Origin of the sequence: Streptomyces sp. Y7 (assembly GCF_043195415.1) — a bacterium.
GTDB lineage: Bacteria > Actinomycetota > Actinomycetes > Streptomycetales > Streptomycetaceae > Streptomyces.
The window spans coordinates 57,672-102,261 of sequence record NZ_JBIDDQ010000031.1 but is presented as its reverse complement, the minus strand read 5'-3'; the positions used below and the strand labels follow the sequence as shown (position 1 = coordinate 102,261).

The window sequence follows — 44,590 nt, the reverse complement described above, 5'->3', positions numbered from 1 at the left end:
CCTGTGCCTCTTGTACTTATGCGTGCGGGCCGCGACCCCTGTGCCTCTTGTACTTATGCGTGCGGGCCGCGACCCCTGTGCCTCTTGTACTTATGCGTGCGGGCCGCGACCCCTGTGCCTCTTGTACTTATGCGTGCGGGCCGCGACCCCTGTGCCTCTTGTACCTACGCGTGCGGGCCGCGCCCCGGTGTCTCTCGCCCCTACGCGTGCGGGCCGACCGTCACCTTCCCGACCACCAGCTCGGCCGTCGCCTCCAGTACCTCGCCGACCCGCTCCACCTGCTCGCCCAGTTCCCGCTCCTGACTTGCCGTCAGCCCCCGGCCGACCGGTTCCACCGTGACGGTCGTACGACGGCCCCGGCGTCGCTGGTGCCAGACGCCCGCCACCACCCCGTCCACCAGCAGTACCGGAAAGTTCCCGGCCTGGCCGCCGGCCAGGGCCCGCTCGTAGGCCGCACCGGGGAACAGCGTCCGACGCGGCTGCGCGGCGATGGCGTACGCGTCGAAGTACGGCAGCAGCCGCACTCCCCGCACCCGCCCGCTCGGGAACTCCGTGTCGCCCGCCGCCACCCAGCCCACCGCCCCCTCGAACACGACCTCCTCGATCTCCCCGGCCCCCGCCAGCTCGGCGAACAGGGCGGCAGCCCAACCGGGCGGTGCCGCCAGCCACTTGGCGAAGTGCTGGGGCGTGGCCGGGCCGTACGCGCGCAGATAGCGTCCGACGAGCTCCCGCAGGGCCGTCCCGCCCGGGACCGGCGTGGCCGACGGCGGGCGGGTGTAGGTCACCTTCCGCCCCCGGTTCGGGCCGAAGCACAGGGCGCCGGACTGGCCGGCCCGGTGCATCACCTGCCGCCAGCGCGGCCACAGGCCCTGGAAGGCGGGCATCACCAGGTCACCGGCCCATCCGCCGGTACGCGCCACGACCTGCTCGCCCAGCTCCTCCACCGTCAGGCACACCCCGTCCAGGGAGTCCCCGATCGCCGCCACGATCTGCCCCGCCTGCTCCTCCGTGACCCGGACGCCCGGCGGGAACGGGCTCGGGCCTATCGGAATCGCCGTCAGCGCCCCGCACCACAGGGGCAGTTCGGCGGCCGGGAGCAGATGCACGGTTCCGCGTGGCCCGAACGTCTTCACCAGCGAACGCTCTTCCCACAGCGCGACCTGTACGTCCGCCCGGGTCACCCCCGCGGCCCGCACCCCCACCGACAGCTCGGCCGCCGACAGCACCTGCGCATGCGCGCCCAGCATCGCCCCGACGACCTCGGCGACCGGGGTTCCCGGCGCGGCCGGACGGGTCAGGAACTGACGTTCCAGCCGTCGCGCACTCGCCTCGTCCCAGGTGATCGCGGCGCCCGCGCCGCCCGTCCCACTGCCCGACTTCGCTGTCATGGGGCGACGGTAGGCCGGATATAGGTCGGAAGCTGTCCGCTGTGCCCGATCAGCTGTCCGCTGTGCCGGATCAGCCGTCCGCCGTGCCGGATCCGCGGGCCTGCAAGGTGCAAACCGTGCATCCGTGAGCGAACGCCCCCGAGCCCCTGCGCATCCAAGGAAGGCTCACCTTTTCCACATTGTTATGGCGGCCGACTCGATTTCCCTACATCCCTCACGTAAGTTCGGACCAAGGTAATTCGCGTACGCAAAGCTGCGCGGCGGCACCGCGCAGTGGAGGGGGCTGCGCGGTGTCATGCCCTCGATCGGCTCGCTGATGGACGCGCGTCGCGGCCGACCCGCCGGCTCCCGTGCGCCGTCAAGGTGACGTTCGCGGTCGGGGTCACCCGGGCGGGGGACGCGCGGACAAGTCGTCCGGCAGACCCCCAAGAAGCGACAAACCCGCTGGATCCGGTCGTATCCCGCGCGTTTCCCCTGGAAATCCGGCCCGATCCCGCCATGAATCGGCCACAAAAGAGCCCTCTCGCGGCCACCGGCCCGTCGCCGAGCAACTCCGGAGAGTAGTTGTGGCACGCCGATGCACGCAGCATCACTTACGAAGGGTTATGGTGGAAACCCCCCCTCGGGCCGGTCCGTCTCCCCCCCACGGACCGGCCCGTTTTATTGCCCGCGCCGGGCACTGCGGGAGCGGCGGGACCGCAACACCCTCAGGGGCGCGGGGAACTGCGCGACCGGCCCCCATCGAACCCGCACTCGCCGACGCGCCCCCGCACACCCCCACCCGGGGCGCCCCCATCCACCGCACCCCACCACCACGGCCCAGGCCCCGCAGGGGTAGGCTTCGCCTCCGGGGACCGCCATACGGACAGGAACCGCCTCGGCTGCGCCGAGCGCAGCGCACCGCGCGCCTGTCCGATCCGTACGGAGGGGCTGACGAACACGTGAACCTGCGCGACAAGCTGCGCGGCCTGCTGGTCAGGCTGTACACGCGCCGGGTGGAAGGCCACCTGGACCACGCTCAGGTGCCCAAGCACATCGGCGTCATCATGGACGGCAACCGGCGCTGGGCGAAGGCCGCCGGCTCCACCACCATGCACGGTCACCGGGCGGGTGCCGAGAACATCGAGGAATTCCTCGGCTGGTGCTCCGAGACCGACGTCGAGGTCGTCACCCTGTGGCTGCTGTCGACCGACAACTTCGACCGGCCGCAGGACGAGCTCGGCCCGCTCCTGGAGATCATCGAGGACGTCGTGCGCTCCCTCGCCGCCGACGGCCGCTGGAGGGTGCACCACGTCGGCACTCCCGACCTGCTGCCCTCCCCGATGCAGATGGCGCTGAAGGAGGCCGAGGAGTCCACGGCGCACATCGACGGGATACTGGTCAACGTCGCCATCGGCTACGGCGGCCGGCAGGAGATCGCCGACGCCGTGCGCTCCATGATCGTCGACGCCCATGAGAAGGGCACGTCGATGGAGGACCTCGCCGACTCCGTCAGCGTCGAGCTGATCGGGCGCCACCTCTACACCGGCGACCAGCCCGACCCCGACCTCGTGATCCGCACCAGCGGCGAGCAGCGGCTGTCCGGTTTCATGCTGTGGCAAACGGCCCATTCGGAGTACTACTTCTGCGAGGTCTTCTGGCCGGCCTTCCGCAAGGTGGACTTCCTGCGTGCCCTGCGCGACTACGCGGCGCGGCACCGGCGCTACGGCGGCTGAGCCCCTTCCGGCGCCGTCGTGGCCGTATGACGACGCGACAAAACCGACCTTCTCCGGGACAGAAGTAACAAGGAGTTCACCAGCGCGCCGTCATATGCGCTGGCATGGCTCCGCATGTTCGAGGGCATAAGCCAAGCAGGTCGACACCCGAACCACGGGTGTCGTATCTCAGCGGGCGGCGCCGGAGCCGTCCGCCCGGGAGGCCCTTTGCACCAGCCCCACCGTGCGGTCACGGCACGGAAGAAGACGCGGGGGGCCGGTTTTCGGCCCGTGCAGAGCGGCCGACGACCGGTCCAGCCCCACTCCGTCGCTCCCCGACCTCATCCGAGGGGGTACGTCCTTCCGTGGTGACCAGCACAAAGCGCCACAAGCCAGACCGGCGCACCTACGTTCTCGACACCAGCGTCCTGCTGGCCGACCCGAACGCCCTGAACCGCTTCGACGAGCACGAGGTCGTGCTCCCCATCGTCGTGGTGACGGAACTGGAGGCCAAGCGGCACCATCCCGAACTCGGCTACTTCGCACGGCAGGCGCTGCGTCTGCTCGACGAGTTCCGGGTGAAGAACGGCCGTCTCGACGCCCCCATTCCGATCGGGGACCTCGGCGGGACCGTCCGTGTCGAGCTCAACCACTCGGACCCCAGCGTGCTGCCCAGCGGCTACCGCCTGGGGGACAACGACTCCCGCATCCTCGCGGTCGCCCGCAATCTCCAGGCCGAGGGACTCGACGTCACCGTCGTGTCGAAGGACCTGCCGCTCAGGATCAAGGCCTCGTCGGTCGGCCTCCTCGCCGAGGAGTACCGCGCCGAACTCGCCATCACGGACTCCTCCGGCTGGACCGGAATGTCCGAACTGACCCTGCCGGGCGAACAGGTGGACATCCTCTTCGAGGAAGGGCATGTCTACGTCCCCGAGGCGGCCGACCTGCCCGTGCACACCGGGCTGACGATCCACTCCGAGCGCGGCAAGGCGCTGGGCCGGGTCACGCCCGAGGGCAACGTCCGGGTGGTGCGCGGCGATCGGGAGGCGTTCGGCATCAAGGGCCGCAGTGCCGAGCAGCGGATCGCGCTCGACCTGCTGCTCGACCCGGACGTCGGGATCGTGTCGATGGGCGGCCGGGCCGGCACCGGCAAGTCGGCGTTGGCGCTGTGCGCGGGTCTGGAGGCGGTGCTCGAGCGCCGTCAGCACCAGAAGGTGATGGTCTTCCGGCCGCTGTACGCGGTGGGCGGGCAGGAGCTCGGCTATCTGCCCGGCAGCGAGGCCGAGAAGATGAGCCCCTGGGCGCAGGCCGTCTTCGACACGCTGTCCGCGGTCACCAGCCGCGAGGTCATCGAAGAGGTCACCGCGCGCGGCATGCTGGAGGTGCTGCCCCTCACCCATATCCGCGGACGCTCGCTGCACGACGCGTTCGTGATCGTGGACGAGGCGCAGTCCCTGGAGAGGAATGTCCTGTTGACCGTTCTGTCCCGAATTGGTGCTAACTCGCGGGTGGTTCTGACCCATGACGTGGCCCAGCGGGACAATCTGCGGGTCGGCCGCTACGACGGTGTGGTCGCCGTCGTGGAGAAGCTGAAGGGACATCCCCTCTTTGCCCACGTCACGCTGACGAGGTCCGAGAGGTCCCAGATCGCCGCCCTTGTGACCGAAATGCTGGAGGACGGGCAGATCTGACGGGTCTGTTCTCTCCTGCGGAGGACTGCCCAACTTCATAGGGGTTACGCGGCAGTTGGCGCCGTCCGGAAAGGCGAAGAGCCTATCCGGGCGGCGCCTCGGCGTGTGCGGCTTTCCGAAAAACCCGAGGCGCAAACAAGGTGTGAGCTTTCACACGCAACACAGAATTGCCTTGCCGCGTCCGGGTACGGCAGAGTCTCACTCCTGTCAGGCCCCGCATACGACACACCTGTACCCCCAGCGGTACGGAACCACAGCAGCACCACCAACTGCATAGCGACGTCGTATGCCGCCCGAGTCACCACGCGGCGCTCCCCCTGCGGGAGTTGCCCACCGGGTCCGCGCCTCCCGTGACCCCGCAGTTGGGAGGCCAGAGCCAGGGGCACGATTGCGTCCGCCAGGGTCACCGAAGCGGGCGATGCTGGAAGGAAACCGTGTGAGTCCGATTTCGGTCAGGGGATTCGCAGTGGCCTCTGCCACCGCGGTCACCGCTGTCGGAAGCGTCGTCGGCGTTGCCTCGGGCAGCACCGCGCAGAACAACGACGCCGAGGCGACGGCTGCCGATTCGACGCTCCTCGCGGACATACCCGCGGGCCAGCAGGCCCAGGTGCAGACCGAGTCGTTGTCGGCGCAGGCGGATGTCCAGGCCATCGCCGCCGACGTGAGCGCAAAGAAGGACGCCGAGGAGGCGGCCCGCAAGGCTGCCGCCGAGAGCGCGATCGAGAAGAAGGCTGCCGCCGAGAAGGCCGAGAAGGCGGCGCAGGAAGCCAAGGAGCGCGAAGAGGCCGAGGCCAAGGCCTCCCGGTCCTCCGCTGCCGACTTCCCCGTCCAGAGCTCGTACAGCATCTCGCAGATCCAGGCGATGGCGCGTTCGATGGTGCCGAGCGACCAGTTCCAGTGCTTCAGCAACATCGTGGACCACGAGTCCGACTGGAACTACCAGGCCGTGAACCCCTCCTCCGGTGCCTACGGCCTCTTCCAGGCCCTGCCCGGATCCAAGATGTCGTCGGTCGGCGCCGACTGGCAGACGAACCCCGCCACGCAGATCAAGTGGGGCCTGAACTACATGAACGACCGCTACGGCAGCCCCTGCGGCGCCTGGGACTTCTGGCAGGCCAACAGCTGGTACTAGGAGCTCCGCGCACTTCCCCGCGCTCCTGGAGGCGTTTCTCAACCCTGCATCGCCCCTCACCGTCCTTTGGTGAGGGGCTTTCGCGTTTCCTCGCGCGGCGCCATGTACGGTCGGATTCAACGACTCCAGGGGGGAGTGGTGGGGAAAGACGGGGGAAGAGGACGGATCATGTCGCGAGTGCCAGGGTGGCTCGGCCGGGTGGGTGCCGGTCTGACCGAGATGAGTGAGCGGTTGGACGAGCGCCGGGCCGCGGTGGAACGAGAGAGCGCCGAACCCGAGTCGGCGGGGCGCACCGCCGTCGCCACCGTCCCGCCCCCGGCAGCGGACCCGCCCACCGCCGGCCACGTGCCGCGGCCCCCCGACTACGCGCCCGAGGCCCCCGCGCCGCGTCCCGACCCGGCACAGGTCGTGCCGTGGGGCGTACGGGTCGCCGCGGAGGCCGGCTGGCGGCTGCTGGTACTGGCCGGCACCGTCTGGGTGCTGATGCGGGTCATCAGCGCCGTCCAACTCGTCGTGCTGGCCTTCGTCATCGCCCTGCTGCTCACCGCGCTGATGCAGCCCTCGGTGGCCTGGCTGACCCGGCGGGGCGTGCCGCGCGGGCCCGCGACCGCGCTGACCGCGATCCTCGGGTTCGTCGTCATCGGCCTGATGGGCTGGTTCGTGACCTGGCAGGTCATGGAGAACATCGACAACCTCTCCGACCAGGTCCAGGACGGCATCGACGAGCTGCGCAACTGGCTGCTCAACAGCCCCTTCCACGTCACCGACAAGCAGATCAACGAGATCGCCGAGAACCTCCGCGAGGCGATCGGCGCCAACACCGACGAGATCACCTCGGCCGGCCTCGAAGGCGTCACGGTCATCGTCGAGGCGCTCACCGGGATCCTGCTGGCCGCCTTCTCGACGCTGTTCCTGCTCTACGACGGCAAGCGGATCTGGCAGTGGACCCTGAAGCTGGTCCCGGCCGCCGCCCGCCCGGGAGTCGCGGGCGCCGGGCCGCGGGCCTGGGCGACGCTGACGGCGTATGTGCGCGGCACGGTGGTGGTCGCCCTGATCGACGCCGTGTTCATCGGCATCGGCATCTACTTCCTGGACGTCCCGATGGCCGTCCCGCTCGCCGTCTTCATCTTCCTGTTCTCCTTCATCCCGCTCGTGGGCGCGGTGGCCTCCGGTGCGCTGGCGGTCGTCGTCGCCCTGGTGACGCAGGGCGTGTTCACCGCGGTCATGACCCTCGCCGTCGTCCTCGCCGTGCAGCAGATCGAGGGTCACATCCTCCAGCCGTTCATCCTCGGACGCGCGGTCCGTGTGCATCCGCTGGCGGTCGTGCTGTCGGTGGCGGCCGGCGGCATGGTGGCCGGCATCGGCGGCGCGGTGGTGGCGGTGCCGCTGGTGGCGGTGTCGAACACGATCGTCGGGTATCTGCGGGCCTATTCGCTGGAGGCGGAAGCGCGGCGACGGCTGCCGGGGGCGGCACTTCCGAGCCCCGGCCCGCATCAGCCGGCCCGTCCGGCGCCCGAGGACGAGGCCGTCGAGGCCGAGGAGGGGCCCGGGGGCGCGGCCCGTGACAACGCCGAAGACCCCGCCCACCGAGGGTGAGCGGGGTCCACGGAACGACAGCGCCTACTCGACGTCGGCCAGGACGGCCTCGGCCTCCAGGGTGGTGCCCACGGCCTGGATCACGGACGCGATCTTGAACGCCTCCTGGACCGTCTCCCGGTCCACGCCGGCCTTGCGCAGCACCTGCTCGTGGGAGTCGAGGCACAGGCCGCAGCCGTTGATGGCGGACACCGCGAACGACCACAGCTCGAAGTCGACCTTGTCGACGCCGGGGTTGCCGATGACGTTCATCCGCAGGCCCGCGCGCAGGGTGCCGTACTCGTGGTCGGACAGCAGATGCCGGGTGCGGTAGAAGACGTTGTTCATCGCCATCACCGCGGCGGCGGACTTCGCCGCGTTGTAGGCCTCCGGCGAGAGGTTCGCCTTTGCCTCCGGCGCCAGCTCGCGCAGCACGATCGGGGAACGGGAGGCGATCGCGGTCGCGAGCACCGTGCCCCACAGCTGCTGCGCCGGGAGGTCGGAATTGCCGATGACCGAGCCCAGGTTGAGCTTCAGGTCCTTGGCGTAGTCCGGTATGCGGGACTTCAGGGAGTCGAGCGGCATGTGGGTCACTCTCCCGCGAGCAGCTTGACCGGGTCCAGGGTGTCCTCGCCCTTGCTCCAGTTGCACGGGCACAGCTCGTCCGTCTGGAGGGCGTCCAGGACCCGCAGGACCTCCTTGGGGTTACGGCCGACGGAGCCGGCGGTCACCATGGAGAACTGGATCTCGTTGTTCTGGTCGACGATGAAGACGGCGCGCTTGGCGAAGCCGTCCTCGCCCTCGATGCCGAGGTCGCGCATCAGCTCGTGCTTGGAGTCGGCCATCATCGGGAACGGCAGGTCGCGCAGGTCGTCGTGGTCCTTGCGCCAGGCGTGGTGGACGAACTCCGAGTCACCGGAGAAGCCGAGGACCTGGGCGTCGCGGTCGGCGAACTCCTCGTTCAGCTTGCCGAAGGCCGCGATCTCGGTCGGGCAGACGAAGGTGAAGTCCTTCGGCCAGGCGAAGACGATCTTCCACTGACCCTCGTAGGTCTTGTGGTTGATCGTCTCGAACTCCTTGCCCTTTTCCAGCGAGACGCAGGCGGTCAGTTCGAACTCGGGGAACTTGTCACCGACAGTGAGCACACGCTCTCCTTGCAGCGAGGAGGCACCTGATCGGTACAGGTGTCTCCCTTGGGTTGGACCTTACCGATCCTGGCACAGGCTGCATTGATACGGGAAATAGCTACACTCGGTCAGGTTGATCGGAGCGTGCTATCAGTGACCGTGAGTAAGAAGAGACAGCCGAGTCTCGCGCAGCTGCGGGCCTTCGCGGCCGTCGCCGAGCACCTTCATTTCCGGGACGCGGCCGCCGCGATCGGGATGAGCCAGCCCGCGCTGTCCGGTGCCGTCTCCGCCCTGGAGGAGTCACTCGGAGTGACGCTGCTGGAGCGCACCACCCGCAAGGTGCTGCTGTCGCCCGCCGGCGAGCGGCTGGCCGTACGGGCGAAGGCGGTGCTGGCGGAGGTCGGGGCGCTGATGGAGGAGGCCGAGGCGGTGCGGGCGCCGTTCACCGGGGCGCTGCGCCTCGGTGTCATCCCCACTGTCGCGCCGTACCTCCTGCCCACCGTGCTGCGGCTGGTCCACGACCGCTATCCGCAGCTCGACCTCCAGGTGCACGAGGAGCAGACCGCGAGCCTGGTCGACGGGCTCACCCACGGCCGCCTCGACCTGCTGCTCCTCGCCGTCCCCCTCGGGGAGCCCGGGATCGCCGAACTCCCGCTCTTCGACGAGGACTTCGTGCTCGTCACCCCGCTCGACCACCCGCTCGGCGGCCGTGAGGGCATCCCCCGTGAGGAGCTCAAGGCGCTCAACCTGCTGCTCCTGGACGAGGGGCACTGCCTGCGCGACCAGGCGCTCGACATCTGCCGGGAGGTCGGTCGCGAGGACGCACCGGTGACCACGACGGCCGCCGGACTGTCCACGCTCGTACAGCTCGTCGCGGGCGGCCTCGGCTGCACCCTGCTGCCGCGGACCGCGCTCCGGGTGGAGACGACCCGCAGCAGCCAGTTGCTCACCGGCTCCTTCGCCGACCCCGCCCCCACCCGCCGTATCGCCCTCGCGATGCGGGCGGGAGCGGCGCGTGGAGCGGAGTACGAGGAGCTGGCGGCGGCCCTGCGGGAGGCGCTGCGACCGCTGCCCGTAACCGTGTGCCAATCGGTCAAATGAGCGCCGAACACAGTTCTTTGAGTCGCCCGGAAAGTCAACTTCCGTCAACTGGCGACAGGTCGGATATCCCCCTCCGGAATATGCGCGCGGACTGATACACATTCCCCCCTCAGCGCTATGCGTCAGGCGTGTGTGCGAAACGACGAGGGGTGTGATGTCGGGCTACGAACAGCTGGCACGGGCCCTGGCCGTCTGCGCGCGCGACGGCTTCACCGGGGAGCTCAGGGTCAGCGGAACGCCGGGCGGCACCTTCCACCTCGGCGACGGACGCGTGGTCGCCGCCGAGTCCCCCGGCGCGCCGGGGCCCGAGGCGCTGCTGCTGCGCTCCGGGCGGGTCAGCGGCGAGCAGTGGGCCGAACTCATGCGGGAGTCCGAGGGCTCGCGCTGGCCGGCGACCGCCCTCATCGCACGCGGGTACGCGGGGGCCGCGCAGCTCCGGGTCGTGTGCGCGATGGCGCTGCACGACGCCGCGTTCGCGATCACTGCCGGCCGGGTCGACGACTGCGAACGCGTCCCGACCAGCGCGCCGTTCGCGCAGGTCCCGGTGGGGGAACCGCCGCTGGGCCTGCTCCAGGGGTCGGCCCGCAGACTCGCCGCGCTCACCGCGCTGCCGCACCCCGTCCACCCCGACCGCGAGCGGCCCGTGCCCGCACCGGCGCCCGTCGACACGGACACCCCGCTCACCGCCCTGCGGCGCGAACTGCTCGCCCACGCCGACGGCCGCCGTACCGCCCGGGACCTCGCCTTCCGGGTCGGGCGGGGCGTGTACGCCGTGACGGTCGAGGTCGCGCGGATGCTCGGCGACGGGCTGCTGGTCTGCGCCGAGGCGCCCGCGCCGATCCCCGTCCGCCCCTTTCCGGACGGCCATGCGCTGCGCCCGCGGGAAGCGATGCCCGCCGAGCAGCCGCCCCCGCCTTCGACGCCGACCGTTCTGCCCCGCCGAAAACCCGGCAGCTTCTTCCGGCTGCGGAACGGAATGACGAAATGAGTCCGAAATGAAGCAGCCGATCAGATGTGAAAAGAAATAGGAGAGTCGCGTACATGGATCACAAGGCCCTGGCACTCGAAATGCGTGGCCTGCGCGAACAGGTCACCGGGATCACCGACACCGCGGTCGCCGCCGCCGACGGGCTGCTCATCGCTGCGGACACCGCCGACTCCATCGACCCGGAGGGCCTCGCCGCCCTCGCCGCGGCCGGTCTCGGTCTCGCCAGGCGCACCGCCGACGCCACCGCCCGCGGCGCCCTGCGCCGGACGGTGACGTACGGCAGTCACGGCTGTGCCGCCTTCTACGCCGTCGGCGACACCGCCCTGATGGTCGTGCTCGGCGACGAGGGCATGGACGTGGACCACCTGAACCGGGCGACGCAGTCCGCGCTGCGCCGCATCGATCTGATCCTCACCGACAAGGCACCAGAGGGAGTTTGAAGGGATGGCGACGAAGCGCATGACCTCAAGTTTCTCCGACCAGGTGATGGGCCTGGTCAAACACCTCCGCACCGACGCCCCGGACTGCGTGGCGTCCGGCGTGGTCGACATGTCCACCGGGATGCTGCTGTCCTACGAGACCGTCGAGACCCATCCGCCGGAGGTTCTGGACCTGCTGGCGGGCGCGACGCTCGACCTGTTCCAGGGGCGCACGGTCGTGATGATCGAGGACGTCTTCAAGGAGCGCCGCGGGATCAGCAGCGACAACCACTTCTTCCAGGAGATCCTGGTCAACAGTGAGAACCTCACGCACCTGTTCGTGCGGCTGAACGAGCAGCAGGACGTGGTGGCCGTCGTGGTCTGCCGCAAGTCGGTCAACGTGGGCATGCTGTTCGCCCAGGTCCGGCGGGTCGTACGGGAGTACAGCCTCTGAACGCGACGGCGGTGGGGCTCCCCGAAGGGATCCCCACCGCCCGAGAGGTGTGCGCCGGCCGTCCTACTCGGTGCGCAGCCCGTCCGGTCGCATCAGCCGCAGCAGCGGCGGCAGGCTGAGCAGCGTCACCACCAGGACAACTCCGGCGCCGATGCCGGTCATCGACAGCAGGCTCGCCCAGTCCACGCTCACCTCGGCCTCGACCATCTTGAGCAGCACGGCGCCGAGCGTCAGTCCCACCGCCGACGCCAGCAGCAGCCCCAGCGCGATCGGGATCGCCGTCTGCCAGAGCACCGACAGGCTCAGCGTGCGGCGCCGGGTGCCGAAGGCGACCAGGGACGACAGCAGCTTCTTGCGCTCGCGCAGCTGCTCCAGCTGGGAGACCAGCAGGCTCGCGCCGATCAGTACCAGCACGCAGGTCGCACCGACGAAGAGACCGTTGCGGATGGCGCGGAACTCCTCGGTCTGCCGGCTGGCGGCCAGGGCGTTCACGTCCGTCAGCGGATCGATCCGCGCGGCGGCGTTGCGGGCGAACTCGGCGGCGTCCGGCACCGACTCGTCCAGCGAGAGGTACACCTTCTCGTACATGCCGGCCCCCGCGCCCTCGGGCAGTGCGCCCGGGGTGAACAGCAGGCCGCCGCGCTCGTAACCGGTCGGATCCTCGCGCGGCCCCGCCTTCTTGAGGCCGGCGGGCACCTTCCAGGACTTCGTGTGGCTCGTCGTCCCCGGGTATCCCGGGTCGAAGTACAAGGTCCCGCCCGCCTTGGTGAGCTTCTGCGTGCTGCCGTCGTCGTACTCGCCGCCGAGAACCTGGAAGATGTCGCCGTCCCGGCACGACGTCAGACGCGCCACCTCGCGCAACTCGGCGCAGCTGCCGACAGCCACCTCCACCGAGTTGTCGGGTTCCCTGGCCCGGTCGCCCAGCGAGCCCTCGGAGAGGGCCGTGGCGTGGCGCACACCCTCGGTGCGTCCCAGCTGCCCGGAGACCTCGCTCAGGGAGACGTCGTTCCGCACGTACAGCGTCAGCTGTGCCCGGCTCGGGTCGTTGCCGGTCTCTTTGGTGTAGTCGGACTCGACGCCCGCGAACAGCATCTGCAGGGCGATCGCCCCGGCCACCGCGACCGCGATGCCGTTGACCATGCGGGCAGCGGTGCCGCTGCTCAACTGCAGCCTGCGCACGGCCAGTTGCCAGGAGACCGAGCCCGAGTTCAGCCGGGCCACCGCGGCCTCGACGAGCCACGGCAGCAGCGCGGTGACACCGACCAGCAGCAGGACGGTGCCGCCGATCACCATCCACTCGTTGAAGTTCCCGTTGCTGTTGCCCTGACCCACCATCGGGTACAGCAGGGCGAGACCGGCCAGGGGCAGCAGCAGGCGCCACCACAGCCGGCGGCGCGGGGGCTTGGCCGTACGGACCACGCCGAGGGGCTCGATGACGACCCCGCGCAGCGCGAACAGCGTCACCAGCACGGCGGCGGCCGGCACGGCGAGCGCGACCAGCAGAGCGAGAGCGGGCGACGGATTGAGGTCGCTCGGGAACACGCTGATGTCGCGCACCTTCAGCAGGGCCGCCAACTCGCGCCCCGCCAGGAAGAATCCGGTGCCGAGGACGAGCCCGAGCAGCGCTCCGGCGAGGGCTTCGCCGCCCGCGACCCGGCGTGCCATCCCCCCGTCCGCGCCGACCAGCCTGAGCGCCGCGAGCCGGCGGTCCCTGCGCTCGCCGCCGAAGCGGACGGCCGCGGCGATGAACACACCGACGGGCAGCAGCAGCACCACGAAGATGATCATGACGAGCAGGATCAGGATCGGGTCCAGCTCGTCGTCCTGTGCCCCCGCGGAGGGACCGAAGTAGTCGATGCGCTCGATGGAGCCGTTGCTCAGATGGTCCGCCATCCCCGAGCCGCCCGCGTAGTAGGCGAGTTCGGCGGGCCCGATGAGTCCGGACTGCTGGATGGTGCCGGTGATCCGGTAGGGGATGCGTTCGCGCAGCAGCTCGCCCGAGTCGGACTCGAGCAGGCGCTTCAGCGCGGGCGAGGCGACCATCTCGCCCTTCGCCGGGAACTTCTCGACACCCGGCGGCAGCGGAGCCCGCGAGCCTTCGGGCTCCACGAGCCGGCCGCGTACGTCGTCGCTGCGGAAAGTCGTGTCGACGTCCGCGATGATCAGCGTGTCGTCCGCCTTCGCCGGCTTGTTCGCGCCGTACGTGAAGTCGTCCCGGGCACTGGCGCGGTGATCACGCTCGGTCAGCGCGCTCGGGACGGCGGTCGTCAGCAGCAGCAGCGCCACCCCGAGCCCGACCCCGACGGCCGTCAACAGGGCCCGGACCCAACCCTCACGTCCACCGGCGAAGGCGAAGCGAACTCCCAGGGCCAGATCCTTGCCCCACTGACCGGCGTTCATACGACCCGCTCCATGTCCCGGGACTTGCCGTCGCGTACGACGATCTCGCGGTCGGAGTAGGCGGCGACCCGGGCCTCGTGCGTGACGAGGACGACGGCGGCGTTGGTGGAGCGGGCGGCCTCCGTCAGCAGCTCCATCACGCGCTCGCCGTTGAGGGAGTCCAGTGCGCCGGTCGGCTCGTCGGCGAACAGCACGCGCGGGCCCGTGACCAGCGCGCGGGCGACGGCGACGCGCTGCCCCTGACCGCCGGAGACCTCGCCGGGCCGCTTCTTGCGCAGGTCGTCGACCTCCAGCCGCTCCATCCAGGTGAGGGCGGCGCGCTCGGCCTCCTTGCGGGAGGTGCCGTTGAGCCGCAGCGGCAGCGCGACGTTCTCCACACAGGTCAGCTCCGGCACGAGCTGGCCGAACTGGAAGACGAACCCGAACTCCGAGCGCCGAAGGGCACTGCGCTGGGCGTCGCCCATGGTGGCCAGCTCACGCCCGTTGTAGGTGATGGAACCCGAGTCGGGCGGCACGATGCCGGCGAGACAGTGCAGCAGCGTGGACTTGCCGGAGCCGGAGGGCCCCATGACGGCGACGACCTCGCCGGGGTGGATGGAGAACTCGGCGCCGTCGAGGGCGAGCGTCGGGCCGTAGGCCTTGCGCAGGTTCTCGGCCGCGAGCAGGGAACCGGGAGGCGGAGTCACTTGGTCACCACCTCGGCCAGCTTGTCGAGCCGCGCGGCGGTCAGTTCCAGCCAGCGCAGGTCGGCCTCGAGGTGGAACAGGGCGTGGTCGCAGATCAGCTGATCGGCGAGGTCCCCCTTGCGCTTGCGGTCGGTGAGGATCCGCATCATCCGCAGATGCTCGGCGCGCTGGGTGTCGAGGATGTCTGCCGCGTCGCGCCGGGTGAGCAGCGCGAGGACGACCTTGGTGTACAGGGTGGACTGGAGGTACGGCTCCGGCTTCTCGGGCGTCGCGAGCCACGTCTGCACGTCGGTGATACCGGCGTCGGTGATCGCGTACCGCTTGCGCTCGGGCCCGCCGCCGGGCTCGATCCCGTCGACCTCGACGAGGCCGTTCTTCAGCAGCCGGGACATCGTCGAGTAGACCTGGCCGTAGTGCAGCGGCCGGTCGTGACCGAACTTCTCGTCGAAGGCCCGCTTCAGGTCGTAGCCGTGACGGGGGCCCGATTCCAGGAGACCCAGGAGAGTGTGACCGATGGACATGCCGAGGACTCTACACGGGGTGTATACGCCCTATGTATACGCGGAGTGTGTAGATCATGGCGGCGCGTGTGAAGGCCCAGGTGGGGGCCGATTGTCACGGTTCTGCTACTGGGGCTCGGGTGGCTTCGTGGGGGGACGGCCCCTGCGGGGGATCGGCTTCGTGTCGCCCGGCAGCCGGCCCGCCTCCGCGAGGGCCCGCCGCAGCAGGAACTCGATCTGCGCGTTGGCGGACCGCAGTTCGTCGCCCGCCCAGCGCGCGAGCGCCTCGTACACGGCCGGGTCGAGCCGCAGCAGCACCTGCTTGCGCTGCGGTCGACCCTGAGGGGCTGCGCCCCCGGAGGGATCCGTCACTGGTAGAGCGTCCCGGTGTTGAGGACCGGCTGCGGGGCCCGGTCGCCGCACAGCACCACCATCAGGTTGGACACCATCGCCGCCTTGCGCTCCTCGTCCAGTTCCACGATGTCCCGCTCGGAGATCCGGGCGAGCGCCGCCTCGACCATGCCCACCGCACCGTCGACGATCTGCCGCCGGGCCGCGACGACCGCTCCGGCCTGCTGGCGCTGGAGCATCGCGGAGGCGATCTCGGGAGCGTACGCGAGATGCGTGAAGCGCGACTCGATGATCTGCACTCCGGCCGCCTCCACGCGTGCGTGCAGTTCTACGGCGAGCTTCTCGGTGATCTCCTCGGCGTTGCCGCGCAGCGAGAGGCCGCCCTCGTCGTGGGCGTCATAGGGGTACTCGATGGCGATGTGCCGCACGGCGGCCTCGGTCTGTGTGGAGACGAACTCCAGGAAGTCGTCCACCTCGAACGTGGCCTGCGCGGTGTCCTCCACCTTCCACACGACGACCGCGGCGAGCTCGATCGGGTTGCCGTAGGCGTCGTTGACCTTCAGTACGGCCGTCTCGTGGTTGCGGACGCGGGTCGAGATCTTCGTGCGGGAGGTGAAGGGGTTCACCCAGCGCAGCCCGTCCTCCCGGATCGTCCCCCGGTAGCGCCCGAAGAGCTGGACGACGCGTGCCTCGCCGGGCGCGACCATGTTCAGTCCGCACATCGCCAGGATCGCCGCGACGGCGACCAGGATGCCGATGATGATCAGGGCCGCCTGCGCCCCGCCGCCGGAGACCGCGCCGGTGGCGGCGATCAGCCCCGCGCCGACCAGCAGGCCGACCAGCCCCAGCAGCAGCGCGAGCCCGCCGCCGATGCTGTGCGCCGTGAACTCCCGCACGCGCGGGGCGGGCATCTCGGGCACGTCCGCGGTGGCGGACGTGGCGTCGGACCTGTGCGATGCGTTCGACATGGGTGATATCCCCCGTTTCCTTCGGAAGCTGTCGTGGGGTTCCACTAGCTTCGGTCTAGCTAAGTGATATCACTTTACCCCGCCCGAGCAACCCTACGCATCCCTCAGTCGTCGGTTCCGGTGGGACAGGTGCTGATTGTCACGTCCGTAAAAGACCGGATCGGCCGGGCTTTGTCACATCTTCCGGTGTTAGCTTTCTGAGCTGACCTGAGCGGCGAACCTGTGTGGCAGCAGTGCACACAAGAACGAAGCGGAGCGGAACGGACCCATGGGACGAGCGGAAGAGAGACGAGCACGGCAGCGCGGCGCCCGCCGCGCGGCGCCCCGGCGTTCGTCCGGGACGCCGCAGAACCCGGGGGCCGGCGAGCCGACCACCGTCATCGGCAGCCCGTCGGCCGCCGGCGGCCGGGCCGCGGCCCGGCGCGCCGCCAGGGCCGGGGGCAAGGGCGGTGACGGCAAGGGCCGGATACGCCGGCTCTTCACCTGGAAGAAGATCCTCGGCACGTTCCTCGGCTTCTGCCTGCTCGGCATCGGCGCCTTCATCGCGCTCTACCTCGCGGTGGACGTCCCCAAGGACAACGCCGCGGCCCAGGCCGCCCAGCGCCAGAGCAACGTCTACAAGTACAGCGACGGCTCGACCCTGGCCCGCGACGGCGAGGTCAACCGCGAGATCGTGGACCTGTCCAAGGTGCCCAAGAAGGTCCAGTACACCTTCGTCGCCGCCGAGAACAAGACGTTCTACGACGACCACGGCATCGACCTGAAGGGCACCGCCCGCGGTGTGCTCAACACCCTGATGGGCAAGGGCGCGCAGGGCGGTTCGACGATCACCCAGCAGTACGTCAAGAACTACTACCTGAGCCAGGAGCAGACGGTCAGCCGCAAGCTCAAGGAGATGGTCATCTCCCTGAAGGTCGACCGCCAGATGTCCAAGGACGACATCCTCGCCGGCTACATCAACACCAGCTACTACGGCCGTGGCGCCTACGGCATCCAGGCCGCCTCCCAGGCCTACTACCGCAAGGACGCCGACAAGCTCTCCGTCGCGCAGGGCGCCTACCTCGCCGCGCTGCTCCAGGCACCCAGCCAGTACGACTGGCACGCCGCCTCCGACACCGGCAAGCGGCTCGTCACCAACCGCTGGAACTACGTCCTGGACAACATGGTCGAGGAGGGCTGGCTGGACCGGTCCGAGCGCCAGGAGATGACGAAGCTCCCGGTGCCCAAGGAGCCCAGGCCCACCGCGGGCCGGGAGGGCCAGAAGGGCTATCTGATCGAGCTCGCCAACCGTCAGCTGGAGGACCAGCTGATGCAGGAGCAGGGCATCACCCGCTCCCAGGCCGAGGCCGCCGTCGTCGACCAGGGCTGGACCATCACCCTGAACGTCGACAAGAAGAAGCAGGCCGCGCTGGAGAAGGCAGTCAAGGCCCAACTGACCGGCAAGCTCGACAAGAAGAAGCGCAAGGTCGACGCGAACGTCCAGGCCGGAGCGGTCTCCGTCGATCCCGATACGGGCCGGATCGTCGCCCTGTACGGCGGCGAGGACTACTTCAAGCACTACACGAGCAACGCGACCCGCCCGGACTACCAGCCCGCCTCCACCTTCAAGCCGGTCATCCTGGCCGCCGCCCTGGAGGAGAGCGCCGAGACCCAGTCCGGCAAGCCGATCGGCGCGAGCACCGTCTACGACGGCACCAGCAAGCGCCCGGTCGTGGACGCGAACGGCGACAAGGTCGGGTTCGCGCCGGAGAACGAGGACGACCAGGACTACGGCGACGTCACCGTCCAGACGGCGATGAACAAGTCGATCAACTCCGTCTTCGCGCAGATGGGCGTCGACGTCGGCATGAAGAACGTCATGGACGTCGCCGGCAAGCTCGGCATGGACACCGAGAACGAACAGGCCGTCCCGGCGCAGACCCTGGGCACCATGGGCGCGAGCCCGCTCCAGATGGCCGGGGTGTACGCCACCCTCGACAACCACGGCAAGAAGGTCACGCCCGGCATCCTCAAGAAGGCCGAGCACAACAGCCGTACGGTCGCCATCCCCGACCCGATCGGCGAGCAGGTCATCAGCTCCGAGGCCGCGGACACGGTGACCTCGGTCCTGACGGGCGTGGTCGACGACGGTACGGCCCGGCAGTCCGTGGCGAACAACCCCAAGCGCAACGGCCAGAAGGTCGCGGGCAAGACGGGTACCTCCGACGACAACAAGTCGGCCTGGTTCACCGGCTACACACCCGACCTGGTCACCTCGGTGGGCCTGTTCGGCGAGGACGCCAAGACCCACGCGCAGACCAAGATGTACGGCGCCGGCGGCTTCGACCGCGTCAACGGCGGTGGCTTCCCGGCGCAGATCTGGGCCGCCTACATGTTCGGAGTGACCGACCCGGACGCCCGGTTCGAACTCGACACCGACCAGGGCGCGGCCGTCCAGCCGACGTGGACCCCGACCCCGACCGAGGAGCCGATGACCGAGGAGCCGACCGAGGAGCCCACGACGAAGGAGCCGACGGAGGAGCCCACGACCGAGGAGCCCACCGAGGAGCCGACGACGCAGGAGCCCACCGAGGAGCCGACGACGGAGGAACCGACGGACGAGCCGACGGACGAACCGACCGGCGACATCACCTTGGACCCGGTCCGCCCCGGCAACGAACAGTAGGGGCAGTGCCCGCGCCCCATCAGGGGCGCGGGGCTGTGTCGAATATGCGGCTCCGCCGCGGGGCGCGCTCCGTCACCACGCACCCGCACACGGCGACGCGCGGTTCCCCTACGGCGCTCAGCCGCGATTCAACTCGAACCAGACGACTTTCCCGGTGCTCAACCGGGTGGCCCCCCACCGCCGGGCAAGCCGGTTGACGAGATACAACCCCCGCCCGCCCTCGTCCGTGGCCCGAGCCTGCCGCAGCCGCGGCAACTGCGGCACGTCGTCACCGACCTCGCACCGCAGCACATCGGTCCGCAGCAACCGCAACGTCACCGGCCGCGAGGCATACCGCACGGCGTTCGTGACGACCTCGCTGACCAACAGCTCGACCGAGTCGCTGAGTTCCTCCAGCCCCCAACGGGCCAGCGCACGCCGCGCCAGCCGCCGGGCACGGCCGGGTGCCGCGTCCTCGGGCTCCAGGAACCAGTACGCCACATCACTCGGCGCGATCCCGTCGAAGCGGGCGGCGAGCAACGCGATGTCGTCGTCCCGGTCGCCCGGCCCGAGCATGTCGAGCACCTCGTCGCACAGCGCCTCGAGGGGCGGCGGATGGTCGGGGCCGGTGAGCTGGGCGGTCGCGGCGAGCTTCTCGCGCAGCTGCTCTATGCCGGTCCAGACGTCCCGCAGCCGGGACTCGACCAGGCCGTCGGTGTAGAGCAGCAGGGTCGCCCCGGCCGGCGCGTCCAGTTCGACGGCCTCGAAGTCGACGCCGCCCACGCCGATCGGCGCGCCCGCGGGCACGCGGAGCACCTCCGCCCGGCCGCCCAGGTGCAGCAGGACGGGCGGCGGATGACCGGCGTTGGCGATGGTGATGCGGTGCGAGACCGGGTCGTAGACGGCGTACAGGCAGGTCGCCATGCGGTCGGTGCCCAGGCGCTGGGCCTGCTCGTCGAGGTGGTGCAGGACCTCCTGCGGTGGCAGGTCGAGGCCCGCGAGGGTCTGGGCCGTCGTCCGCAGCTGGCCCATGATCGCGGCCGAGGTCATGGAGTGGCCCATGACGTCCCCGACGACCAGCGCCACGCGGCTGCCCGGCAGCGGGATCGCGTCGTACCAGTCGCCGCCCACCCGGGCGGTCTCGGCCGCCGGGAGGTAGCGGGAGGCCAGTCGCACGCCGGTCGGGCGGGGGAGCGTCTCCGGCAGCATGGTGCGCTGGAGCTCGTCGGCGATGTACGCCTCACGGCCGTACAGCACGGCCTTGTCGATGCCGAGCGCGCTGTGCGTGGCGAGCTGGGCGGCGACCAGGAGGTCGTCCGGCTCGAAGGCGAGGCGCTCCGGGCGGCGCAGGAAGACCGCGGCGCCGATGACGCGGCGCCGGCCGCGCAGTGGTGCGAGGATCGCGCGCTGGCCGTCGGGAATGATCAACTGGCCGTCGTCGCCGAGCAGTTCCGGCAGGGCGGCACGGGCCGCGGGCGCGTCGGCGAAGACGGGACGTACCCCGCGCAGCACCTCGGCGAGCGCGCCGCCGGGCCGCACCTCGCACAGCTCGGCGGTCAGGGAGGACAGTTCGGAGAGCTCCGTCGGCTCCGGCTGCTGCTGTGCGGGCAGGAAGCCGTTCTCGCTGTCCCGTTCCTCCGGGATGCGGTCGGTGCGGCGCAGCCGCAGCACGACGGGCCCGGTGGGCCGCTCGTCGCCGACCGGCAGGGGGTCGCGCAGATAGACGAGGATCGCGTCGGAGAAGGTCGGCACCGTCGCCCGGCACAGCCCCATCACGATCTCGTCCAGGTCGATGCCGCGGGCGATGCGCCGGGTGGCGGCGCCCACGAAACGCAGCCGGTCCCCGTCGCGCCGCATGGGCGTGGGCCGCCCGGGCTGCACGCTCTGTCCCGTGCGCCGCTCGGCGGAGGACGACGGCTGCTCGGTGCCGGGCTGCGGCGGGATGGCCTCCGGGACGGGCCGCGGCCGGTGCGTGTCGGGCTCGGCGGCGACGGAGGGCTGCGAGTGCTCGGGGCCGTTGCCGACGATGACTGGGGGCTCCTTGCTCGGGCCGGACGGTGCGGTGGTGCCCGGCGTGGAGGGGGTGTCTCCGGCGCGCGCCTGGGCGGGTAATGCGGTGCCGCCGCCAGGGGTGTGGGGCGGTGTGGAGTGCGCCGTCGACGGTGTCGAGGTACGCACGAGCGCCCCGCGGGACTCCGCGGGGTCGACGCCCGTCTCGGGGCGTTCGAAGGAGGTCGGCTGCTCCGTCACGCCTTTCGAATCCATCCGTCCGGGGCTGCGCGCCGCGCGTGCAGTTCGTCCCGCCGAGACTCCGATACCCGGAATACGTGCCCCAGGAACGGAATCCCCGCGTGGCCAGAGGCAGTTCCTGTGCCACCGGTGCAGGACCGACTCCGGTCCGTACCGGCCTGGTAACGCTCGCTCACGTCCTGCCGCCCCTCGGTGACGATCGGTCAAGCCCGGCGCGCACTCCGGTAGTTGCCCTTGCGCGCCCTTGCGGAGGACGATCCTACGTTTGTTGCCCGGGGGCGCATCAAGGGTCTCATGAGGACATGTGCGCGGGCGTGCGATCCCAGTCCTCAGGCAAAGAAGGTACAGCCCAGGAGGGATCCGGGCGCCAGTGCTGCCATCCGTCGGAGAACGGCGGCCCCCAGGCGCGGATCACCTCCACCGCCGCGCGGCCCGCCCGGCGCACCCGCGCGGCCGGCGTCTCGTCCATCAGTCCGTCCCGCTGGGCCTGCGCGAACTCGTCCTCGTCGCGCCAGTGCCAACTGCGGTCCGGATACACGGAGATGTCGAGGAAGTGGTCCTCGGAGTCCACCCCGCCCGCCCAACGGGTCAGCGGCTCCTCAAGATTCACGTACCAGTTCTTGAACTGCCATCCGGGCTCCCAGAACAGCCACACCGACCACGGCTCGCCGGGCCGCGCGAGCTTGAGCACCCCGGTCCCGAACCACCGGCCGCGCTGGACGGAACGCGGCTTGGTGTACCGGGTCTCCAGGGGTTCCTGGTGCACGGACGTGCCGTCGGCGAGCACCGGCTTCACGCACTCCGTGCCCGGGGCCAGCCACACGGCGAGGATCTCCTCGTCGTCGCGGACGACGGTGACGGGACGCGCGATGTGGAAGCGACGACCGGCGTTCTCCCGGTACCGCCACAGGATCTGCGTCCCGGGGGCCCAGTGGCCCGTCGATCCGCCCGCTTCCACTTCCGTCGTCATCGCTCCACCGTCCGCCATGAACAGATATTAGGTGCCCCAGGCATACGACGCTGCGGCGCCCGTCACGGTTCACACTTGCGTGATCACTCGTTACGGCCGTGTCATCCGCAGCACGTCGAGGGCCTCGTCGAGCTGCTCCAGGGTGAGGTCGCCGCGCTCCACGTACCCGCCGTCCAGGACGACTTCGCGGATCGTCCTGCGCTGCGCGAGCGCCTTCTTGGCGACCTTGGCGGCCTCCTCGTACCCGATGTACTTGTTGAGCGGTGTGACCACGGAAGGTGACGACTCGGCGTACTCGCGGGCCCGCTCCCGGTTGGCGGTGATGCCGTCCACGGTCCGGTCGGCGAGCAGCCGGGAGACGTTCGCGAGCAGCCGGATCGACTCCAGGACGTTCCTGGCGATGACCGGCAGCATCACGTTGAGCTCGAAGTTGCCGGCCGCGCCGGCGGCGGCGACGGTGGCGTCGTTGCCGGTGACCTGGGCGGCGACCATGAGCACGGCCTCGGGGATGACCGGGTTGACCTTGCCCGGCATGATCGACGAACCGGGCTGGAGGTCGGGCAGGTTGATCTCGGCGAGCCCGGTCCGGGGGCCGGAGGACATCCAGCGCAGATCGTTGGCGATCTTGGTCAGGCCCACGGCGATGGTCCTGAGCTGGCCGCTGGTCTCGACGATCCCGTCCCGCGCGCCCTGCGCCTCGAAGTGGTCGCGCGCCTCGGTCAGCGGCAGCCCCGTGACCTCGGCGACCTCCGCGATGACGGCGGCGGAGAAGCCGGGCGGGGTGTTGATGCCGGTGCCGACGGCGGTGCCGCCGAGGGGCAGTTCGGCGAGCCGGGGGAGGGAGGCGTACAAACGCTCCACGCCGTACCGGATCTGGGCGGCGAAGCCGCCGAACTCCTGGCCCAGCGTCACGGGGGTCGCGTCCATGAGGTGGGTGCGCCCGGACTTCACCACGTCGGCGAACTCCTCGGACTTGCGCTCCAGGGCGGCGGCGAGGTGTTCCAGGGCCGGGACCAGGTCCCGGGTGACCGCGGCGGTCGCGGCGATGTGGATGGAGGACGGGAAGACGTCGTTGGACGACTGGGAGGCGTTGACGTGGTCGTTCGGGTGGACGTCCCGGCCGAGCCGCTCGGTCGCGAGGGTGGCGACGACCTCGTTGGTGTTCATGTTCGACGACGTGCCCGAACCGGTCTGGAAGACGTCGATCGGGAAGTGCGCGTCCCAGTCCCCGCGGGCGACCTCCCCGGCCGCCTCCTGGATCGCCTCGGCGATGTCCTCATCGAGTACCCCCAGCCGCGCGTTCACCTTGGCCGCGGCGCCCTTGATGCGCGCCAGCGCCTCGATGTGGGCTCGCTCGATGCGCTGGCCCGAGATCGGGAAGTTCTCGACGGCACGCTGGGTCTGGGCCCGCCACTTGGCGTCCGCCGGGACGCGGACCTCGCCCATGGAGTCGTGCTCGATGCGGTATTCGCTCATGTCCGGTACAGCGAGCGGGAGGGCCCGGATGTTCCGGACCTTGCGCCGATCGCGCGATCGGCGCAAGGTCCGGGAGGCTTACGCCAGGCCGGGGCCCCGCACCGGGATGCTGGTGAACGTCGGCGCGGGCGCCGGGTCCTGGAAGAAGTCGTTGCCCTTGTCGTCGACGACGATGAACGCCGGGAAGTCCTCGACCTCGATCTTCCAGACGGCCTCCATGCCGAGTTCCTCGTACTCGACGACCTCGACCTTCTTGATGCAGTCCTGGGCGAGGCGGGCGGCGGGGCCGCCGATGGAGCCGAGGTAGAAGCCGCCGTGGCTGTCGCAGGCGTCGGTGACCTGCTTGCTGCGGTTGCCCTTGGCGAGCATGACCTTGGAGCCGCCCGCGGCCTGGAACTGCTCGACGTAGGAGTCCATGCGGCCGGCCGTGGTCGGACCGAAGGAACCGGACGCGTAGCCCTCGGGGGTCTTCGCGGGCCCGGCGTAGTACACCGGGTGGTCCTTCAGGTACTGCGGCATGTCCTCGCCCGCGTCCAGGCGCTCCTTGATCTTGGCGTGCGCGATGTCACGGGCCACGACCAGCGGGCCGGTGAGCGAAAGCCGGGTCTTGACCGGGTACTTGGTCAGCTCGGCGAGGATGTCGTCCATCGGCTGGTTCAGGTCGATCTTGACGACGTCGCCGTCCTGCGCCCCCTCGCTGAGGGTCTCGTCCGTGGTCTCCGGCAGGAACCGCGCGGGGTCCGTCTCCAGCTGCTCCAGGAAGACGCCCTCGGCGGTGATCTTCGCGACGGCCTGGCGGTCGGCGGAGCAGGAGACGGCGATGGCGACCGGGCAGGAGGCGCCGTGCCGCGGCAGCCGCACCACGCGCACGTCGTGGCAGAAGTACTTGCCGCCGAACTGCGCGCCGATGCCGATCTTCTGCGTCAGCTCGAAGACCTTCTCCTCCAGCTCCTTGTCGCGGAAGCCGTGCCCGAGGGGCGAGCCCTCGGCCGGGATCTCGTCCAGGTAGTGCGCGGAGGCGTACTTGGCGGTCTTCAGCGCGTACTCGGCCGAGGTGCCGCCGACGACGATCGCCAGGTGGTACGGCGGGCAGGCGGCCGTACCGAGCGAGCGGATCTTCTCCTCCAGGAACTTCATCATGGAGGACTCGTTCAGGACGGCCTTGGTCTCCTGGTAGAGGAAGGACTTGTTGGCGGAGCCGCCGCCCTTCGCCATGAACAGGAACTTGTAGGCGCCGCCGTCGGTGGCGTACAGCTCGATCTGCGCCGGGAGGTTGGAGCCGGTGTTCTTCTCCTCCCACATGGTGAGCGGAGCCATCTGCGAGTACCGCAGGTTGAGGTTCAGGTAGGCGTCGTAGATGCCGCGCGAGAGGGCCTCCTCGTCGCCGCCCTCGGTCAGCACGTTCTGTCCGCGCTTGCCCATCACGATCGCCGTGCCGGTGTCCTGGCACATCGGCAGGACGCCCGCCGCCGCGATGTTCGCGTTCTTCAGCAGGTCCAGCGCGACGAACTTGTCGTTGCTGGAGGCCTCGGGGTCGTCGATGATCCGGCGCAGCTGGGCCAGGTGGGCCGGGCGGAGGTAGTGCTGGATGTCGTGGATGGCCTCCTCGGCCAGCTTGCGCAGCGCCTCCGGCTCCACCTTGAGGAACGTCCGCCCGTCGGCCTCGAAGGTGGAGACACCCTCGGAGGTCACCAGCCGGTAGGGGGTGGTGTCCTCTCCCATGGGGAGCAGATCGGTGTACGCGAACTCAGGCATCTCGCCCATTCCTCACTCGACAGACAGCGGCTGGCCTCCATTGGCAGCGTCCACCAGCGTAGAACCTGCTGTCGGCGGCGAGCTTGTGAGGTAAGGCTCAGTTCGACCGCCGGCACGACGCTCCGGGGGGTATCGCGATCTATCGTGTTTGGGTACGCTGCTGCCGTGGACCTTGAGAAGCGCACCGCACCCGCTGCCGCCACCGAGCTCCGGGCCTCCGACGCCGATCGTGACCGGATCGCCGACATCCTGCGTGAGGCCCTGGCCGAAGGGCGCCTCACCGCCGACGAGCACGCCGAGCGGGTCGAGGGTGCCCTGGCCGCCAAGACGGTCGGTGAACTGGAGGTGTTCATCCGGGACCTGCCCGCCGCACAGCGGCGCCGCGATCCCTACGTCCCCGCCCCCAGCCGCCCCGCCCCGGGCGCCATCCCGCCCGACCCCGACGACCACGTGGTCGCGGTCTTCAGCAGCGCCGTCCGCAAGGGCCGCTGGCGCGCGGGCCGCCGGATCCACGCCTACGCGATCTTCGGCAGCGTGGAGATCGACCTCAGCGAGGCGCTCTTCCAGTACCAGTACGTGATGATCCGGGCGGTCTCGGTCTTCGGCAATGTCGAGGTCCGCGTCCCCGAGAACGTCTCGCTGCGCGGTGCCGGCGGCGGCGTCCTCGGCAACTTCGAGGTGGACCACCTCGACGCGGAGGACCCCGAGGCGCCGGTCGTGCATGTCGACGGCTGGGCCGTGCTGGGCAACATCGAAGGCAGGCCGAAACGGGGCAAGCTCGTCGCGGACATTCTCGATCGCGTGCAGCGCAAGGTCGACAAGAGTTTGCGCAAGCATCTGAACCATTGACGGTTGTGAATCGGACCGCCCGACTCCGGCTGGGCGGCCGGTGCGCGGCCGCGCGTCCTCCCCCGGGACCACCCGAAATCCAGCGGTTCGGAACTCACTGCATAGGCGCGCGCACAGCGGGTAGACCTTGCTGCATCGTCTCTCGCTCGCGAAGCCGTCGTCAGGAGTAGACCGTGCTGCAACCGCCGCATTCGTCCCTGCAGGTAGCTGCCGTTCCGGCCCAGCGGGTGCCAGCGCGAGACAGGGATCAAGACGCCCCGTGGCATACGGAGGCCGTGTGCCGCCGCGACGAGGCAGGCCTGTTCTTCGCCCCCTCCAAGGAGCCCACCGCGGCCCGTCTCTCCCGTGAGGAGGCCGCCAAGCGGGTCTGCGCCCGCTGTCCCGTCATGGTCGAGTGCCGTGAACACGCCCTTCTGCAGCCCGAGCCGTACGGCGTCTGGGGCGGCCTGACCGCGGCGGAGCGCCGAGTGGTCCTGGCCAGGCGCCGCCGCCGCGACATGGAGCTGAAGAAGGCGGCGCGGGCGACGAACCGGATAGCACAGGCGGGCTGAGCGGCAGGCAGAAGAAAGGGCGCCCCCTCCGCACCGGGGGCGCCCAACGCCCTTGAGGGGCGCGGGGAACTGCGCGAGCAACCACAGTCGACTCGCGGTCGCCGACGAGCCGCAGTTCCGGTCTACCAGGCGCTACTTCACTTCGCCCTGTCGAAGTCGATCGCGCTGTAGGCCCGCAGCTTGCTCAGCCGGTGCTCGGAGTCGATCCGCCGCACCGTCCCCGACTTCGACCGCATCACGATCGAGTCGGTGGTGGCGTTCTCCGAGCGGTAGCGCACGCCGCGCAGCAGTTCCCCGTCGGTGATGCCGGTCGCGACGAAGAAGACGTTCTCCCCGGCCACCAGGTCGTCGGTCATCAGGACCCGGTCCAGGTCGTGCCCGGCGTCGAGCGCCCGCTGCCGCTCCTCGTCGTCCTTCGGCCAGAGCTTGCCCTGGATGGTGCCGCCGAGGCACTTCACGGCACAGGCGGAGATGATCCCCTCGGGCGTACCGCCGATGCCCAGCAGCATGTCGACGCCGGTGCCCTCGCGCAGCGCGTAGATCGACCCGGCGACATCGCCGTCGGAGATCAGCTTGATGCGCGCTCCGGCGTCCCGGATCTCCTTGATGATGCCCTCGTGCCGGGGCCGGTCCAGGATGACGACGGTGACGTCCTCGGGCGTGGACCGCTTCGCCTTCGCGACCCGGCGGATGTTCACGGCCACGGGCGCGTCGATGTCGACGAAGTCGGCCGCCTCGGGGCCGGTGACCAGCTTGTCCATGTAGAACACGGCGGACGGGTCGAACATGGAGCCACGGTCGGCCGCGGCCAGCACCGAGATCGCGTTCGGCATGCCCTTCGCGGTCAGCGTGGTGCCGTCGATCGGGTCGACCGCGATGTCGCACTCCGGTCCGGTCCCGTCGCCGACCCGCTCTCCGTTGAAGAGCATCGGTGCCTCGTCCTTCTCGCCCTCACCGATGACGACGACGCCGTTCATCGACACGGTGTGGACGAGGGTCCGCATGGCGCGCACCGCGGCGCCGTCGGCGCCGTTCTTGTCGCCGCGCCCCACCCAGCGGCCGGCGGCCATCGCCGCCGCCTCGGTCACACGGACCAGCTCCAGGGCGAGGTTGCGGTCGGGGGCTTCACTCGGTACTTCGAGCTCGGACGGCAGATGATGATGATTCTCGGTCATCGAGGCGCACCTTTCTGATACGACGACGGCCGGATGAGGGTTTCGGCCCTGACTCTATCCTCGGGCGCGCAGAATGAGCAGGGGGCCCCACGGATGAGCAGGGGAGGCACCTGCGACGATAGGGGGCGTGGCAGGTTCGAACGGTAAGCAGAAGTCGGTCCGCAACATGGTGCTCTCGCTCGGAGTGACCGTGCTCGCGGCAGGAGTCATCTATCTCTTCGTCCCCCGTGACGACAGCGCTCCCGACCTTCCGAGGATCGACTACCGCGTCGAGCTGCTGACGGCCCGGCGCGCGGCGTCCTACCCGGTGGCCGCGCCCGAGGGCCTGCCCGACGGTTGGAAGGCGACCTCGGTGCGCTTCAAGGGCGACGACTTCGACGCCTGGCACCTCGGCTTCCACACGTCCGGCGGGGAGTACCTCCAGGTCGAGCAGTCGGCCGAGAAGCCGGCCACGTTCCTGGAGAAGGCCACCCAGGGCGGCCGGGCGAGCGAGGTCACCGAGAAGATCGGCGAGCGGACCTGGACGCGGTACACCGGCGGCCGGTACGACGCCCTCGTGCACCAGGAGAAGGGCGCGACGACCGTCGTGGCGGGCACCGGCTCCTTCGAGCAGCTGACGCAGATGGCGAAGGCGCTCAAGGCGGAGTGACACCCCGAGGCACGACGAAGGGCCCCCGGCGGGAAGCCGGGGGCCCTTCGTCATGCGCGGTCGGTTCAGACGGTGGTGACGACCTGCTCGAAGGCCAGGCGCGGGGAGCGCGGGTACCAGGCGTCGGCGCCCGGCCTGCCGATGTTGACGACCATCAGCGGGGTGTGGTCGTCGTCCAGGAACTCCTTGCGGACGCCCTCGAAGTCGAAGCCGGTCATCGGGCCGGCGGCGAGCCCCGCGGCGCGGACGCCGACGATGAAGTACGCGGCCTGGAGGGCGGCGTTCATCCCGGCGGCGTGCTCACGGGCCGCGCGCTCGCTGAAGAACACGTCCTTGGCCTGCGGGAACGCCGGGAACAGGGTCGGCAGCTCCTCGTGGAACTCGTTGTCCGCGGAGAGGATCGCGACCAGCGGGGCGCTCGCGGTCTTGGCCTGGTTGCCCTCGGACATGTGCTGCACCAGGCGCTCACGGGCCTCGGCCGAGCGGACCAGGGTGATGCGCAGCGGAGTCTGGTTGAAGGCGGTCGGGCCGTACTTGACCAGGTCGTAGATCGCCTGGACCTGCTCCTCGGTCACCGGCTCGTCGGTGAAGGTGTTCGCGGTGCGGGCCTCGCGGAACAGCAGGTCCTGGGCGGCGGGGTCAAGAACGAGAGACATGCGTGAACCTTCTGGTTGTGCGTGCGTCGTGGGGCGTAAACGGACCGGGGCCCGCTTACGATGACGACAGTACGCCAGACAAGTTCAAGGTTCAACAATAAGCGGGGCGTGGTGATCCGCTTCACAGCCTGATCAGGTGTGACGGCGCTCAGCGGCCCCGTTGCCCGGTCCGCCGGCCGGGCCTAGGACTCGGCTCCGGCGCCCTCCTGCGCGGCCTCCGCCTCGGCCTCCTCGGCCAGGGCAGCGTCCAGCCGCGCCCGCGCCCCGTCCAGCCAGCGCCGGCAGACCTTGGCCAGCTCCTCGCCCCGCTCCCAGAGCGCGAGGGACTCCTCCAGCGTCGTGCCGCCCGCCTCCAGCCGCCGGACGACCTCGATCAGCTCGTCCCGGGCCTGCTCGTACCCGAGCGCTTCTTCCACCTTGCTGGTCATGCGCCCACCCTATGCATCGGTCTGTGCGTCGACATGAGCGTCGACCCGTACGGAGAACTCGCCCTCGGCGACCCGCGCCCGCAGCGCCTCGTCCGCGGTCACCTCGCCGGGGTCGCGGACCACATGCCCGTCGGCCCGCTGGAGCACGGCGTACCCCCGCTTCAGGGTCGCGGCGGGGGAGAGGGCCACCACGCGCGCGTGCGTGTGCGTCAGTTCGGACGCGGCGCGGTCGAGGTGATGGCCCAGGCAGCGGCGGCTCCGGTCGAGCAGGGACGCCACATGGTCGGCCCGCTCGTCGATCATCCGGTGCGGATCCTCTATCGACGGCCGCGCCAGGGCGTGCGCGAGCCCGCGCTCCTCGCGCTCGAGGAACCCCTCCACACACCGCCGTGCCCGGTCGCGCAGCATCCGCACGCGCTCGTACTCCTCGCCCACGTCCGGCACGACCTTCTTGGCGGCGTCGGTCGGGGTCGAGGCGCGCAGGTCGGCGACATGGTCGAGGAGGGGGTTGTCGGGCTCGTGCCCGATGGCGGACACCACCGGCGTACGGCAGGAGGCGACGGCCCGCACGAGCTGCTCGTCGGAGAAGGGCAGCAGATCCTCGACGCTGCCGCCGCCGCGGGCGACGATGATCACATCCACGTCGTCGATGTCGTCGAGCTCCTTGACCGCCTGTACGACCTGCGGCACGGCGTGCACGCCCTGCACGGCGACGTTGCGCACCTCGAAGCGGACGGCGGGCCAGCGGTGCCGGGCGTTCTCCAGGACGTCCCGCTCGGCGGCGGAGGCCCGCCCGCAGACCAGGCCGATCAGCTGGGGAAGGAAGGGGAGCGCCTTCTTCCGCTCCGGCGCGAAGAGCCCCTCGGCGGCCAGGGACTTCTTCAGCATCTCCAGCCGGGCGAGCAGCTCACCGACGCCGACCGGCTTCATCTCGGTCGCGCGCAGGGACAGCTGGCCGCGCGGGGCGTACCACTCGGGCTTCGCGAGCACGACGACCCGGGCGCCCTCGGTCACGACGTCGGCCACCGCGTCGAACACCTGCCGGTAGCAGGTCACGCTCACGGAGATGTCGTACGACGGGTCGCGCAGCGTCAGGAACACGACGCCGGCTCCCGGCCGCCGCGACAACTGCGTGATCTGCCCCTCGACCCACACCGCCCCGAGCCGGTCGATCCACCCCCCGATGAGCCGCGACACCTCACCGACGGGCAGGGGGGACTCCGGGGTCGTGTTCACAGCCATGCCGCGAGCGTAACGGCCGCCACCGACAACGCCGACCAGCCGGACGGGTCCGGGTGCGGACGGTCCGGGACCCGCGCCGTCCGTCGTCCGGCGCAGGGTCCGCGGTGCCCGTCCGCGACCTGCCGTACACGCCCGCCCCGCCCGTCGCCCCGCTCCCCACCCTTCACACCCCGGTGCCGTTCTCCTCGTCAACCCGTCACCCACGTGATCTCCGGGCCCCCGAACGCACCCTTACGATGGGACGCATGACTGCTTCGCCTGGCCGCCGTGTCCTGCTCGCCGCCCCCCGTGGCTACTGCGCGGGTGTGGACCGCGCCGTGATCGCCGTCGAGAAAGCCCTGGAGCAGTACGGCGCTCCGGTGTACGTCCGGCACGAGATCGTCCACAACAAGTACGTCGTGCAGACCCTGGAGAAGAAGGGCGCCATCTTCGTCGAGCGCACGGAGGAGGTGCCGCCGGGCAACATCGTGATGTTCTCGGCGCACGGCGTGGCCCCCGTCGTCCACCAGGAGGCCGAGCGCGGCCGGCTCGCCACCATCGACGCGACCTGCCCGCTGGTCACCAAGGTCCACAAGGAAGCCGTCCGCTTCGCCAACGACGACTACGACATCCTCCTGATCGGGCACGAGGGCCACGAAGAGGTCATCGGCACGTCCGGCGAGGCCCCCGAGCACATCCAGCTCGTCGACGGCCCCGGCGACGTCGCCAAGGTCGAGGTCCGCGACGAGTCGAAGGTCGTCTGGCTCTCCCAGACCACCCTCTCCGTCGACGAGACCATGGAGACCGTCGACGCGCTCAAGGAGAAGTTCCCGCAGCTCATCTCCCCGCCCAGCGACGACATCTGCTACGCCACGCAGAACCGTCAGCTCGCGGTGAAGCAGATGGGCGCCGAGGCCGAGCTGGTCATCGTGGTCGGCTCCCGCAACTCCTCCAACTCCAAGCGGCTCGTCGAGGTCGCCAAGCTCGCCGGCTCGCGCGAGGCCTACCTCGTGGACTTCGCCGCCGAGATCGACGAGTCCTGGCTGGAGGGCGTGACCACGGTCGGCGTCACCTCCGGCGCCTCGGTCCCCGAGGTCCTCGTCGAGGAGGTCCTGGAGTGGCTCTCCCAGCGCGGTTACGGAGACGTCGAGCTCGTCAAGGCGGCAGAGGAGTCGATCACCTTCTCGCTGCCCAAGGAACTGCGCCGTGACCTGCGCGAGGAGGCCGCGGCACTGATCGCCGAGCGCAAGGGCTCCGGCGACTCCGCGGAGTGACTGTCGGTCCCGCGTCGTAACGTAGGGCCATGCAGATCTTCGGCTTGGACATCGGTGGATCCGGGATCAAGGGCGCCCCGGTGGACCTGGACAGGGGCGAACTCGCGGAGGAGCGCTTCAAGGTGCTCACCCCGCACCCGGCCACACCGGACGGGGTCGCCGACGGCGTGAAGCAGGTCGTCGAGCACTACGGCTGGACGGGCCCGGTCGGGCTCACCTTCCCCGGCGTGGTCACCGACGGCTCCACGATCCGTACGGCGGCCAACGTCGACAAGAGCTGGATCGACACGGACGCGCGCACGCTGTTCAGCGACCGGCTCGGCGGCCACCCGGTGACGGTGGTCAACGACGCGGACGCGGCCGGCGTCGCCGAGATGCACTTCGGCGCGGGCCGCGGCCGCAAGGGCACCGTGATCCTGCTCACCTTCGGCACGGGCATCGGCAGCGCCCTGTTCATCGACGGCCGCCTGGTGCCCAACACGGAGCTCGGCCACCTCGAACTCCACGGCCACGACGCGGAGAAGCGCGCCTCCAGCAAGGCCAAGGAGGACGAGGAGCTCTCCTGGGAGCACTGGGCGCACCGCGTGCGGAAGTACCTCGCCCATGTCGAGATGCTGTTCTCGCCGGAGCTGTTCATCATCGGCGGCGGGGTGAGCCGCAAGGCCCAGAAGTTCCTGCCCTACATCGAGGGCATCAAGGCGGAGATCGTGCCCGCCCAGCTCCAGAACAACGCCGGGATCGTCGGCGCCGCGATGCACGCGGCGGAGAGCGAAGGCTAGCCGCCGCCCGCACTCGCCCGGCGGCGCGCCGCCGCCCGCCGGGCGATCAGGCGGACTCTGCGGACGAGCGCCACGAGACCGGCGATCAGCGTCCCGCCGTACAGCCACCCGGCCTCCGTGGCGAGGGAACTCACCAGCCCCATCAGATGGCCGCCGAACCCGCCGCCGTCCTCGCCCAGCGGAAGCAGCCCCACCGCGAACGCGATCGGCACGACCACCGGCGCGGTCAGCAGATCGCCCTCGCGCACCCAGACGGCGGTCAGCGCGCACACCGGCAGGAACAGCACGCTGTACAGCGTCAGCGACCCGAACATCAGTGAGTCGAGAGAGCCCAGCACCAGCATCGCGGCCGCGCAGAACAGACCGCTGCCCAGTCCGGTGAGCCGGGGGTCGGGAAACCGGCGCACGGGCTGCGGCGCCGGAGCCGGCCCGGGACGCCTACCCGCTGCCGCGCTCTGCTCCGACCGTGGCCGGCGCTGCGGGCCGGGGCGGGTGGAGCGGGCGGGCCGAAGGGAGGCGGCGTTCCGGGAGGCCCGGATCTTCGCGAGCCGAGCGGCTCTGGCGGCCTTGGCGGCGGCTCTGGCGTCGTCGGCCGCGGCCGTGGCCCTCGGGGCCCGGGCGGGCCGGCCGTCCGACCGTCCGGAGCCGTCCCCGCCGCCGTCCCCGCCGTGTGCGATGCTGCCGCCCTCCCTCAGGTATCGGCCCTCGCCGTGCCTCGTACGACTCTCGCCCCGCTCCACACTGTCCCCGTCCGGCGGATGACCGCCATAGCCCGGCGCGAGCCGGCCCCGCTCTCGAGCGCACCGGCCCTCACCCCGCGCGACCCCGTTCCCGCCCCGCCTCGCGATGCGTGGCCCGCGGGTCGCGCCCTGTCTTGCTCCACAGCACCAACCTAGGTCGATCCGGGCGGCGAATCGGCCATCGGACACGCCCGGGGGCGGACCTTGGCCAGGTGTTCGACGGGGCGCCGGGGCCGGGGCCGGCACGCCGTAGACTGGTGGATCGGCCCGTGCATCCGCGTCATCTGCACCGAAGATCGAAGAAGGACCGGGCCCCAGCCCCGCCCCAGAAGTCCTCTCACGTACGGGAAGTCGCAACGTGTCGCTCACGATCGGAATCGTCGGTCTGCCGAATGTCGGCAAGTCGACCCTGTTCAACGCCCTGACCAAGAACGACGTGCTGGCGGCCAACTACCCGTTCGCCACGATCGAGCCCAACGTCGGCGTGGTCGGTGTCCCCGACGAGCGTCTCACCAAGCTGGCCGAGATCTTCTCCTCCCAGCGCGTCCTCCCGGCGACCGTGGACTTCGTCGACATCGCCGGCATCGTGCGGGGCGCCTCCGAGGGCGAGGGCCTGGGCAACAAGTTCCTCGCGAACATCCGTGAGTCCGACGCGATCTGCCAGGTCATCCGGGCCTTCAAGGACGAGAACGTCGTGCACGTCGACGGCAAGGTCTCGCCGAAGGACGACATCGAGACGATCAACACCGAGCTGATCCTCGCGGACCTCCAGACCATCGAGAAGGTCCTGCCCCGCCTCCAGAAGGAGTCGCGGATCAAGAAGGACATCGCGCCGAAGGTGAAGGCCGTCGAGGAGGCCAAGGAGATCCTGGAGAAGGGCGACACGCTGTTCTCCGCGGGCATCGTCCAGGGCTCCGGCAACGAGGAGCTCCTGCACGACCTGCACCTGCTGACGACCAAGCCGTTCCTCTACGTCTTCAACGTCGACGAGGACGAGCTGGTCGACGAGGACTTCAAGAACGAGCAGCGCGCCCTGGTCGCCCCCGCCGAGGCGATCTTCCTGAACGCCAAGCTGGAGGCGGACCTCGCGGAGCTGGACGAGGCGGACGCGATGGAGCTGCTGGAGTCCGTCGGCGCCGAGGAGCCCGGCCTCGCCACCCTCGCCCGCGTCGGCTTCGACACCCTCGGCCTGCAGACCTACCTGACGGCCGGCCCCAAGGAGTCCCGCGCCTGGACGATCAAGAAGGGCGCCACCGCCCCCGAGGCGGCCGGCGTCATCCACACCGACTTCCAGAAGGGCTTCATCAAGGCCGAGGTCATCTCCTTCGCCGACCTGGTGGAAACCGGCTCGGTGGCCGAGGCCCGCGCCAAGGGGAAGGCGCGGATGGAGGGCAAGGACTACGTCATGCAGGACGGGGACGTGGTGGAGTTCCGCTTCAACGTCTAGCGGGCGGCATATCGCCACGTCGGTGATCTGGCAAACATGCAGGTCAGATAGGGTCCGACTCTTCGGGGTCGGGCCCTTCGTCTTTTCCCGTGCTGGGATGGTGCTGGGATAGCTGACCCCTCGTCACCTGTCATCACCTCTACTCATCCCTACCGTGCTGGGATCGTGCTGGGATGGGATGAGGAGCTCGTGCTGGGTTTCGGGCAGGGATCTCCCGATGCGACAGGCGGGCGGGTGGGGCTCCATCCGCACGACTTCTTCACGACTCCGGGCCCCGCAGATTCGATCCGTGGCGCTTTTCCTACTCGTTTGACACACTCGAGGTATGGGTGAGACGACGTACAGCATCGGGGAAGGCCCGGCGACGCGGGTGAGCCTGTCGCTGCCGGAGGGGACCGCGGAGGCGATCCGGGCTCGGGTGGGCAAGCGGGAGTTCTCCGCGTTCATCGCCGAGGCGGTCGAGCGTGAGCTGCGCGGGCAGATCCTGGACGAGTACCTGGCGGACTACGAGAGCCGCAAGGGGCCGGTCTCCGAGCCGGCTCGTCAGCGTGCGCGGCAGGTCTTCGACGAGGTGTTCGCCGAGGAGGCCGAGTGGCCCGCCGCAGGCTGAGTCACGAGGGGACGCTGGTCCTCGACAGTGAGGGGCTCTCGAAGCTGCTCGCCGACGACGAGCAGGTGGTGGCTCTGATCGCTGAGGCGCGCTCGCGCGGCATGGAGGTCGTGATCAGCGCGCTCACCATCATCGAAGCCGTCCACGCCCGTACGAACAAGTCCCGCCTGAACTGGGTGCTTTCCGGGCTGCGGGTCGTCCCGGTCGGTGACGAGGAGGCGAGGGCGGCCTCGAAGTTGCTGATGAATGCCGGGTTGCACGGACACAAGTACGCGATCGATGCGGCCGTCGCCGAGGCCGCGCTGCGACAGCACCGCCCCGTGGTCATGCTGACTTCCGATATTGACGACATGGCCAAGCTGTGCGGCGATCGGGTCCGGCTCGTGGGGGTGTGATTTCCACTGGTCCGCTTTCTGCCTTTCGGTGGATCGCCGGTTTCGGTAACCGACGATCCACCGCTAGGCAAGGCGTGCTGGTCGGGTGAGCCTGCTAGCGAAGGTGAAGCCCGTCACCGGCAAGAAGGCCAGTGCGCAAACGACCGGACTGCGCGTGGGCCCGGTGTGCTGGGATGGTGCTGGGATGACTTTGCATTTCCGCAGGTCAGACGGGTTGTGGTGGAGTTCCGCTTCAACGTGTGATCAGGCCCGTTGCCGCCGTCGCGGCAAGTACGCCGACCATGCGGACCGGAAGGGGCCGGACTCGGGTGAGTCCGGCCCCTTCCGTTTCATCGCTCACTGCTGATCCGAACGCGCCGAAGGGGCTGCCGCCGACGGCGCCGACACCGTGTCCGGTGTCCCGCGTCCGGGGCCAGGGACAAGGAGGCGGTCACAGGACGGATCGCGAACGCGGCTCGTACCGGTCGTGGCGGCCGGGGCGACCACCCGGCGGTGGCTGTCGGACCGGGGGTGGCAGGATGCGGGGACGCGGTGAGAGGGGCGAGAGGGGCGGGGCGCGATGGGGCGGAGCGAGCGGGAGGCGGTGGCCCGGGGCAGGCGGCTGTTCGAGGCGGCGCAGGCCGTCGTCGACGACCACGCGCGCGCCGTCGAGGCCGTCCGCGCCGCCCTGGAACCGATCCATGACGACCTGGCCCGCACCGAGCTCGACGCCATCCCGGTCGCCCGGCTGAAGGACCTCACCGAGGGCAGGCTGCGCCTCGGCGAGGTGGAGAAGGGCGGGTTCCGCACGGTCGGGCAGGTCCTGGACGCCGGTTCCTACCGGCTGCGCCAACTGCCCGGCGTCGGACAGCAGACGGCCGACCAGACGGTTGCCGCCGCCCGGCGGATCGCCGACGCCGTGCGCGAGACCGTCGCCGTCCACATCGACGTGGACCGGCCGGAGCCCCGCACCACCGCACTGGTCGTCGCGCTCAACGTCCTGGTGGAGGCGGGCCCCGAGGCACGCCGCGCCCTCGACACCGCCGGCCCGCTCACCGAGCGGCTCGGGCCGCCGCTGGCCGACGCGGCGCCGACGTCCGGGCGGGTGCGCATGCTGCTCGCGGGCCGGGCCGGCCGGGAACGCGCGCTGACGGCCCTGGCCGAGGTCCGCGCCCTCACCGAACAGGCCGACCGGGACGAGGTGCCGCGACTGCTCGCGCAGGCCTCCGTCGACCTGCTGCGTCACCCGGATTCCGAGGTGGCCGCCCTGGTCGACTTCGAGCTCCGTTCCGCCGAGTACTACGGCCTGCTCGCCGAACTCTCGGGCCGCGCCCCCGATCCCGCGGCGGCGGAGGGCTTCCTGCCCGACGAGGTGGCCGAGCGGGTCAGGACCCAGACGCTCGATGACACCCACCGCCGCGTCTCACTGCGCGGCTACCAGTCCTTCGGCACCCGCTTCGCGCTCGCCCAGCGCCGGGTGATCCTCGGCGACGAGATGGGACTCGGCAAGACGATCCAGGCCATCGCCGCGCTCGCGCACCTCGCCGGGGAGGGCCAGAGCCACTTCCTGGTCGTCTGCCCGGCCAGCGTGCTCATCAACTGGACCCGGGAGATCGAGAAGCGCAGCGCCCTGCGCGTGACGCCGCTGCACGGCCCCGACCGGCAGGAGGCGTTCGCCGACTGGAAGGGGCGCGGCGGCGTCGCGGTCACCACCTTCGACGCCCTGCGCGGCTTCCCGGTGCCGGGCGGCGGCGAACTGGGCCTGCTCGTCGTGGACGAGGCGCACTTCGTGAAGAACCCGCGGACCCGCCGCGCCATGGCCGTCTCCGAGTGGGCGGAGCACTGCGACCGGGTGCTGTTCCTGACCGGTACGCCCATGGAGAACCGGGTCGAGGAGTTCCGGAGCCTGGTGCGGATCCTCCAGCCCGAGCTGGCCGAGAGCGTCGACGAGCACGACGGTGTGGCGGGCTCCAAGGCGTTCCGCAAGGCGGTCGCCCCGGTCTATCTGCGCCGCAACCAGCAGGACGTCCTCACCGAACTCCCCGCGCTCCAGCACACGGACGAGTGGGAGGAGCCCAGCGCGCAGGACGAGGAGGCGTACCGCGAGGCCGTGCGCGCCGGCAACTTCATGGCCATGCGCAGGGCGGCGTACGCCCGGCCGGATCGGTCGGCGAAGCTGGACAGGCTGCGCGAGATCGCCGCCGAGGCCGCCGAGAACGGCCTCAAGGTCGTCGTGTTCTCGGCCTTCCGCGACGTCCTGCAAGTCGCCCGGAACGCCCTCGCCGACGGCACGGTGCCGGCAGCGGAGGCGACCGACACCGACGAGGCACCCCAGAAGCCGGCAACAGCCCCACGGCCGGGCCCGCATGGACAGGACGGCCCGGATGGACAGGACGGCCCGGACCGACCCGACGGCCCGGACCGACCCGACGGCCCGGACCGACCCGAAGGTCCGGACCGACCCGAAGGTCCGGACGAGCGCGTCGGCTCGGACGGACGCGAGGGCTCGGACGGACGCGTCGACCTGCACAAGCCCGGCGGGCAGAACGAACGCGGCGGGCGGCACGAGCGCGCAGGTGTGACCGGCCGTGACCGGGCGGCGAACCGGCGGCAGGTCTTCGGCCCCATCTCCGGCAGCGTGCCGCCCGCCCGCCGCCAGCAGCTCGTGGACGACTTCGCCGCCGCGCCCGGCCACGCCGTCCTGCTCGCGCAGATCGAGGCCGGTGGTGTGGGCCTCAACATGCAGGCCGCCTCCGTCGTCATCCTCTGCGAGCCACAGCTCAAGCCCACCGTCGAACACCAGGCGGTCGCCCGTGCCCACCGCATGGGCCAGGTCCGCTCGGTCCAGGTGCACCGCCTGCTCAGCACCGGCGGAGTGGACGAACGGCTGGTGCGGATGCTGGAGAACAAGTCCCGCCTGTTCGACGCCTACGCCCGCCGCAGCGCGGTCGCCGAGGCCACCCCGGACGCCGTCGACATCTCGGACGTCTCCCTGGCCCGCCGCATCGTCGAGGAGGAGCAGGCCAGGCTGGGCACGACACCGGCCACGCCCGCACCCGCGCCGGAACGGGCCTGACCCGAGAACGCCGTACCGGGTACGGCCGTACGGCTCACGACCCGCCCGCCACCCGCCGGCACACCTCCGCATAGGCCCGAACGAGAGGCCGCCGGGCGTCCTGCCGTCGCCACGCCAGCGCGTACCGGCTCGGCGCGAGCCCTCGCACCGGGCGCGTCACCACCCCGCCCAGGGTGATCAGCGGAGCGTTGCCCGTGGCCACCAGGCACACCCCCAGCCCCGCGACCAGCGCCTCGTACGTCTCCTCGGTGCCCGCGATCTCCGCCCCGATGCGCGGCGCACGCCCGCCCCGTTCCTCCAGGGCCAGCCAGTAGTCACGCAACGGCCCCGCGCCGGCCGGCAGGGCGAGGAACGGCTCGTCCATCAGGTCCGTGAAGTCGATCTCCGCGCGGGAGGCGAGGCGGTGGGTCTGCGGAAGGGCGACCAGCCGGGGCTCCTCCGCGACGACCGTCCAGCCGTAGCGGCCGGCGTCCGGCAGCGGCAGCCAGACGAAGGCGATGTCCGCGTCGCCGTCGGCCAGTCCGGCGGTGGGGTCCTCCCAGCTCACCTGACGCAGCCGCAGGACGATGTCCGGGTGGGTGGCCGTGAACCGGGAGCGGATCGCGGGCAGCAGACCGCCCCGGCCGGGACTGGTGCTCATGCCCACGACGAGCGTGCCGCGTGCGGCGGCCCGGGCGGCCTCCAGCGCCGCCGACCCCTCCGACCAGGCGTCCAGCACCCGCCGGGCGTGCGGCAGCAGCGCCGCGCCCGCCGCGGTGAGCGTCACGCCCTGCGGATCGCGGCGGAACAGCTCCACGCCGAGCTGCCGCTCCAGCGCGCGCACCTGCTTGCTGAGCGCGGGCTGGGAGACGTACAGCCGTTCGGCCGCGCGGGTGAAATGCAGCTCCTCGGCCACCGCCACGAAGTAGCGCAGGTCCCGTACATGAACATCCATCGCCATAACCATCGGTTATCAGCATGGGTCTTGGACGGGCAACCGCATCCGGAAGCAGGGTGGTCCGTGCAAGCCCCGACGAACGGATGCGACGAGGAGCTGTCATGAACAAGGTGTGGCTGATCACGGGCGCGAGCAGCGGTTTCGGCCGTGCTCTCGCCGAAGCCGCCCTCGCCGAGGGCGATGTCGTGGTGGGCGCGGTACGCCGCCCGGAGGGGCTGGACGATCTCGTGGCCGCCCACCCCGATCAGGTGGAGGCGCTGCGGCTGGACGTCGGTGACACGGGGGCCGCCGAGGCCGCCGTCCGGGATGTGATCGCCCGGCACGGCCGGATCGACGTCCTGGTCAACAACGCGGGCCGTACCCACGTCGGCGCCTTCGAGGAGACCACCGAGCGGGAGCTGCGGGAGCTGTTCGAGGTGCATGTCTTCGGACCGGCCGCCCTCACCCGGGCCGTGCTGCCGCACATGCGGGAGCGGAGGTCGGGGGCGATCGTGCAGATGAGCAGCATGGGCGGGCAGATGTCCTTCGCGGGCTTCTCGGCGTACAGCGGCACCAAGTTCGCGCTGGAGGGCCTGTCCGAGGGGCTCGCGGACGAGGTCGCCGAGTTCGGCATCAAGGTGCTGATCGTCGAGCCGGGCTCCTTCCGGACCTCGCTGTTCAGGGCCGGGCGGGCCGGCACCAGCACGGACAGCGGCCGGTACGCCAAGGTGAGCCGGACCCGCGGCTTCGTCTCCGGCGGCGACGGCACTCAGCCCGGCGACCCGGCGAAGGCGGCGGCCCTCATCCTCGCCGCCCTCACGTCCGAGCACACCCCGCTGCGGCTGCCGTTGGGCGACGACGGAGTGGACGCGGTCCTCGGCCATCTCGACCAGGTCCGCACGGATGTCGCGGCCTGGGAGAAGCGGGCCCGGGCGACCGCCTTCGACGAGTGACGGGTGCGGCGGCGGCCGTGACCCGTCGGCCGTGAACGCCCTCCGGACGGCCCGACCGATCCGGAGGGCCGGTCGAGTTCGCCGTGCAGGGCCCTTGTGTAATTCCTGTGGAGCCCTCAATCTTTCGGCTGGTGCACAGGTGCGATACGGGAATTTGACATGTTCCTGACCAAATTCAGGTTCCGTTCCCTCTCGCCCCGTGCTCCCCCCACCGACGCACCACCGATTGAGGAGGACCCCTCAGATGGCAGTGATGCGTAACTCCCGCAGAGACAGCAGGCGAAGACTCGCCGCCCTCAGCCTCACGGCCACCGCGGCGCTCGCCGCGAGCCTTGTCTCCGCGCTCCCCGCGGCGGCCGCCCCCGAGGGCCGCGTCCAGTACGCCGGGGCGGCCAACGCCGTCGCCGACAGCTACATCGTGACGCTCAGGGCCGACCACGCCCGCTCCGGCTCCCAAGCGGGACGCGCCCTCGTCGAGCGGTACGGCGCCGGCATCGAGCGGACGTACAAGAAGGCCCTGAACGGCTACGCGATCGAGGCCTCCGCGACCGAGGCGAAGCGGCTCGCCGCCGACCCGGCGGTCGCCTCCGTCGTGCAGAACCGCACGTTCAGCATCGACGCGACCCAGACCAACCCGCCCTCCTGGGGCCTGGACCGCATCGACCAGAAGAACCTGCCGCTGAACAGCTCCTACACCTACCCGGACGCGGCCGGGCAGGGCGTGACCGCGTACGTCATCGACACCGGCGTGCGCATCACCCACAGCGACTTCGGCGGCCGCGCCTCCTACGGCTACGACGCCATCGACAACGACAACACCGCCCAGGACGGCAACGGCCACGGCACGCACGTCGCCGGCACGGTCGCGGGCAACGCCTACGGTGTCGCCAAGAAGGCCAAGGTCGTCGGCGTCCGGGTGCTGAACAACTCCGGCTCCGGTACGACCGCGCAGGTCGTCGCCGGCATCGACTGGGTCGCCCAGAACGCGGTCAAGCCGGCCGTCGCCAACATGTCCCTCGGCGGCGGCGCCGACACCGCCCTCGACACGGCCGTACGCAACGCCATCGCCTCCGGCGTCACCTTCGCCGTCGCGGCCGGCAACGAGTCGACCAACGCCTCCACCAGGTCCCCCGCACGCGTCACCGAGGCCATCACGGTCGGCGCGACGACCTCGACCGACGCCAAGGCGAGCTACTCCAACTACGGCTCGGTGCTCGACCTGTTCGCGCCGGGTTCGTCCATCACCTCGGCCTGGAACTCCGGCGACTCGGCGACCAACACCATCTCCGGTACGTCGATGGCGACCCCGCACGTAGCGGGCGCGGCGGCGATCTACCTCGGCGCCAACCCCTCGTCCACCCCGGCGCAGGTCTCCTCGGCGCTGACGTCCGCCGCCACCACCGGCGTCGTCACCAGCCCGGGCACCGGCTCGCCCAACCGGCTGCTGTACGTCGGCGGCGGCACGACCACCCCGCCCGGCCCGCGCTTCGAGAACACCGGCGACTACGCCATCGCCGACAACTCCACCGTCGAGTCCCCGGTGACGGTCTCCGGCGTCTCCGGCAACGCCCCCTCGGCCCTGGCCGTCGAGGTGCACATCGTGCACACCTACATCGGCGACCTCCAGGTCCAGCTCATCGCCCCGGACGGTACGGCGTACACGCTGAAGTCGTACGGCACGGGCGGCAGTTCGGACAACATCAACACCACGTACTCGGTGAACGCCTCGTCGGAGGCGGCCAACGGCACGTGGAAGCTTCGCGTGAGTGACAACGCGAACCTGGACACCGGGCGGATCGACGCCTGGGCGCTGCAGTTCTAGACGGTTCGCCGCGCGGCTCGGGCCGCGATGCGCCGTCGGCCCTCTGACGCGCCGTCGTGGCTGGTCGCGCAGTTCCCCGCGCCCCTCGGGGTGTGACCGGACCGGTGTTCAGCAGTTCTCCTCGTCCTCGCGGTACGGCTCAGGGTCACTGACCCGGCCGGCCGCGAGGACGAGCCGTGTGTGGAGATGCGGGGCGAGGAAGCCGAAGGGGCGGCGGTCGAGGGTGGCCACGCCGAAGCCCTCGACCGCCGCCGCCTCGAAGCCGCGCCCGCCGCCCCGGGCCCTGGCCGGCCGCCCGGCCCCTTCGATGCGGAGGGGAAGGCCGCCGATCCCGGGGACGTGCCCGGGCAACTGCCCCGGCATCGCCGTCGTGAGCGCGAACACCTCGTGACGGTGGAGGAGATCCGCCCGCCAGGGCCGGCCTCCGGCACCGAGGGCCACTCGTGGAAGGGCCGCGGCCACTTCGTTCGCGACGCCGGCGCCGGGTCCGGCCCCCGCATCGTGGCCATCACGCCGCGCAACTCCCGCGCCGCGCCCCGCGTTCCCCGCTTACCATTCGCCCAGTCGTACGCCCGTTCCCACCGCCTGAACCAGGAGCACGGTACCCGTGTCCATACCTCCGCCTCCCGGACCTCACCAGCCGCAAGGGTCCCCGGAGCAGGCCCAAGGGCCGTCCGCGCAGGGGCCGTACGCACCACCGCCGTCGCCGTACGGCCAGGGCGCACCCGGTGCCCCGGGGCCGTACGGGTACCAGCCCTACGGCGCCTACGGCCCGTACGGCCGCCCCGTGCCCGTCAACGGCGTCGCCATCGGTGCCCTCGTCCTCGGCATCCTCTGCTTCGTGCCGGCCGTGGGTCTGGTGCTGGGGCTGATCGCGCTGGCGCAGATCAAGAAGAAGGGCGAGCGCGGCAAGGGCATGGCGATCGCCGGTTCCGTCCTGTCCTGCGTCGGACTCGTGCTGTGGGCACTGGCGCTGGCCACGGGCGGCGCCTCCGACTTCTGGGACGGCTTCAGGGACGCCGCGAGAGGCGAGGGCACCGCCTACTCGCTCGTCAAGGGCGACTGTTTCGACTCGCCGACGGGCAACCTGGAGGGGGACGCGTATGACATCGACGAGGTCCCCTGCTCCGTCCCGCACGACGGCGAGGTCTTCGCGGTCGTCTCGCTGCCGGGCGGCGACTACCCCGGCGACGAGGAGGTCAGCAGCACCGCCGACGACAAGTGCTACGCCCTGCGCGACGGTTACGCCATGGACAGCTGGGCCGTGCCGGACGACGCGGACGTGTACTACTTCATCCCCTCCCGGCAGAGCTGGCGACTCGGCGACCGCGAGATCACCTGCCTGTTCGGCAGCACCGAGAAGAACGGCAAGCTGACCGGCTCCCTGCGCAGCGACCCCACGACCCTCGATGTGGACCAGACCGTCTTCCTCTCCGCGACCAACGCCGTCGACACGGCCCTGTACGAGGAGCCCGAGGAGTACCCCGAGGAGGACCTGGCC

Annotated in this window: 40 protein-coding genes (1 of these 40 running past the window's edge); 21 read left to right on the top strand and 19 right to left on the bottom strand. The window is 70.7% G+C overall.

Going from position 1 to position 44,590, the window contains the following annotated elements; translation table 11 throughout:
- Positions 1-200: 200 nt before the first annotated feature.
- Positions 201-1,388: a winged helix DNA-binding domain-containing protein gene (locus ACGFW6_RS39900; RefSeq protein WP_393521351.1), complete on the bottom strand. Its 1,188-nt coding sequence runs from the start codon at positions 1,386-1,388 to the stop codon at positions 201-203.
- A 941-nt stretch (positions 1,389-2,329) separates the two neighbouring features.
- Between ACGFW6_RS39900 and ACGFW6_RS39895 the strand changes: the two genes are divergently transcribed.
- The 4 genes from ACGFW6_RS39895 to ACGFW6_RS39880 all read left to right on the top strand — a co-directional run bounded on the left by ACGFW6_RS39895 (position 2,330) and on the right by ACGFW6_RS39880 (position 7,501).
- The gene (locus tag ACGFW6_RS39895) at positions 2,330-3,103 is read left to right on the top strand and encodes an isoprenyl transferase (RefSeq protein ID WP_393521349.1); all 774 of its coding nucleotides are present in this window, start codon (positions 2,330-2,332) and stop codon (positions 3,101-3,103) included.
- Positions 3,104-3,447: 344 nt separating this feature from the next.
- Positions 3,448-4,773, top strand: a complete 1,326-nt coding sequence (locus ACGFW6_RS39890; RefSeq protein WP_393521347.1) for a PhoH family protein — start codon at positions 3,448-3,450, stop codon at positions 4,771-4,773.
- 418 nt (positions 4,774-5,191) lie between these two features.
- Positions 5,192-5,905: a transglycosylase SLT domain-containing protein gene (locus ACGFW6_RS39885; protein WP_393521345.1), complete on the top strand. Its 714-nt coding sequence runs from the start codon at positions 5,192-5,194 to the stop codon at positions 5,903-5,905.
- Between the two features lie 168 nt (positions 5,906-6,073).
- Positions 6,074-7,501: an AI-2E family transporter gene (locus tag ACGFW6_RS39880; protein ID WP_393521343.1), complete on the top strand. Its 1,428-nt coding sequence runs from the start codon at positions 6,074-6,076 to the stop codon at positions 7,499-7,501.
- Between the two features lie 24 nt (positions 7,502-7,525).
- On the opposite strand, the gene ACGFW6_RS39875 is transcribed toward ACGFW6_RS39880, so the two are convergent.
- Entirely contained in the window at positions 7,526-8,065 is a 540-nt protein-coding gene (locus ACGFW6_RS39875) for an alkyl hydroperoxide reductase (protein WP_393521341.1), read from the bottom strand.
- A 5-nt stretch (positions 8,066-8,070) separates the two neighbouring features.
- Positions 8,071-8,625: a peroxiredoxin gene (locus ACGFW6_RS39870; protein ID WP_272124337.1), complete on the bottom strand. Its 555-nt coding sequence runs from the start codon at positions 8,623-8,625 to the stop codon at positions 8,071-8,073.
- 135 nt (positions 8,626-8,760) lie between these two features.
- On the opposite strand from ACGFW6_RS39870, the gene ACGFW6_RS39865 reads away from it, so the two are divergent.
- From ACGFW6_RS39865 to ACGFW6_RS39850, 4 genes are all read left to right on the top strand, one after another.
- On the top strand, positions 8,761-9,708 hold the full coding sequence (locus ACGFW6_RS39865; RefSeq protein ID WP_393521338.1) for a LysR substrate-binding domain-containing protein: 948 nt from the start codon (positions 8,761-8,763) through the stop codon (positions 9,706-9,708).
- Positions 9,709-9,862: 154 nt separating this feature from the next.
- Positions 9,863-10,696: a MarR family transcriptional regulator gene (locus tag ACGFW6_RS39860; protein WP_393521336.1), complete on the top strand. Its 834-nt coding sequence runs from the start codon at positions 9,863-9,865 to the stop codon at positions 10,694-10,696.
- A gap of 53 nt (positions 10,697-10,749) precedes the next feature.
- Complete coding sequence (locus tag ACGFW6_RS39855) at positions 10,750-11,136, top strand: roadblock/LC7 domain-containing protein (RefSeq protein ID WP_380852655.1); 387 nt, start codon at positions 10,750-10,752, stop codon at positions 11,134-11,136.
- Positions 11,137-11,140: 4 nt separating this feature from the next.
- Complete coding sequence (locus ACGFW6_RS39850) at positions 11,141-11,569, top strand: hypothetical protein (protein WP_393521334.1); 429 nt, start codon at positions 11,141-11,143, stop codon at positions 11,567-11,569.
- A gap of 63 nt (positions 11,570-11,632) precedes the next feature.
- Here ACGFW6_RS39850 and ACGFW6_RS39845 read toward each other — a convergent pair whose 3' ends face one another.
- The 5 genes from ACGFW6_RS39845 to ACGFW6_RS39825 form a co-directional block, all read right to left on the bottom strand.
- Positions 11,633-13,969, bottom strand: a complete 2,337-nt coding sequence (locus ACGFW6_RS39845) for an ABC transporter permease (RefSeq protein WP_393521332.1) — start codon at positions 13,967-13,969, stop codon at positions 11,633-11,635.
- Positions 13,966-14,655, bottom strand: coding sequence for an ABC transporter ATP-binding protein (locus ACGFW6_RS39840; RefSeq protein WP_393521330.1), 690 nt, complete (start codon positions 14,653-14,655; stop codon positions 13,966-13,968). Before ACGFW6_RS39840 ends, ACGFW6_RS39845 begins: the two co-directional genes overlap by 4 nt.
- Positions 14,652-15,176 carry a PadR family transcriptional regulator gene (locus tag ACGFW6_RS39835; protein WP_393521328.1) on the bottom strand — a complete coding sequence of 175 codons (525 nt, stop codon included), beginning with the start codon at positions 15,174-15,176 and terminating at the stop codon, positions 14,652-14,654. Before ACGFW6_RS39835 ends, ACGFW6_RS39840 begins: the two co-directional genes overlap by 4 nt.
- 105 nt (positions 15,177-15,281) lie before the next feature.
- Entirely contained in the window at positions 15,282-15,527 is a 246-nt protein-coding gene (locus ACGFW6_RS39830; protein WP_393521327.1) for a hypothetical protein, read from the bottom strand.
- Positions 15,524-16,474: an SPFH domain-containing protein gene (locus ACGFW6_RS39825; protein ID WP_393521325.1), complete on the bottom strand. Its 951-nt coding sequence runs from the start codon at positions 16,472-16,474 to the stop codon at positions 15,524-15,526. The genes ACGFW6_RS39830 and ACGFW6_RS39825 overlap by 4 nt, the downstream gene beginning before the upstream one ends.
- 268 nt (positions 16,475-16,742) lie before the next feature.
- Here ACGFW6_RS39825 and ACGFW6_RS39820 point away from each other — a divergent pair, with 268 nt between their 5' ends.
- On the top strand, positions 16,743-19,139 hold the full coding sequence (locus tag ACGFW6_RS39820) for a transglycosylase domain-containing protein (protein ID WP_393521323.1): 2,397 nt from the start codon (positions 16,743-16,745) through the stop codon (positions 19,137-19,139).
- 117 nt (positions 19,140-19,256) lie between these two features.
- Here the strand turns inward: ACGFW6_RS39820 and ACGFW6_RS39815 are convergent, their stop codons facing one another.
- The 4 genes from ACGFW6_RS39815 to ACGFW6_RS39800 form a co-directional block, all read right to left on the bottom strand.
- Positions 19,257-21,368: a SpoIIE family protein phosphatase gene (locus tag ACGFW6_RS39815; RefSeq protein ID WP_393521321.1), complete on the bottom strand. Its 2,112-nt coding sequence runs from the start codon at positions 21,366-21,368 to the stop codon at positions 19,257-19,259.
- A gap of 292 nt (positions 21,369-21,660) precedes the next feature.
- Complete coding sequence (locus ACGFW6_RS39810; protein WP_393521319.1) at positions 21,661-22,338, bottom strand: DUF402 domain-containing protein; 678 nt, start codon at positions 22,336-22,338, stop codon at positions 21,661-21,663.
- Positions 22,339-22,428: 90 nt separating this feature from the next.
- Positions 22,429-23,814, bottom strand: a complete 1,386-nt coding sequence (locus ACGFW6_RS39805) for a class II fumarate hydratase (protein WP_393521317.1) — start codon at positions 23,812-23,814, stop codon at positions 22,429-22,431.
- A 78-nt stretch (positions 23,815-23,892) separates the two neighbouring features.
- Complete coding sequence (locus ACGFW6_RS39800; protein WP_393521315.1) at positions 23,893-25,569, bottom strand: fumarate hydratase; 1,677 nt, start codon at positions 25,567-25,569, stop codon at positions 23,893-23,895.
- 165 nt (positions 25,570-25,734) lie between these two features.
- On the opposite strand from ACGFW6_RS39800, the gene ACGFW6_RS39795 reads away from it, so the two are divergent.
- Together ACGFW6_RS39795 and ACGFW6_RS39790 are read left to right on the top strand one after the other, a co-directional pair.
- Positions 25,735-26,418 carry a DUF1707 domain-containing protein gene (locus ACGFW6_RS39795; protein WP_393521313.1) on the top strand — a complete coding sequence of 228 codons (684 nt, stop codon included), beginning with the start codon at positions 25,735-25,737 and terminating at the stop codon, positions 26,416-26,418.
- Between the two features lie 173 nt (positions 26,419-26,591).
- Positions 26,592-26,969, top strand: coding sequence for a WhiB family transcriptional regulator (locus ACGFW6_RS39790; protein ID WP_393521311.1), 378 nt, complete (start codon positions 26,592-26,594; stop codon positions 26,967-26,969).
- A 137-nt stretch (positions 26,970-27,106) separates the two neighbouring features.
- On the opposite strand, the gene glpX is transcribed toward ACGFW6_RS39790, so the two are convergent.
- Positions 27,107-28,144: a class II fructose-bisphosphatase gene (gene glpX / locus ACGFW6_RS39785; protein ID WP_393521309.1), complete on the bottom strand. Its 1,038-nt coding sequence runs from the start codon at positions 28,142-28,144 to the stop codon at positions 27,107-27,109.
- 127 nt (positions 28,145-28,271) lie between these two features.
- Between glpX and ACGFW6_RS39780 the strand changes: the two genes are divergently transcribed.
- Positions 28,272-28,793: a DUF4245 domain-containing protein gene (locus tag ACGFW6_RS39780; RefSeq protein WP_393521307.1), complete on the top strand. Its 522-nt coding sequence runs from the start codon at positions 28,272-28,274 to the stop codon at positions 28,791-28,793.
- A 65-nt stretch (positions 28,794-28,858) separates the two neighbouring features.
- Here the strand turns inward: ACGFW6_RS39780 and ACGFW6_RS39775 are convergent, their stop codons facing one another.
- The 3 genes from ACGFW6_RS39775 to xseA form a co-directional block, all read right to left on the bottom strand.
- Positions 28,859-29,449, bottom strand: coding sequence for a malonic semialdehyde reductase (locus ACGFW6_RS39775; protein WP_393521305.1), 591 nt, complete (start codon positions 29,447-29,449; stop codon positions 28,859-28,861).
- 182 nt (positions 29,450-29,631) lie between these two features.
- Complete coding sequence (locus ACGFW6_RS39770) at positions 29,632-29,877, bottom strand: exodeoxyribonuclease VII small subunit (RefSeq protein ID WP_393521303.1); 246 nt, start codon at positions 29,875-29,877, stop codon at positions 29,632-29,634.
- Positions 29,878-29,886: 9 nt separating this feature from the next.
- Positions 29,887-31,119, bottom strand: a complete 1,233-nt coding sequence (xseA, locus tag ACGFW6_RS39765) for an exodeoxyribonuclease VII large subunit (protein WP_393521301.1) — start codon at positions 31,117-31,119, stop codon at positions 29,887-29,889.
- Positions 31,120-31,355: 236 nt separating this feature from the next.
- Between xseA and ACGFW6_RS39760 the strand changes: the two genes are divergently transcribed.
- Both ACGFW6_RS39760 and ppgK read left to right on the top strand, forming a co-directional pair.
- A complete protein-coding gene (locus tag ACGFW6_RS39760; RefSeq protein ID WP_393521299.1) occupies positions 31,356-32,372 on the top strand; it encodes a 4-hydroxy-3-methylbut-2-enyl diphosphate reductase in 1,017 nt (338 codons plus the stop codon).
- A gap of 29 nt (positions 32,373-32,401) precedes the next feature.
- A complete protein-coding gene (gene ppgK / locus ACGFW6_RS39755) occupies positions 32,402-33,151 on the top strand; it encodes a polyphosphate--glucose phosphotransferase (protein ID WP_393521297.1) in 750 nt (249 codons plus the stop codon).
- On the opposite strand, the gene ACGFW6_RS39750 is transcribed toward ppgK, so the two are convergent.
- Positions 33,148-33,558 carry a DUF6542 domain-containing protein gene (locus ACGFW6_RS39750; RefSeq protein ID WP_393521295.1) on the bottom strand — a complete coding sequence of 137 codons (411 nt, stop codon included), beginning with the start codon at positions 33,556-33,558 and terminating at the stop codon, positions 33,148-33,150. The genes ppgK and ACGFW6_RS39750 overlap by 4 nt on opposite strands.
- 691 nt (positions 33,559-34,249) lie before the next feature.
- Between ACGFW6_RS39750 and ychF the strand changes: the two genes are divergently transcribed.
- From ychF to ACGFW6_RS39730, 4 genes are all read left to right on the top strand, one after another.
- Positions 34,250-35,338: a redox-regulated ATPase YchF gene (ychF, locus tag ACGFW6_RS39745; RefSeq protein WP_393521293.1), complete on the top strand. Its 1,089-nt coding sequence runs from the start codon at positions 34,250-34,252 to the stop codon at positions 35,336-35,338.
- Between the two features lie 325 nt (positions 35,339-35,663).
- Complete coding sequence (locus ACGFW6_RS39740; protein WP_393521291.1) at positions 35,664-35,948, top strand: hypothetical protein; 285 nt, start codon at positions 35,664-35,666, stop codon at positions 35,946-35,948.
- The gene (locus ACGFW6_RS39735; RefSeq protein ID WP_393521289.1) at positions 35,930-36,343 is read left to right on the top strand and encodes a DNA-binding protein; all 414 of its coding nucleotides are present in this window, start codon (positions 35,930-35,932) and stop codon (positions 36,341-36,343) included. The genes ACGFW6_RS39740 and ACGFW6_RS39735 overlap by 19 nt, the downstream gene beginning before the upstream one ends.
- Before the next feature lie 559 nt (positions 36,344-36,902).
- Positions 36,903-39,398 carry an SNF2-related protein gene (locus ACGFW6_RS39730; RefSeq protein WP_393521287.1) on the top strand — a complete coding sequence of 832 codons (2,496 nt, stop codon included), beginning with the start codon at positions 36,903-36,905 and terminating at the stop codon, positions 39,396-39,398.
- 34 nt (positions 39,399-39,432) lie between these two features.
- On the opposite strand, the gene ACGFW6_RS39725 is transcribed toward ACGFW6_RS39730, so the two are convergent.
- Positions 39,433-40,338 (bottom strand): LysR family transcriptional regulator, encoded by a 906-nt coding sequence (locus tag ACGFW6_RS39725; protein WP_393521285.1) that lies wholly within the window; start codon positions 40,336-40,338, stop codon positions 39,433-39,435.
- Positions 40,339-40,436: 98 nt separating this feature from the next.
- Between ACGFW6_RS39725 and ACGFW6_RS39720 the strand changes: the two genes are divergently transcribed.
- Both ACGFW6_RS39720 and ACGFW6_RS39715 read left to right on the top strand, forming a co-directional pair.
- Entirely contained in the window at positions 40,437-41,267 is an 831-nt protein-coding gene (locus ACGFW6_RS39720) for an oxidoreductase (RefSeq protein WP_393521283.1), read from the top strand.
- A 244-nt stretch (positions 41,268-41,511) separates the two neighbouring features.
- Positions 41,512-43,089, top strand: a complete 1,578-nt coding sequence (locus ACGFW6_RS39715; protein WP_393521281.1) for a S8 family peptidase — start codon at positions 41,512-41,514, stop codon at positions 43,087-43,089.
- A 108-nt stretch (positions 43,090-43,197) separates the two neighbouring features.
- On the opposite strand, the gene ACGFW6_RS39710 is transcribed toward ACGFW6_RS39715, so the two are convergent.
- Positions 43,198-43,473 carry a hypothetical protein gene (locus tag ACGFW6_RS39710; protein WP_393521279.1) on the bottom strand — a complete coding sequence of 92 codons (276 nt, stop codon included), beginning with the start codon at positions 43,471-43,473 and terminating at the stop codon, positions 43,198-43,200.
- 223 nt (positions 43,474-43,696) lie between these two features.
- On the opposite strand from ACGFW6_RS39710, the gene ACGFW6_RS39705 reads away from it, so the two are divergent.
- Positions 43,697-44,590, top strand: the 5' portion of a protein-coding gene (locus tag ACGFW6_RS39705; RefSeq protein ID WP_393521277.1) for a DUF4190 domain-containing protein. Its footprint extends 330 nt past the window's final position; 894 of the gene's 1,224 nt are visible here — the first part of the coding sequence; its start codon is at positions 43,697-43,699; its stop codon lies beyond the right edge, outside the window.

What these genes read in the sequence shown, in the direction of transcription:
- ACGFW6_RS39715 (WP_393521281.1), top strand. Translation starts at nt 41,512, where the DNA reads ATGGCAGTGATGCGTAACTCCCGCAGAGACAGCAGGCGAAGACTCGCC.
- ACGFW6_RS39720 (WP_393521283.1), top strand. Translation starts at nt 40,437, where the DNA reads ATGAACAAGGTGTGGCTGATCACGGGCGCGAGCAGCGGTTTCGGCCGT.
- ACGFW6_RS39850 (WP_393521334.1), top strand. Translation starts at nt 11,141, where the DNA reads ATGGCGACGAAGCGCATGACCTCAAGTTTCTCCGACCAGGTGATGGGC.
- ACGFW6_RS39855 (WP_380852655.1), top strand. Translation starts at nt 10,750, where the DNA reads ATGGATCACAAGGCCCTGGCACTCGAAATGCGTGGCCTGCGCGAACAG.
- ACGFW6_RS39810 (WP_393521319.1), bottom strand. Translation starts at nt 22,338, where the DNA reads ATGACGACGGAAGTGGAAGCGGGCGGATCGACGGGCCACTGGGCCCCC.
- ACGFW6_RS39835 (WP_393521328.1), bottom strand. Translation starts at nt 15,176, where the DNA reads ATGTCCATCGGTCACACTCTCCTGGGTCTCCTGGAATCGGGCCCCCGT.
- ACGFW6_RS39885 (WP_393521345.1), top strand. Translation starts at nt 5,192, where the DNA reads ATGCTGGAAGGAAACCGTGTGAGTCCGATTTCGGTCAGGGGATTCGCA.
- ACGFW6_RS39900 (WP_393521351.1), bottom strand. Translation starts at nt 1,388, where the DNA reads ATGACAGCGAAGTCGGGCAGTGGGACGGGCGGCGCGGGCGCCGCGATC.
- ACGFW6_RS39800 (WP_393521315.1), bottom strand. Translation starts at nt 25,569, where the DNA reads ATGCCTGAGTTCGCGTACACCGATCTGCTCCCCATGGGAGAGGACACC.
- ACGFW6_RS39805 (WP_393521317.1), bottom strand. Translation starts at nt 23,814, where the DNA reads ATGAGCGAATACCGCATCGAGCACGACTCCATGGGCGAGGTCCGCGTC.
- ACGFW6_RS39775 (WP_393521305.1), bottom strand. Translation starts at nt 29,449, where the DNA reads ATGTCTCTCGTTCTTGACCCCGCCGCCCAGGACCTGCTGTTCCGCGAG.
- ACGFW6_RS39740 (WP_393521291.1), top strand. Translation starts at nt 35,664, where the DNA reads ATGGGTGAGACGACGTACAGCATCGGGGAAGGCCCGGCGACGCGGGTG.
- ACGFW6_RS39760 (WP_393521299.1), top strand. Translation starts at nt 31,356, where the DNA reads ATGGGACGCATGACTGCTTCGCCTGGCCGCCGTGTCCTGCTCGCCGCC.
- ACGFW6_RS39875 (WP_393521341.1), bottom strand. Translation starts at nt 8,065, where the DNA reads ATGCCGCTCGACTCCCTGAAGTCCCGCATACCGGACTACGCCAAGGAC.
- glpX (WP_393521309.1), bottom strand. Translation starts at nt 28,144, where the DNA reads ATGACCGAGAATCATCATCATCTGCCGTCCGAGCTCGAAGTACCGAGT.
- ACGFW6_RS39860 (WP_393521336.1), top strand. Translation starts at nt 9,863, where the DNA reads ATGTCGGGCTACGAACAGCTGGCACGGGCCCTGGCCGTCTGCGCGCGC.
- ACGFW6_RS39820 (WP_393521323.1), top strand. Translation starts at nt 16,743, where the DNA reads ATGGGACGAGCGGAAGAGAGACGAGCACGGCAGCGCGGCGCCCGCCGC.
- ACGFW6_RS39845 (WP_393521332.1), bottom strand. Translation starts at nt 13,969, where the DNA reads ATGAACGCCGGTCAGTGGGGCAAGGATCTGGCCCTGGGAGTTCGCTTC.
- ACGFW6_RS39825 (WP_393521325.1), bottom strand. Translation starts at nt 16,474, where the DNA reads ATGTCGAACGCATCGCACAGGTCCGACGCCACGTCCGCCACCGCGGAC.
- ACGFW6_RS39725 (WP_393521285.1), bottom strand. Translation starts at nt 40,338, where the DNA reads ATGGCGATGGATGTTCATGTACGGGACCTGCGCTACTTCGTGGCGGTG.
- xseA (WP_393521301.1), bottom strand. Translation starts at nt 31,119, where the DNA reads ATGGCTGTGAACACGACCCCGGAGTCCCCCCTGCCCGTCGGTGAGGTG.
- ACGFW6_RS39730 (WP_393521287.1), top strand. Translation starts at nt 36,903, where the DNA reads ATGGGGCGGAGCGAGCGGGAGGCGGTGGCCCGGGGCAGGCGGCTGTTC.
- ACGFW6_RS39770 (WP_393521303.1), bottom strand. Translation starts at nt 29,877, where the DNA reads ATGACCAGCAAGGTGGAAGAAGCGCTCGGGTACGAGCAGGCCCGGGAC.
- ACGFW6_RS39880 (WP_393521343.1), top strand. Translation starts at nt 6,074, where the DNA reads ATGTCGCGAGTGCCAGGGTGGCTCGGCCGGGTGGGTGCCGGTCTGACC.
- ppgK (WP_393521297.1), top strand. Translation starts at nt 32,402, where the DNA reads ATGCAGATCTTCGGCTTGGACATCGGTGGATCCGGGATCAAGGGCGCC.